The following is a 53,096-nucleotide window of genomic DNA, read 5'->3' as shown; positions in this document are numbered from 1 at the left end:
TCCCTAGCAGTTGGGAAGGAAACCCTTCAAGATATCATTAAGGGCATTGAAACGCCTGGCCGTGATCTGCGAGATGAGATGCCGGCGCCGTTACTTCGAAAAGATGTTTTAACAATGGCAGATCTTAAGTCTGGTATGAAATTACAGGGAACCGTCCGCAATGTGGTTGACTTTGGGGTATTTGTTGACATTGGGGTCAAACAGGATGGACTTGTCCATATTTCTAAAATGAGTGAACACTTTGTCAAGGATCCGAGTAAAGTTGCTTCAGTTGGAGATATTGTGACTGTTTGGATTGATTCAGTTGATGCTGACCGTCACCGAATCCAATTGACGATGGTGGATCCTACAGGAGATAAGAAGTAAGCTTATGACGAACACTGAATTACAACGATTGGTTGAACAAATTTCGATTAAGTTTTTTGCAAAATCGTTCAACCACCATGCCTACTTTAATTCCCGTTTGCGGACAACTGGCGGCCGTTATCATTTAGACAGCCATGATATTGACATCAACCCAAAGATGGATAATGATCCGACTCATCAGGTGCTCATTGGGATTGTTAAGCACGAGTTGTGTCATTACCATCTGCATATGGCTGGATTTAGTGCCAAACATAATACCCCAGAATTTAAGCGGCTCCTACTAGCAGTCGGGGGCTCCAGGTATGCACCACGGTTAGGTAATCGAGTAACTTCTCGTTTTAGTTATCTTTACCGGTGCGATCAATGCGGCTTGGAGTATCATAGGAAACGAAAGATTAACGTTTCTAAATATGTTTGTGGTCGCTGTCATGGCAAGTTACGGTTGATTAATTATCAATTAGAAAAAGTGTCGAAAGGAGTTTGACAATGGCAAAAATAATTATTAGGGTTCCGGCAACCTCTGCTAACGTCGGTTCGGGATTGGACTCTGTTGGAATTGCATTGCACTTGTACTACACAGTTATTGTGGAAGAAAAGACTGACAAGTGGAAGGTTAATCATGCTTTGGGTGCTGACATCCCCACTGATGAGCGAAACTTAATTGTCCAAACGATTCTGAAGGTTAATCCAGATATCCATCCTAGGCAACTTACCGTAATTTCGGATGTACCAATTGCTCATGGGTTAGGCTCTAGCACGACGGCTGTGGTCGCAGGCATTAAGATTGCCAATGTGTTAGGGGAGTTAAATCTGTCACTAACTGATCAAATCAACCTGGGGTCTCAGTTTGAAGGCCATTCCGAAAACGTGGCGTCAGCCTTGCTTGGCGAAATGACGGTATCAACCTTTGATGGCAAGCAGGCGATTGCGACAAAAATTGCGTTGCCTGATATTTCAGCACTGATGTATATTCGTCCAGATGGAATAAGTGAAGCGCAAAGTCGCAAGAAGTTACCAGAAACAATTAATTTTGATGATGCCATTTATGCTAGCAGTAAAGAAAATGTGTTTGTTGCCCTTGCTTGCCAAGGAAAATGGGACGAAGCCGTTAAATTAATTGAGGGTGATCGAATTCACGAACCCGCCAGAAAAGATTTAGTACCAGAAATGGACACAATCTTGGAAACAGCCCACAAACTTAATATTTATGGGACCTATTTAAGTGGGCCAGGGCCGACTGTGGGCACCTTAGGGGATGAGGCATCCTTAACACAGCTGCGGATCGAATTACAACAAAAAAATATGAATGGTAGTTTACGCTTGTTACGAATTGATCAGGATGGTGCCACTGTTCGCGGTGAATAAGAAAATGGTTGTCATCGCTTCTGATTTCTGCTATAATTTTATCTGTTGATGCGGCCATGGCGGAATTGGCAGACGCGCAAGATTAAGGATCTTGTCGGGAATTATCCCGGTGGAAGTTCGAATCTTCTTGGCCGCATTGTTAAAGCTCGAATTACTATCATTTCGGTAGTGATTCGGGCTTTTTTAGTAAAATAACAAATCACAAAACTAATCAATAATTGGAGTTGACTGTATGAAGAATTTAATATTTGACGTTGATGGCACCTTAATTGATACTGAAAAAATGTATTTGTTACCACTTTACAAAACACTTAACGAGAATGGTTATGATATCAGTTATGAAAAGGTCAAAACGGTTTTTGGCATTACCGCTACTGACGCCCTAAAAATTTTAGGGGTTAAAAATGTTGATGAAATTCTTGATAAATGGTTTGGTCAGATTAAGGATTACAAACAGTATGCCCACGTTTATCCCGGCATCATTGAGACATTAAGTAAGCTTCATGCAGATCAAAATAACCGCTTAGCAATTGCCACGTCTAAGCTAGAAGCTGAATTCCACCGTGATGTTACCCGGTTTGGACTGGATAAGTATTTTGATGCCTTTGTATTTTCAGATCAAATTAAACGTGGGAAGCCAGCTCCTGATATGGTGCTTAAAGGCATTGAGAAATTGAATGCCAACCCGGAGGACACCATCTATATTGGGGATACGATTTATGACCTTCAAGCTGCGCACGCCGCTTCCGTCAAGTTTGCGTTGGCTGGTTGGCGAACGAAAAAGACTGCTGCCTTTGACACGACTGAATTTTACCTCGAAACCCCGGCCGATCTACTGAAATTATCATAATCAGTTATATGGAACCGCTCTTTTTGTGATATATTAGTGTTAACTCATTTGGCATTTAAGTTTGGTTATGAAAAAAATGAAAAGGTGATTTAATGATTTCGATTCTAGTGGCAAGTCATGGTAAATTATCAGAAGCGCTATTAAATACCGCGGAAATGATCGCTGGAAAACAGCAACAAGTTAGCTCACTAGCGCTCAATCCTAAGGACAGTGTTTCGTCGCTTAAAGACAAATATAATAAGGCCCTTAGTGTTTTTACGGCCCATCATGATGTGCTTATCTTTACTGATATGTGGGGCGGGTCGCCATTTGAGGCCGCCTGCAAGATTGTTGCCGATAATCCTAAACACATTGCCTTAATTTCGGGCGTTAATTTACCAATTTTATTGGAGGCATTTGTTTCACGAAATAACTCACTGGATGGGTTGGTTAAGCATCTATTGACGGTTTCTAAGAGTGCGGTTCAACAATATCACTTACCAGCGGCGAATTAATTGAAACCATTTTTTAAGAGTGTTTGTAATGGGCTAACTAGGAGGCTATTTAGATTAAGTTGGGTTTAAATAGCCAGGATGGGTTGAGAGAGGATTTGAGGTCAATGAACAATTTATTCGATGTATTAAAGATGGTTAGTTTTAATCACATGCTATTTGATCCATCACAGGTCGTGATTACTGATCTTGAAGGGAAACCCAATGGGATCTTGACGGACTTGTATCGCGACGTTGTTAACAAGATTAATTTGTTTATTGATTTAAGGTCTGCTAGAGATGCCGGTGATGTTTTGACGCTGTTACGAGCTCATACGCCACTTCCAGATGATGTTTTGGAAGAGTATGGCAAAATTTTAGAGGAACCGTTGATTCGGATAAACTTTGCCCCGCAAAAGGGTCAAATGGAATTACAGGTGCGCGGGTAGAAGTAAGTGAGTGACACAGGTAATTAGAAACTGGATTAGATCTACTTTATAATAAAAAATGTCAACTTTAAACAATTGAAGCGCATCCACCAAGTCCTGCGTCAAGGACTTGGTGGATGCGCTTCAATGTATACATTATTCTGACTTATTATCAAATAAAGATGACGATAGGGTAACTGGCCAATTCTTTTTCAATTAAAAAGACTGTATTCATTCTAAAATCAAGAACGAAGACAGTCTTTTATTTAATCCCAAAATACAATGATTGAAGTTAGCCTAATAGCCGTTGTAGGTTGAGGCTTGTTGATCTCCAGTGTCTCCGGTTGAATTATCGGTTTGGGTTTGGGCATTTTGTAACTTAGTTGATTTACTCAGTCCAAGGGTTGATCGGATATCATTTGAAACCCGCAATAGTTCTGTTTGAGGAACTACCTGGTAAGAAAGACCGTCGATCATTGCATTTTCGCCTTGTAGCGTTTGTGATTTAATATGGTGAGTTGCATCACCGTATTTAGCTCTGACTGCAATCATATCATCGAAAGTCATGTCAGTCTTCATGTTGCCAGTTAACGAAGAAAGAATTGATTTATACCTTGGTAATGACGTGACGTTTAATCCCTTCATAACAAGCTTTTTAATAATTTGGCGTTGCCTTGCTTGACGACCATAATCCCCACGAGGATCATCGTCACGCATTCGAGCGTAATCAAGTGCTTGTTTACCATTCAAGTGGGTCTTCTTTCCCTTAACGACATTTGCGTGGCCGTATTGGAAGGTTAATGGCGGAACAACATCGACGCCGCCGACGGCATTAACCATTGTCTCTAGGCCACCCATGTTGATGATTGCGTAGAAATCAATCGGAATGTCCAACAAGTTCTGGACGGTCTTGACGGCTGTCCCAGCGCCGCCAATCGTATAGGCTGCGTTGATCTTTTCATATGGCATTGTATCGCCTGGAACGGTGACCTTTGTATCTCGGGCAATACTAGTCAAATGAATTGTTTTCTTCTTAGCATTAACGGTGGCAACGATCATTGTATCCGTTCGGCCAGTATCATGTCGGCCAAGGGCGCCAGTATCCGTTCCTAATAGGAGAATTGATAACGGCTTGCCCTTTCGAATAACCGAGGAAACGTTTCGAGCTTTTTGAATATTAGTTGCGTCATACGTTTCCTTGAAGGTTTTTTGGGCACTTTTATAGGCACCGTACCCCCAAATTAAGCCGCCAGCAACAATAAGTAGGAAGGCGAGAAAAACGGACCAACCGATAATCCTGCGTTTCCGCTTGTTGCCTTTCTTATAATGGGGCTTCTTATCAGCTCTTCTTGAATATACAGGTTCAAAATCATTTTTATTGTCTGATGGCATAGTGACTCCTCGTTTAAAAAATTCTTACAAAAGTATATTGCAGTTTAGAGTTGAGATGCAGAAATCTTTCGTTATTTAAACATAATTTAATAATTCTGGTCAATTGATACCCAAACCTATCTAATAGATTATAGCAAAATGTGGATTCTAATTGTGCTATAATATAGCATTGTTATTCATTTTTTTAGAATTGGGGAATGCATATGGCGGTTTTTGGTTCAGCAGTATCTGGGGTTTTGATTATCTTAATTATGATCGCCCTGGGGTTTATATTGGCCAGGAATGACTGGTTTGATAATAAAATGACAAGTATGTTTGCAAGGTTGGTTACCCAAATTGCCTTACCAGCGTATATGATTTCAACCATTATGAGAAAATTTACGGCGAAAATGTTACTGAAAACACTTCCGGATTTATTTTTCCCGATTGTGTCAATGTTTTTACTCTATATTATCTCGATCTTTGTCGTAAAATTTGCTCGAATTCCTAAGATGCATTCAGGATTATTTAGGTCCATGTTTTCAAACTCTAACACGGTTTTTGTCGGGTTACCAGTTAATATGGCGTTGTTTGGCAGAAGTAGTTTACCCTTTGTGTTGGTTTACTATATGGCCAATACGACGTTTTTCTGGACACTGGGTGTTTATTTAATCCAAAAAGACGGTAAGGGTGAAGGATCGTTTAACTGGAAAACGACCGTTAAAAAGGTTTTCTCACCGCCACTGCTTGGCTTTATGGTTGGCGTGGTGTTGGTGTTACTTCATGTTTCATTGCCAGATTTCATCATGCAGGATTTTGACTATATTGGTAATTTAACCATTCCGCTTTCAATGATTTTTATTGGGATTTCAATTAATAATGTTGACTTGACCGATGTTCGCTTTGATCGTAGCAATTTTTTGATTTTATTCGGTCGCTTTTTACTGGCACCAGTTTTGATGTCGCTATTAGTGATTCCAACGCCAATGCCATTATTAATGAAACAGGTTTTCATCATGCAGGCAGCAATGCCAATTATGACAAATGCGCCAGTTGTTTCCAGACTGTACCACGCTGATTCAGAATACGCGTCGGTGATGGTTGCCGAAACAACGTTGTTGAGCCTAATTGTGATTCCAATCCTAATGGTGCTGGTCCAGCAGCTTCATTAACAGCATAATGGGACATCTTTGATTGTAACTGGAATTATTGGTACCATGATTAGTAGAAATTCAGTCATTTCAATTTTTAAACGAAGAGGATGAAGTTGTGCCAATACTAGTCATAATGCGCCATGGCGAAAGTCAGGCAAATCGAGATAATATCTTTACTGGCTGGAGTGACGTTGCCTTAACGCAAAAGGGGGTCGCTCAGGCTCATTCAGCAGGCAAGGTGATTGCAGCCACGGGAATCCAGTTTACAGATGTTCATACATCATTTTTAAAACGGGCAATTATTACCACAAATATTGTTCTTGATGAAATTGGTCAGAATTACATAGCTGAGCATAAGTCTTGGCGGTTGAATGAACGTCATTATGGCGGTCTACGCGGTAAGAATAAATTAGCGGTTAAAGACCAGGTCGGGGCCAAACAGTTAAAAATCTGGCGGCGTAGCTTTACGGTAGTCCCGCCACGACTAACTAAGCGGGATGAAGATCCTCGGTACGATCGGTACGGGGTGAAAATTCCACTGGCTGAAAGTTTAGAGATGACGATGGACCGCCTTATTCCATACTGGGTAGATCAAATTGCCCCGCAGCTGTTAGGTGGCAAAAATCAGTTGATTGTTGCCCACGGTAGTACGCTGAGAGCGTTAATTAAATTTTTGGAGAACGTTTCGGACGATGAAATTCCAAATATTGAAGTTCCGAATGGGAAGCCAATTAAGTATGAATTTGATGACCGGTTGAATATTATCCGAAAAGAATTTATGACGAAATAAAAAGTAACCAAAATGGTTAGAAGGCAGAGGTTATTTAACGAAGGTAAAAGTAAGTTGCTACTTGACACGATATGTTTTAATCAGCAACGGTAATCCAAGTTACTGCAGCAAACAAAGGATCGACTAAGAAATCCGTCACTAGCCTTCAAAAAAAATCGTGTTGCCATTCCAAAATTAGAGTGGCGACACGATTTTTTGCGGTTTCAGTTTCGTACGATGAGTTAAAACAAGTTGATTGGGTAAGTAATTAGGCTAATGCGCCCATCGGATCCCATGGTTTCAAAACAATTGGGTCTTGTTTTTGCGCTTTTTGTTGATCTTCAGTAAGGTATTTTTTGTTAATAACGAATTGATAAACAAATTCGTCCATCCAGTCGTCGCTCATGACAAAGTAACCCTTAGTGCCAACTTTTTCGCCCCAACTATTTTCGACTTTCCATTTAGTTGGTTTGCCGTCAACCAAATCAACCCCGGTAATGACCATTGCATGGGTCATTAGGCTTTCACTGTAATCTAACCGTTCAGCTTTGGAGAGTGAGAGGTCTGTATTGAATAGTTCATCTGGTGCGTAAAGGTGGGTATCCATGATTCCCTTCTTGCTATTTGAACTTTGGCCGACATCACTACCAAACCAAACAGACTCACCATTTTGAAGTTGTTTGATCGCAAGCTTTTTGAGTTCAGACATTTCTAAGTTTAAATGTTTGACTTGACGGCCGTTAACAACGTTACCTAACATTTCAATCGTATAAGTTTGATTAAAGGGTTTGTCGTCGGTTGGTGAATTAATGAGCGATACGTAATCTTCCAGGTTAACGCCAACGTATTTCTTGAAAAAGTCCTGTGGCGTGATATTTTGATCAATGTGATAGTTGTTGTCTTTATCACGGTATTCAAAGTCAAATTTCTTTGTGGGTTCACCCAAGGTGTAGCTCAACATCCGATAAATTTCGGTTAACATCTTTTCCTTGGTTTTGGCAATTTTGTTATCAGAAGCTTTGTCTGCAACAAGTTCACGAAGGATGGTTGCATCATGACGTAACTTAAGGTTAAGATACTTATTTAATTGGGCTGATTTTTCACTGCTGAAAGTTTCTGGCATGGCATATTTTGGCACGATGCCATACTTTTCAATTAGGGCACAAAGCATATCCCATTGACCGCCATCCTGTTGAGGTGTTTGCATTAGCCAGGAAACTTTTCTTGAATCGAGTGACTTATCTGCAGTTTTCAGAACATTTTCCAAAAAATAGTTTGACTTTTCAAACTTGTCCCAAAAATTTGTATAATTTTGAGATAATTCAAAATCATCAGCAACTTTCAACTCATTCATCAATCGAATTCTCATGGTGTTCAAAGCAGCAAACATCCAGCAGCGACCACTTTGCTTTTGGTCGGCAACTTTACCAGTTGAAAGGTCAATTGAAAAGACAGGGTCCATCTTGGATTCAGCGTCAAAGTCTTCGCTTGAAGCCAGAATACCCTGATGGGATACCGCCCGCTCAATTACCTTACTATCTTTTTTGTCGTTGAGATCCTCTTGAAATTGATTGATCTCATCTAATTTGATTTCTGATGTCAACAATAATCACTCTCCTTAATAACATGTTATTTTACGCTCATTATCCTAAAATCACCAGAGATTACACGGTTTTGAAAATAACAAAAGGGCGGTCAGAAACAAATTTTTGTTCCAACCGTCCTTGTTGATTTCGGGATAAATGAGAGAGGCTCAGTCGCAATCGGAGCCTAAGTGTCTCTCAGAAGAATTCTATCTTAATTTTGTTTACGAGCGTTTTGATCTTATAGACTAGAGCCGGGCCATTTTCTAACGACTTTTATTCGGCTTACTTTGTCAGAACCTCTGGGCCATCTTCTCGGCCCACAATCACTGTATCAACGATATTTAGGAAGAGGCCATGCTCAACAATTCCTGTCATTTGGTCTAAATCAAACGCTAAGCTTCTTGGATTTTCAATCCGTTGTAAATGTAAATCGATGATATCATTATTTGAATCAGTTTTAACTTTTTTACCATCTCTAATTCTGAACTGAGGGTGATAACCCTTTTCTTCAAGTCGTTTAAGGAGTTGTGTGCTGCCATAGGGGATTACCTCTAATGGCAAGGGGAATGAACCCAATTCATCTGCCATTTTGCTTTCGTCGACAATCCACATATTTTTATCCGAATTAATGGCAACAATTTTTTCCCAGAGATGAGCGCCGCCACCACCTTTAATTCCTTGAAAATGCTTATCAATTTGATCTGCACCATCAATGGTTAAATCGATATGGTCTACTTCATCGACCCCTTTGGTTTTGATACCAAGGCTATTTGCCTGTTTGCGGGTTCGTTCTGATGTTGGGACGCCGACAATTGATAAGCCTTCATTTTTAACTCGATCACCGAGAGCATCTACCATAAATTTAACGGTAGATCCGGTCCCTAACCCAACAACCGTATTGTTTTTAATATACTTAACGGCAGTTTTTCCAACTAATTGTTTAAGTTCATCTTGATGTGTCATTATATATAATTCCTTTCATTAATAAAAACTGTTTAAAGGTTTTACTAACCCACATTTTGCGTTTTTTTGCCTCTTTTGTCAATGTATCAAATCAGTAGAACATACGCTATACTTAACAAGATAAAATACTTTTAGAGGAGTTGCATTAAAATGAATCGTGGTTTTGAAATTGTTTCAAAATATGCTGACGCTAATTTAGCCTTGCCATATCGCACGACTAAGAACGCTGCCGGGTATGACTTTGAAAGTGCTGAAGATGTCATAATTCCATCTATTTGGAAATTAAATTTTTTAAAGATTCTATGGGCCATTCGTCACCAAAAGAATTTTGGCGAATCCGATTTGGAAAAAGCTAGGAAAGTTTTAAAACCATTTTTGATTCCTACCGGGATTAAGGCGTATATGAATTCAGATGAAGTGTTAATTATTGCGAACCGTTCCAGTAACCCATTAAAGCGGGGACTGGTAATCCCAAATGGTATTGGCGTTATTGATGCTGATTATTATAACAATAGCGGAAACGAAGGCGAAATCTTTGTCCAAATCCTAAATTTTGGCCTTTCAGACGTCAAGATTGGTAAGGGCGATAGAATTGCCCAGGGAATTTTTATGCCATATCTATTAACTGATCAAGATCGTTCGCAGCAGAAGCAAACGCGAAATGGTGGGTTTGGGTCGTCTGGCCGCTAGTTTTTAAGAGTGACTAAAGGATGGCCTGAACCAATTATCTTTTTTCGTAAAAGTGCTAAAATTAGAATTGTGTCACGTGGAAGTAGAGGAGAATTTAGTTGGCAAAAGTTAAAACCCAATATGTCTGTCAGAATTGTGGCTATATTTCCCCGCGATATTTGGGGAGATGCCCAAATTGTAATGAGTGGAATACGTTAGTTGAAGAAACGGTTGCCCCTAAAGCGGCTTCTTTAAGTGCGCCTAGTTTACGGCGAAATGGCATTCACGATAATAAACCTGAACCAATTGATAAGGTTGCGTTCCACCGCGAGAACCGGTTCAAAACCTCTATGGAAGAGCTTAATCGGGTTCTTGGTGGTGGTGTGGTACCTGGGTCCTTGATTTTAATTGGTGGGGATCCTGGTATCGGTAAATCGACGTTAATGCTGCAGGTGTCAGGACAGCTCAGTAAAGCTGGCAAAATTTTATACGTTTCTGGTGAAGAAAGTGCCAGCCAAATCAAGATGCGGGCAACTCGCCTGGGTGTCAACGGAGATCAATTGTACGTTTATCCCGAAACGGACATGGACGTTATTAAAAGTACGATTAGTGAATTAAAGCCTGATGCGGTTGTTATTGATTCAGTTCAGACGATGCAAATTCCTGAACTTCAATCGGCTACCGGTTCTGTCGCTCAAATTCGAGAAGTAACGGCTGATCTGATGAATATTGCCAAGGGGCAGGGGATTACGGTCTTCGTGGTTGGCCATGTTACCAAGGGTGGCGCAATTGCTGGGCCTAAGATCTTGGAACATATGGTGGATACCGTTTTGTACTTTGAAGGGGATCTTCACCATTCATACCGGATTTTACGGACGGTAAAAAATCGTTTTGGGTCGACTAATGAACTGGGCGTGTTTGAAATGCGGATGGATGGGCTCCATGAGGTTACTAACCCGTCCGAGATTTTCTTGGAAGAACGGCTTAAGGATGCAACTGGCTCAGCCATTGTCGTTTCCATGGAAGGTACCCGGCCAATCTTAGTTGAGATTCAGGCCCTAGTTACAGCATCGGTATTTGGAAATGCCCAACGAACTGCAACTGGATTAGATCGTAATCGGGTTTCGTTGATTATGGCCGTTCTTGAGAAGCGGGCCGGATTGATGTTGCAAAACCAAGATGCCTACTTGAAAGCTGCTGGTGGCGTTAAGCTCGATGAACCGGCCATTGATCTCGCAATTGCAGTTAGCATTGCGTCATCCTACAAGAATCGGGGAACCAGCCCAACGGAGTGTTATGTCGGTGAGCTTGGGTTAACCGGTGAAGTGAGGCGTGTTACCAGAATTGAGCAACGGGTTTCTGAGGCTCATAAGTTAGGTTTCAAGCGCGTATTGGTACCAAATAACAATTTACAGGGATGGACACCACCTAAGGGCATTGAGGTCGTGGGTGTGTCCACCTTATCACAAGCATTAAAGTTAGCTTTAGGCTAATGATTATTTTTGAGAGAAGGCGATATTAGTGAGAAGAAAAAGAATTGTTCAGATTGGTTTCACACTTGCTGGGGCTGCAATTGGTGCCAGTTATTTCCCATTACTTTGGTTAATTTTACAGATTAGATATGGGACAATTTTCAACAACACGATTACAAATGCAGTGGTTGGTGCAATTATTTTCTATATTATTTCGTTGCTGACTGGAAATTATGTCCTAAAACTCATTGATAAGGTCGAGGCGCGACTAACCAAACAGAGCCCACTATCATTAATCTTTGGTACATTAGGTTTAATTGTCGGATTGGTTGTTGCTATTTTGATTTCCATTGTGTTCTTTAGAACTCACACGTTCTTCTTAAATACAATGATTCCGATTATTTTGATGTTGGTATTAGGCTACTTTGGTTTTCGGCTTGGAACAACTCAAAACGACCGTTGGCGACGAGTATTTCAATCCCGGCGTAAATCCGAGCCGGCCAGGTCTTCTGGGGAAAAGATCATTGATAAACCGGTCGATAAAAATTATCATCATTATAAAATCTTGGATACCAACATTCTGATTGATGGCCGAATTTATGATGTTGTTAAAACGGGTTTTATTGAGGGGACGTTGCTAGTTCCGAAGTTTGTCCTTTATGAATTGCAATATATTGCTGATTCAAGCGATAGTGTTAAGCGGGTTCGCGGCCGGCGGGGCCTAGATATTCTCAATAAACTTCAAAAAGAGGATCTAATCCCGATTGAAATTTACGAAAAGGACTACGACGACATTGATGAAGTTGATACTAAATTAATTCAACTGGCAAAGGACATTGATGGCGTTATCATTACCAATGACTATAATTTAAATAAGGTTATCCAATTTCAACACGTTCAGGTATTTAACATTAATGCACTTGCAAATTCGTTACGGCAAAAGATTTTACCGGGTCAAAACCTTAACGTCATGGTTGTCAAAAACGGAACAGAGAGACAACAAGGGGTCGCGTATCTTGACGACGGCACGATGGTCGTGGTTGAGGATGGCCGCTACTTCTTGAATGACCACATTGATGTTGTGGTTACGAGTGCCATTCAAACAGATGCCGGCAAGATGATTTTTGCCCGGCCTGAGCATTCGACAAAGAACATTTCGGAAAATAATGAAGAAGATAATAGGAAAGCTAATGGTGACAAAAAGAACGGCAAAAAATAGTTACTTTTTGATTAGAAGCTGTTAGTGAGTTGAATAGCGTGATCATTCTAGAGATAGGATGGTTGCGCTTTTTTGAGTCTATCAGTCATGAATTGTTTAACAGCGTTAGATAGGTCCGCTAACGTTCTAGAAATCGCTTCATTGCAATGCGACCCTTTATTTTTCCCGCCGTTCATTGTAAACTTTAAATACTGACAAAAATGTCGATTAATTTTAAGAAAGAGGCGTTATACATTGGCAAACAATGCAATTCGAGTTCGTTATGCTCCAAGTCCAACCGGCCACTTGCATATCGGAAATGCACGTACAGCCATTTTTAATTATTTATTCGCGCGGCACAATAAGGGAAAGTTCATTATCCGAATTGAGGATACTGATACCAAACGAAACGTTGCTGACGGTGAAAAAAGCCAGTTAGATAATTTAAAGTGGCTTGGTTTGGATTGGGACGAAGGTCCTGACGTTGGTGGCGATTTTGGCCCGTACCGACAATCTGAACGCAAAGATATTTACGTACCGTTAATTCAGCAATTAGTAGCTGAAGGTAAAGCTTACGAATCATATCGAACCGAAGAGCAGCTGCAGGCCGATCGGGAAGCCCAAAAGGCACGTGGTGAAATGCCCCATTATGAATATGAATATAAGGGCATGTCTGAGGACGAGAAGAAGCAAGCAATTGCTGATGCAAAGGCCAAGGGGTTGAAGCCAGTTATTCGTTTCCGAGTTCCTGAAAATAAGAACTATGCGTGGGATGATATCGTTAAAGGCAAGGTTTCATTTAAGTCTGACACAATTGGTGGCGACTTTGTGATTGCGAAGCGTGATGGCATGCCAACTTATAACTTTGCGGTTGTTGTCGATGACCATTTGATGAAAATCAGTCACGTTTTCCGTGGGGACGATCATGTTGCTAATACGCCTAAACAACTGATGATTTATGAGGCATTTGGCTGGAATCCGCCTAAGTTTGGGCATATGAGCTTGATCATCAGTGCGGATACCGGTAAGAAGTTGAGTAAGCGTGATGAATCAGTTCTACAATTTATCGAACAGTATCGTAAGCTGGGTTACTTACCAGATGCCATGTTTAACTTTATCTTACTGTTAGGTTGGTCACCAGTTGGGGAAGATGAAATCTTTACGAAGAAGGACTTCATCAAGATGTACGATGAAACCCGACTAAGTAAATCACCTGCCAAGTTTGATTCGAAAAAGCTTGAATGGATCAACAATCAGTATGTCAAAGCAGCTGATGATAGTACCGTGATGGATTTGGCCCTGCGACAGTTGATTGCGGGAGGCAACATTGCTGAAAACCCTGATTCAAAAACGATTGAATGGGCGCGGCAATTGATTAATCTTTATAAGCGTGAGATGAGTTATATGGCTCAAATCAACGATATGGCATCCGTTTTCTTCCAGGAGCCAGAAGAGATCAGTGGTGAAGCACTGGCCGAGATTTCTAATGATACGGCCCCAATTGTTTTGAAGGAATTTCAAAAGCGAATTCAAGAGTTGCCTATTTTTGACTCGGTTGAAGTTTTCAAAACAATTAAAGCTATTCAAAAGGATACCGGAATTAAAGGTCGCAAGTTGTGGATGCCGATTAGAATTGCGGTGACTCATGAGATGCATGGCCCAGAACTTCCTGAGTCGGTTGAATTGGTTGGTCGCCAAAAGGCTGTTGAGCATATCGATCAAACCTTAAAGCAACTTAATAAAGCGTAAATTATTAATTTTATTGTTAAATTAATTGGTCTCGTTGAAAATTCAGCGAGACCTTTTATTATAGGTGATAGTTAGTTTAATAAACTTGGTGAAATTTATGCTATGATTTTAATATAAACTAGTTAAAGAGAGGAATTCGAAATGCTGCAGATATTTAATACGCTTACCCGCAAAAAAGAAAAATTTGAACCGGTCACTCCCGGAATTGTTAATATGTACGTTTGTGGGCCCACCGTTTACAACTACATTCACATTGGAAACGCGAGGAGTGCAATTGCGTTTGATACCGTTCGCAGATATTTGGCGTACCGGGGTTACAAGGTCAATTACGTTTCGAATTTTACCGACGTTGATGATAAAATGATTAATGCTGCCCGTGAAAATCACACGACCGTTGGGGCAATTGCTGATAAGTACATCGCCGCTTTTATGCAAGATACGGCTGCTCTAAATATTTCATCAGACGTGATTCATCCCCGGGCAACTCAGAACATTCCTGAAATTATCGACTTTGTGAAGACCCTTGTGAATAATGGTTATGCCTACGATGTTGACGGTGATGTTTATTTTCGGGCCCGAAAGTTTCCATCGTATGGCGCGTTGCCACATATTGACGTTGACCAATTAGAAATTGGTGCGAGTCAGCACGTTAGCAAAGAAGAGATGGCTAAAAAGGAAGATCCTATTGATTTTGCCCTCTGGAAAAAGTCAAAGGGTGATGAAATTTCATGGGATTCCCCATGGGGTAAGGGACGGCCTGGTTGGCACATTGAATGCTCAGTAATGGCTACCAAGTATCTTGGAAAAACAATTGATATTCACGGTGGCGGTGAGGACCTTATTTTTCCGCATCATGAAAACGAGCGTGCCCAAAGTGAAGCTAATACGCATCAAACGTTTGTTAAATACTGGATGCACAATGGCTTCGTTACAATTGGTGATGACAACGAAAAGATGAGCAAGTCACTAGGAAACTTTATCACGGTTCATGATTTATTGAAGCACCTGGATGGCCAAGTAATCCGGTTATTAATGGCAACCACTCACTATCGGCGGCCAATTCAGTATAGCGATTCGAGTGTTCAAGAAGCAGAGAGTAACCTAAAAAAATTACAAACCGCTTTTAATAATTTGACTTATCGCTTGCATAACGCTGAGGACGGCGACGATCCTAAGACCGATCAGGAAGTTCGCCAGATTATTGCTGACTTTACGGATGCAATGGATGATGACTTTAATGTTCAAAATGGGATTGCCGCTGTTTATGAACTCGCTAAGTTTGCGAATACTTACAGTGAACACCAAGTTGTTTTCACTGGCAGCATTCAGTTTATTATCAATACGTTGAAACAGCTTGCGGGCATTTTTGGAATCAAGTTAGAACAGAGTGAGTTAAAAGACGACGAGATTTGGAAGCTCATTCACGAACGCGAAAATGCCCGCCACAATAAGGACTTTATCCGTAGTGATGAGATCCGTGAAGAATTAAAGGCCCGAGGCATCGTTTTGGAGGACACGCCTCAGGGAACTCGATTTAGAAAGGAACAACAATAAATATGGCCGACAACTTTTCTCAGCTTAATGGCATTGCGCTGGCTTATATGGGTGATGCCGCCTATGAAGTTTTCATCCGGCGTCATTTAATTGAACAAGGTCTGACACGACCAACCAGGCTACAGCACGTAGCTACTAAGTATGTTTCTGCCAAGGCGCAGGCAGCGTTAATTGAGTTGATGCAAACTGATGAGTTATTAAATGATGACGAATGGGGATATTTTAAACGGGGTAGGAATGCCAAGAGCCACACCCACGCTAAGAATACCGATGTCATTACTTATCGGATTTCAACCGGGTTTGAGGCCGTTTTTGGCTATCTATCCCTTAGTGATCAAACTAAACGAATGAAACAAATTGCCGACTGGTGCATTGACCAGGTTGAAAGTGGGAGATTAAAGCATGAAAAATGATCAAGAAGATCAGCAAAAAGAAGAGTTTATTATCGGCCGTCACCCTGTTGTAGCAGCACTTAAGAGCGATAATCCAATTAACAAATTGTTCATTCAAACCGGTGCCAAAGATGATGACAATATTGTGGCAGAAATTATGAAATTGGCACATAAGAAACGCTTAGTAATTTCTAAGGTTCCTAAACAAAAATTGGATAAATTGGCTAATAATCAGAATCACCAAGGCGTTGTGTTGTCTGTGGCGGCTTTCAAGTACGCCACAATCGATGAATTATTTGCTAATGCCGAAAAGGTTGGTGTCGCGCCGTTCTTTGTCATTTTGGATAACATAGAGGACCCGCATAATCTCGGATCGATTATTCGAACCGCTGATGCTGCTGGCGTTACCGGGGTGATTATTCCAAAGCACCGTGCAGTTGGTCTAACCGCTACGGTTTCTAAGACGTCTGCTGGGGCAATTGAGCGGGTTCCGGTTGCTCGGGTTACCAACTTATCAACAACGGTGAAGGAATTGAAGCAGCGTGGCCTGTGGGTGTTTGGAACAGATATTGCTGGTACCGACTATCGCCGTTGGGATGCGAAGGGCGCGGTTGCCGTTATTATTGGTAATGAAGGTAAGGGAATTTCGCCGTTGCTTAAAAAGCAGGTTGATGAAATGTTAACAATCCCAATGGTTGGTGATATTCAAAGCTTAAATGCAAGTGTTGCCGCTAGTGTTTTGATTTATCAAGGGTACAATTCGCGGCACCCACTGGGAAAATAAAATAGAATTGGTGAATAATAATGAAAGATGATCTGTTAATAGTTGATGCTTACAACATGATCGGCAATTGGCCACATTTGAATAAATTAAAACAATTAGATCGGCTTGCAGATGCACGGGACCAGTTGTTAGCAGAATTATCTGAGTATAAAAAGTATCGTGACGTCGACATGATCGTTGTGTTTGATGCAATGTACGTTCCGGGCAATTCGAAGAGTTTTCGTCAATTTGATATGGAAATTGTTTGGACAAGTAAGGATCAAACGGCGGATAGTTACATTGAGGCATTGACAAGACGCAAACAAAGTCGATTTACTCAAGTAATTGTTGCGACCAGTGACCAAGCTGAACAATGGACGGTTTTTGCTGGTGGCGCCCTTCGAATCCCGGCCAGAGAGTTATTGGCCGATGTGAAGCGGGCCAAAAAAGAGGTTGATGTAGAGGCCAAACAGTTAACTGATAAATTACAGGTTAGCCGTCATTCACCATGGGACGCCAAGCAGTTGCTTGAATTAGAAAAACTGCGTGATCATTTAACTGATGATAAATGAAAATATTGATTATCTAATATTTTAAAATTGGTATAGGTGCTAATCCTTTTAGATGAACCCCGGTTCGCTTGTCAGTGACTTTTTCCTTTTGTAATGTAAGTTTTATGAATAATAGCAACTTACAAATACGAGGGGGATACGATCATGATCACTGATGAAGAGATGAAAATTATTGAACTAGCTGGTAAAGGGGATGGGGATGCTCTTGAGAAGCTATTTAAACTTTATCATCCGGTTCTTAGGAAAATTAGACGGAATTATTTTGTCGGGGGAATGGAAAACGACGATCTTGACCAAGAAGCAATCCTTGTTTTATACCGTTCCGCTCAGAAGTTTGAATCCGGTAGAAACGTTTCGTTTGGCAGCTATTACAGTCACAATTTAAGAAATCGGATTTTCGATTTGATTCGTTCTAATAACGCCCAAAAGCGGTTGCCAGCTGACGCAATCAAATCAATTGAAGCCGATCAGAGTTTTTATGCGACTACCGTGGCCGACATTACGGCTTGGAATCCTGAACACTCAGCGATTATTGATGAAGAACTTCATCGTTTATATAAAAGCTGCTCGGAACTTGAAAGAAGGGCACTATCACTAGTGTTTCCAAACAGTCCTAATCCAACGTTTAAGATGGCCGCCCATCGTTCCATCTTAAATGCCTTTGAACGGTGTCGGCAGAAATATGAGCAGGATAAATTGACGTTACTGGAATTGAATGCTAGAATTACTATGCTTGTTAGGAGGTGCCAAGATGGCACAGAGAAAAGTTGCTTTAGCTTGTTCAGTTTGTGGATCAAGGAATTATACGATCCCCGCTAATCCTAATCGAACTAAGCGGCTGGAGCTTAATAAGTTTTGTAAGTATTGTGGCAAATATACTTTGCACAAAGAAACGCGATAGTTTAGTTTATACAAAGTTAGGGGTTAACAAGTTGAAATTTGCAAGATTTTTAAAAAGTGTTGTTGCAGAAATGAAGGTTGTTACCTGGCCAACTGCTAAGGAGAACCGGCGTGATACCAGTACTGTACTAGGTACTTCAATTATTATGGCTATCTTTTTAGGGGCCGTTGACTGGATTGTTCAGTGGGCTCTTACATTTCTGGCATAGCCAATTCGAAGAAAATTTGATATAGTTATGTTGTTAAAACCTGCAAACAGTGTCAGGTTTTTTTATTTGACGTGATTTTTAAGGAGATTATTAAATATGGTTGAGTCAGCAGAGAAACAATGGTATGTCTTACATACTTATTCCGGATATGAAAATAAAGTTAAGTTAAACCTTGACAGCCGGAAGGAATCTATGGGAATGCAAGACTACATTTTTAGGGTCGTCGTGCCGGAACAAGAGGAGCACGAAGTTAAAAATGGTAAAGATGAAGAAAAAATGGAAAAGACGTTCCCTGGCTATGTGTTGGTTGAAATGATTATGACCGACCAAGCTTGGTATATTGTTCGAAACACCCCGGGCGTAACTGGATTCGTTGGTTCTCATGGGCAGGGAAGTAAACCAACTCCGCTATTACCTGACGAAGTTGAACTGGTGTTGAAGCGGATTGGCATGAGTTCTCGTCATGAGCAACTTGACGTTAGCGTTGGCGATACGGTTAAGATTGTTGACGGTGCGTTCACTGGTCTCGACGGTAAAGTGACCGAGATCGATAATGAAAAAATGCGTTTGAAGGTCAATATTGAAATGTTTGGCCGGGAGACAAGTACTGAACTTGAATTTGATCAGGTTGACCCAATCGTTTAACAACAAGTAGGTGGTTAATGTGTTCGGAATTGTCATATTAACTTTAATGGGAATCATACTGGTGGTTGGCTCCGTTCTTTTGGCTAAGACCTTTATTTTAATAGGGAGGCCGATTAATAGCCATGTTGATCAGCAGGCGATCAATCAGATTGATGCTGTTCCAACGCTGTTTTTACCCGGTTACTTTGGCAATCGGTTTTCATTCGGATTTCTATTGCGACGGCTCGTAAAAAAGTATGGTGCTAATAAGTCGCTGGTGATTATTGTTGATCGCCACGGTAAGCTGCGGCTCATTGGTGATTTTGTTGATTATCGGTGCCTGATTCAGGTGATTTTCCAAGATAAACGATCACGCCCTAAACAGCAGGCAGAATGGTTAATGCGAATTTGTGATTTATTAGCTAATCGGGGTGTTTCAACGATTAATTTTGTTGGTCACTCGATGGGATGTATTACGATTTTTTGGTTTCTAACCCATCATCAACATGACATTCCGGTTAAAGTTAATCGAGTAATAACAATTGCCGGGCCATTTAATGATTCCGAGATTGCGAAAAATACGCGGGATGTTGAAGACTATCCCATTGATAGTACCGGCCCCCAACAGAAGACAGCAGTTTACCGGGCTCTGGCGAAGAAAGTAACGGCAATGCCAAGGGGAATTAAGTTTCTAAATATTGCTGGAACAATCAGCTCAAGTCAGCAAAATGATGGCCAGGTATCGCTGACGAGCGCTTTTTCGTTGAGGTATCTTTTGCGGGATCCGATTATTTACTACCGTGAATTAGTAATTCGTGGCAGCCGAGCGACTCATAGACTATTGCATGAAAATCGGGTCGTTGATGCTCATATTGCGAAATTTATTTGGAATGTCTAATTTGTCTTGTTCAATAGTAATGTTTATGGTATATTTAACTGGTATGTTTATGCATACTTACGTGGGAGGAGAAATTTTGATCTCCAATTACCACACACGGACTTAAGGAGGTATGTCTCGTGGCTAAAAAAGTAGCTAATATTGTTAAGTTGCAGATTCCAGCGGGCAAAGCAACACCTGCCCCTCCAGTTGGTCCTGCTTTAGGTCAAGCAGGTATCAACATTATGGGATTCACGAAGGAATTCAATGCACGTACTGCTGATCAAGCAGGAATGATCATTCCTGTCGTTATTACTGTGTATGAAGATCGATCATTTGACTTCATCACAAAGACTCCACCTGCTGCTGTGTTACTCAAGAAAGCTGCTGGTGTTCAAAAGGGTTCCGGTGAACCAAATACTAACAAGGTTGCTGAAGTTACTAAGGACCAAGTTAAAGAAATTGCCGAAACTAAAATGAAAGACCTAAACGCAGCTGATGTTGAAGCAGCAATGCGCATGGTTGAAGGTACTGCACGTAGCATGGGCTTTACTGTTAAGGATTAATTTAACACCCCAGCTATCAGCAGACTTTTAACGATGACACACTGTTTCACGTCGCGTGGGAGGTTTATCCGTTATAACCACAAAGCAAGGAGGAAAACACACATGGCTCGTAAAAGAGGTAAAAATTATAAAGCAGCACTTGAACAGGTAGATCAAGAAAAAGCATATCCTGTAAGTGATGCGGTTGATTTAGTTAAAAAAATTGATTTTGCAAAATTCGATGCAACCGTTGAAATTGTCTTTAAATTAAACGTTGATACTAAGCAGGCCGACCAGCAATTACGTGGTGCCGTTGTTTTACCTAATGGAACTGGTAAAGAACAAACCGTTATTGTATTTGCTAAGGGTGACAATGCTAAGGCAGCTAAGGATGCTGGTGCAGACTTTGTTGGTGATGCAGACTTAGTTCAAAAGATTCAAGATGGTTGGCTTGACTTCGATGTTGCCATTGCAACACCTGATATGATGGCTCAAGTTGGTCGTTTAGGTCGAGTTCTTGGACCAAAGGGCTTGATGCCAAACCCTAAGACCGGAACGGTTACGATGGATGTTACCAAAGCCGTTAAGGAATCTAAAGCTGGTAAGGTTACTTATCGGACTGATCGTGATGGTAATGTTGCTGTTCCCGTTGGCAAGGTTTCGTTTGGTGCTGACCAATTAGTCGGTAACTTGAAGACCATTGCTGATGTTATCGTAAAAGCGCGTCCAGCTTCTGTTCGAGGCGTTTACGTTAACAACGTTTCGATTTCATCAACATTTGGTCCAGGTGTTAAAGTGGATCTTGATTCATTTGATACTGCCAAAGCTTAATTAGTTTTTGAGTTTTAATAAAAATCCCTAATTGACGGCGAACCGGTGTCTATGGTAAGCTGTTAGTTGCTGATAAATACGCCTAAGACTCAGGTGGCTTTTGCCTTAATATCCTGCCGAGGAATTTACTTTCTCTATGTCTTGGTTGGCATGGGGATTTTTTATTAAATCCCAACCGAAAATTTTGGGAGGTGAAATTTTGAGTAAAGAAACTGTTGCAATTAAATCAAAGAAGGTTGACGAGGTTACTGACTTACTGAAAGCTGCCTCATCAATCGTTGTTGTTGACTACCGTGGTTTAACCGTTGCTGAAGTGACTGATTTGCGAAAGCAATTACGTGATGAAGGCGTTAAGATGGAAGTTATCAAGAACAAGATCTTGGATCGGGCATCCGTTAAGGCTGGATTTGAAGGATTGAAAGACACTTTCAACGGCCCTACTGCTGTTGCATTCTCTTCAGAGGATCCAATTGCCGGCCCTAAGATTATTCACAACTTTGCGAAGACTAACGATGCGCTTCAAATGAAGGGTGGCGTTATTGACGGTGAAGTTGCCAGTCTTGATGAAATCACTGCTTACGCTGCATTGCCTAGCCGTGAAGAATTGTTATCAACTCTTGCTAACATTCTTCAAGCACCTGTACGTAACTTTGCATATGGTGTTAAGGCAATTGCCGACAAAAAACAATCTGACGATGGCGATGCTGCCTAGTTAGTACTAAATAATTCCAATTATAATGGAGGAAAATATAATGGCTTTTGATAAAGATAATATTATTGACCAATTAAAAGATGCTTCAATTACCGACCTTAACGACTTAGTTAAGTCAATTGAAGACGAATTTGGTGTTTCAGCTGCTGCTCCAGTTGCTGCTGCAGGTGCTGCTGGTGGCGATGCTGCTGCTAAAGACTCATATGACGTTGAATTAACTGAATCTGGTGACCAAAAGGTTAAAGCTATTAAGGCTATCCGTGACATCACTGGTCTTGGTTTGAAGGACGCTAAGGGTCTTGTTGACAAGGTACCTTCAATTGTTAAGGAAGGCGCTACTGAAGACGAAGCTAACGAAATCAAGGAAAAGCTTGAAGCAGTTGGTGGTACGGTTACTCTGAAGTAATAGGGTTATAATTAGATAAAATTAAATCGCTTCATATCGACATTAACTGTTGATATGAAGCGATTTTTTTGTGTCTTCAATTGGATATGTGAGGAAGCGGAGTGATAATTATGTGGCAGTTTCTGTGGCATTTACAAAAGGTGCCACAGCTTTCTGCCACACTTCCGAAATTACTTGCCATTATTAGGTTTAAAAAGAGTGCCATTCATTTCGTTAATCAATTTTAAAGCTCCCTGCTTCGTTGGCCGTGTATATGAGTCTGTCATTGTTAAAGATGAGTGGCCGAGCCAATGCATAATATCAGTGGGTGAAAAGTTATTAGATCTAGCCATTGTGGCAAAATAATGACGTAGAAGATGGGGGTAAACGTGGACACCACAGGCACGTTCTACCTTTTTAAAAATTTTGTTTGGGTATTCTGGATGTATAGGTTCACCATAATCTTCCATTACGAATAGAAATGAGTCGTTGTTGTATTGTCTGCCACATTGAGTACATATGTTTTTTGAGTATTGAAGCGAAAATTTTAACAGCTCAACAAGTTCTCCCGTAACATAATTTTTGCGATAGCTGGCGTGATTCTTTAATTTTCCACCACCTTCCTCGTAACGAGTGCGTGCCATATCGTACGTGATCTCACAGGCTTCCTGGCCACCTTGCTTAAAAAACTTAAGGGACTTATACCGCAACCCAGAAATTTCCTCACGACGCGCTCCCAGCGCTAATAAGCAGATGAGGGTATACCAATATTTGCTCAAATATTCCCTTGCTGTCTTCATGAATAATTGATAATCTTGTGGTTCCAGCTTGGCTGGCTTAGGCTCCTTAGCACCTTCAATTGAGATGTCTTTTAATTTGTTTTTAGAAATCACATCATTACGTTCAGCAGCATTCATAATGATTTGCATAACAGAATTTATTGTACTGATGGTCGTCTTAGCGTAGCCATCTTTAACTTTGCTATCAATAAAATGCTGATACTGTTGCCGACTAATATCGGTTAACGCCATATTTCCAAATACAGGTTTGAGATGCTTTGCGAAATACATATCTTTTTGCGCAATTGTTGCCGGACGCCACTTACCGATATCAACTGATCGTTTACGAATTACTTCATAGTACGCTTCGACTGTTGTTCGCCGGTTATTCAAAGCGTTAATGAATCCATTATCAATATCGTTTTGAAATTTGTGTAAAGCAACTTCGGCTTCTTGCCAATCACGAAAGCCACTTTTTTTGTATTCTCGGCGCTTATGTTCAGCATCGTAGTAGGTGAAGCGAATTCCGTATTTCTTACCATTTTTAACTGGGTATTCGTAGATATTGGGATGGCGCTTCATTGGTTTCCATTTTGCCATGTCATCATTTCCTTTCAATGTGTATTTTTAATTGATTTGTTTACAAAATAGGGCACGTATGTTCTCTAAACGTTCTAAATAAAAAGCCCTCTGTGGGCTTCTTATTATTTAGTGCGCTTACCAGTAAAATATGGTGTTAAATAATTTAATGGAGCTGATTTCGCTTTAAGTGTTTTGAAGTGACTAGTCATTTTAGGCATCTTTTGCGCGTCTGGTTTCAAACATGTATATCGAACACCATTTTTATCTTCAATAATAAAAATACGATTGAAATCATCTTTTGTGTTAATAACTCTAGCATTTTCATGCTTAATATTAAAAATATCTATATAATTCAAAAATTACTTCTTTCATTTTTAAATCCATGTGGAAAAGTTAAAAACAAGTGCAAGGTTGACGTGATTGAATTTATTCAAGAAAGCCTATTTTTGGGAATTATTCTTTTTCAAAATATCAGCAATTTCTTGCAGGTATTGAGCTTCCATTGAGATTGGGGCAGTGGGAGCTTCTTTTTTAGGCATAATTTTATTGATACCTTTTACTAACAGAAATACAACAAAAGCAATAATTAGAAAATTGATAATGGAATTAATAAAGGCACCATACTTGAATGTTGCACTACCAACTTTAAAGGCAAGATCAGAAAAATCAATTTGTCCCAAGAAGAAACCAATTAATGGATTAATTAAGTTATCAACTAATGATTTAACGATAGAGGTAAAGGCAGCTCCAATAATGACACCAACTGCTAAGTCCATTACATTACCACGTGAAATAAACTCTTTAAATTCTTTTAACATACAAGTTTCTCCCTCAAATAATTCAGCTTTTAAAGTCATCAGTATTTGGACTAGTTATTTAGTGGACCCCAAATCTAAACCAGTCGTGACTGTGTCTGTTTGAAACATACATATAGTGTGCGTTTGATTTAAATTTTCCGGAATCAAAGAACCAGTGATAGTTCGTAGGCGAAGCATAAATCTTGTAATGGTATCCTCTTGGTACAACATAGCTCGCAACTTGGTAACTCTTATATTCTGGCTCCATATACTTAATTTTATGAACTACGATCCGCTTCGTCGTAGTTATCCAGTGCGAGTGCAGCCAAAATGGATTATCAGGATTATAAATACTCATTGCTTGGCTTGTAGTGGGCTGACTGATTATGCCGACAGTACCAAGTGATAACGCAATAATTCCCAGTAATAACGATTTCTTTAATTTCATGTTTATTCCTCCTCAATATTTGAGCTTATAGTATAAAATCAGAATTTAGAACCATTTGAAGGTTTAATCATAACTTGAAAATTGTTTTAATAAGTAAAATAACGAATGGGACAATGATTCCTGCACTTATGATGGTCATTATCCACCAAGATATTTTTGATAAATTATGAATGTTTACCGACAATGCATCTATCTTCCCAGACAATTCAGTTATTTGATTCGACGTCTCATCTTGGGATAATTTGATATCTTTTTGCACAGATTCTACGGCTTTATCAAGCTCTCGATGTGTTACATAATCATCCATATTTCCACCTCCATCTTCATTATACTCATCTTCTGAATCTTTAAGTAAAGAAGAGCGGGTTGGCCTACTGCTTTGATATTCGAAGTGGCCATTAATGACTTTTTTATTGTTCATGATTTTTGGCCCTCCCCAAAAAGCGACAATACGTGTGTGAAAAATCAAGGATCGTTTCTTTACTAGTTAGTTCATCTTTTTCAAACAGAGTTATTTTGGCTGAAATATCTCCAGCAGTTTTAAATAAAGCAGAATTTAAAGTGAAGTGCATTTCAGTTATGTGTTGTAATTTTCTTTTTAGATCATCTAATTTGGCTTCAGATGAATATGCCTTATCGGGAGTTCTAATTCTGATTTTTATAAAGATATTTTTTTCTTCTGTCAAATTGTAAAAACTAATAAAAAAGTTTAATTTTCCTGTAACCGGAATTTTTTTAGCATCCATTTGTTGAACCGGAGTTTTAGACTTACTATCAGCGGTTATAAAAAAAGCACTTATTTTATTTTTTATTATATTCAAGAATACCTCCACAAAGTTAAACGATTTATAGGATCTACGTTTCACCATCATTCGTATCAGGACTATCTCAATGATTCTTCTAATTGGTGCAGCTAACGATGACTTATTGCAACCCGATCCTAATCATCTTCAACGTGCTTATCGAAGTGACTATCTGCAACTTTACTTAAATCAGAACTGTCCATGTTGTTAGGATCTATCGACTCAAGGGTACTTCGGCTAAATGAATATCCTAAAACTGGGATATTTTTTAAAGTTTTGCCATTGGCATTGGATACATTTTGAGTAAAAGATATTTTAATATTTGAAAAATCTTTGTAGTCGGCTTTTTTTACACCCTCAAGTATAGAGACAGCACCATCTTTCATTGTTGCTTTGCTTTCATTGTTTGCTTTAAATTCGATGTTAGCTACGTAAGGTTTGGTATCGTCGTACCCCAATACTTTAACTGGATGATAAAAGGCAACCGAATTATCTTTCTTTAGATATTTATCGGCTTGATATTTTAATCCGGACAGGCCATGCGTGTGAGAATTTTCATTAACTGATTTTTGAGACGATGAAGCTACTTCACTAGACGCTGGGGCAGCTTCTTTCTTTCTATCTTCTTTTGAGGATTCAGCAGCTTCTTTAACGCTTGCTTTGGCTGCTGCTTTCTTTTTGGCTTTTAAACCATTGAGATATTCTGTAGAGTGATTATTAAGTTCAATAAAATCATAATTAGTCTTAAAACCCTTATGAATAGCTGACACTTGAAAAGAATCCCACTTTTTATGAGTAGGCAGTGATAGCCTTAACTTAAACGTTTTTCCTTTGGCGATTGTAGACTGTCCTTGATCTGTTTCAATTTTTGAGCCCGGTGTTGTTTCACCTTTTAAAACAAAATAGCCTTTTCGGTTTGTTGAAGCTTCTTTATTTTTTAAATTGCTGAATTCAAGGGTAGTTTTTTTACCATTTGATTTACCATAACTTTGCCCACACCCTGTTAGCAGTAAGATGGCTAAAGTGAGTGCAACAATAACTTTTACTTCCATTCTTAAATCCCCCTCAATAATTTTTAATCTAATTCATTATATGGTGACCCATAGCTATGAACTAAGTCATAATAGCTTTCGGGTCCATATCCATTTTCCTCAACATATAATAGTCCCATCAACGCAGTTGCGAACTGATTGGCTTCGTATTCGCAGGTTCCATGGCTTAATCGCCCAGTCTGATACCCAGTTATTCCTGGTTGGCAAATAATATGACCCAATTCGTGACCACAGGTAAAATTGCGTTGTACGGAATCACGAATGCTTTCATTTAACAAGATAATTGGGCATTTATCAAAATAAGCAGTTTGGCCGAGTGGGTGGGGACCAAATGCTTCCCAACGAATCTCAATATCCAATTTCTCTGTTATAAGAAAAGGATCAGCCGTTCCATTATTGAATACAATACTTTTGACCATTTCTCTGACAAAATTATTTGCGACTATCTTTTTGTTTCTGTTTGTCCCAAAAAAGTCCTTCCAAAACTCTTCTAACTTGCTTCTGTTCTTCATCAGTTAATCCCTCACCCCCATAAGTCATGCCATTGGCATTTTCCTCAAGAAATCTCTTGAGGTCTTTTTTATCATCATTGGTTGCCCAAGATGGAGTATGACCATTTCGATCAGTAGTGTTTCCTAATAAATAATCAGTAGAAACTTCAAAAATTTCTGATATTCTTTTTAATTCGTCTGTGGAGACCTTTCTTGATCCACTTTCAATCTTACTCATCGAAGACTTATCTAGGCCAAGGCGACGTGCGAGTTCAGATTGAGTAATATTTCCTTCTTCTCTTAGATTAACTATTTTATTGGCTAAAGATTTATCTGCCATGCTATCCCTCATTTCTAAATTCACAACTATATAATATCAAAGTTTCTAAAAAAGATACGAAAAGTTGAAAAAATCGCAACTAATAGGTTGACGTTTCTAAAATCTCAACGTATACTATAAATTGTAAGTTGAGATAATCGAAACGGAGGTGATTTAATGAAATATGAAATCAATCTTGACTTGATTAAGAAAAAGCGAAAATATGAAGGCTTTACAATGCAACAAATGGCTGATTTTATTGGATTGCATGACAAATCTAGCTATTATAAGCGTGAAAATGGAGATTTGAATTTTCAAGTTGGTGAGATTCCAATAATAGAAAAAGTATTAAAAATCCCTAGTAAAAAAATTTTTGTTGAATCGTTGACGAAATCTCAACATTCCGCGCAGAAGGTAGGCACGTAATTCATGGAAGGAGGTGAAAGAATGGATAAAGAGAATAGTGAATGCGTCGTATTTTATTGGAAAGGCAATGAACGAATTCCACTCTGTATGACCGATATTGAACTTATATTTAACCCACATAAATACGAAACTGTTGGTGATCCATTTAAAGGATATGAAAAAGAAAGGCTTTATGCCCTCTACCAAGGAAAAGCCTTTCTCATCCACGAACCAGATTAACTATCGGTTTTCAAGTTCGTATTCTCCGTCTGGAGTTAAATAATGTTCTGCTCCACTAGGAATTCCAGTTAATAGATTTCCCATTGCATCTTGTCTGAACTGGATGTTAATCAAGCCTTCGTTTTCAATATCCATTGAGATCAAAATATTATTAACCCAGTTCTTTTCTGAATATTTGTTATACAGAGAATTCAGTAAATCGCTAAGCACTTTTTGATCTTTATTGGTTTTGCCACTAAGGCTCTTAAGAACAGTTAATCGAACTTCATCTTGAGGCTTCATACTTTATCACCACCTTTAATGGAATAAACCAATTATCCCACCAAATGAATGATGTTGATGAGAATCCTGCAAGGTGAGCACGTAAGGAGGTGAATACATGGATAAGTTAAATATGAATCTAAGCGTCCATTCGTTGAACGAATTAAAAGAGTTGCTACCGCAAATAGCAACTCTTGCTAAGAACTATGAGATTAATTTGAACGTTAATCTTATGCCATCTGACGATCAAATGGCAATTCTAAAGGCTATCAAACGTAACACTGAACCATCTACTTCAGAGGACTCAACAGAGATCAATGATGACTTTTAATGAGGAGGTGAGCGAATGAGTGAAAAAGAAGAAGTACCAGTAGTAATTGTTCATCCAGCTAATGATCCTGATTTTGGCGGTTCAATGCTGAACAGTAAGTTTTGGGACCGAATCGTGGTCACTACGACAGAAGGTAAAAAAGTAGCAGAGATTAACACTGACGATGCAACCCCTGCTACTGGATATTTGATTAAAGCGTATCCAAATAAGGACTAACCCTCAGGAGGATGTGGATCATGACCATGACTATCTTTGCGAGAGATTTTTCCGTCACGATTATGAACTACTAATTCGGAATGCTGATTGTCAGCAATTTTACGAGCCACTTTCTCAGCTTCTTTTTTGTTATCAAAGTTAGCAGTTGCTCGTGAATTACCAGCGCCCTTTACATTCCAACCGCCTTTACCATCAGGAACGACATGTTGATCAGCCATTTATGTCACCACCTTTAATGGGATGACTCAATTATCCCACTAAAGGAGCGAAAGGAGGTGAGCGAATGAGAGTAATTCAAGAAGATGTTTGTGGAAGCCTGATTCACCGAACCATTATTGAAACAAGCCCAGAAGAAACAAAGATGAATATCAAAAATCAGGAAGCTGAACTAGATCCCAAGAAGTTGGCTGATGAAATCAATAAACGAATGAAGCAGGATGTCAGTCAACTGTTTGATACATTTAGAACTCAAAAAGGAGATTAAGTAATGGAACTAGATCACACAAAGCAAGATGAATTTTCGAATCTTGCCAATACGTTTATTACCGAATTGGTAAAAGCCGATTATAGTCTGAGCGATACCGAATTTCTATTTGATTATATCAAATCTCAAATGGCAGGTATGGCATTAAAACCGAAGCCCCACAAAGAAGTGGAAGACCATAACGAACGCTACAGAAAGATTGTTGTCAAGGAGCCACATGGACACGCGATGACGTTAATTTTTGGCGACCCTCATATGATACACACAATTATAGATACTGATGATAACTACTTTGTGGTCGAAATCGAAGACTCTTATGGATTCTATACAACAGAAAATGGAAAGGGATTCTCAAAAAAGAATCCCTCATCTAAATATTAACGAATATTTTCCTTCCAATACCTGTAGCCACTAACAGTTAGTGGTTCGTGATGATCACGTAAAGTAACCCGTGCATGTTCAGGACCAGGCGTATTTGACCAATCAATCTCATAGTTGGTAAATCCGATATCATATAAGTCTTTTAATGCGCGAATCACATTTTCGTCTGTATACCCCTTTGCCTCACTAGCATCTGTAACGTTGCTTAATATGGCTTTCATATTTTCACTGTTTTTAGATGCTTTGACAAATTCAGCCAAGAGAAAATTTTCTATCTCATCATGATCTTGCAATTTTTATCACCTCCCTCCTATTTTTCTACCTCATTATGGGGTGGGAGGTCGAGGGAATTTAGAAATTCGGTCAAAAAACCTATTTGTTGCTTAGATAACTTAGAAATTACGTCCAATAGCTTTCTCTTATCTGGCGATAGTTCATTGCTGAAAAAGCTGGGTAGATCGCTTCCTAACATTTGGAGCATATCTCCTAGTGCATTTATATCTGGAGTTGCTCTATCAGTCTCAAAACGGCTGATATAAGACTGTGAGTATCCCATTTTAGCAGCGAGATCAGAAGCGGTAATGCCTTGAGACTTTCTTAGTTCTTTTAACTTTTTACCTCTAAAATGTATTGTCATTAATAAGCACCTCTTATGCAGTATTGTACTAAAAAAATAGCTATAATAAGCGTTTTAGAACAAATAGTTATTTTTTTATTGACAAAAAGAACAAATAGTCATATTATCATAGTCAAGGAGGCGGTTTTATGATTGGTAGTCATATTCAGAAGTATCGACTAGAGAAAAAGATGTCACAAGCTGATTTAGGAAAAATGGTTAATATCGATCAAACGTTAATCAGTCGTATCGAGAGAAATAAGCGAAAGGTATTTGCGGATGAACTTCCTAAGTTTGCTGAAGCATTGGGAGTTTCACCAGATGACCTTTTGAAGAAAAAGGAGGTAACTAGGTAATGCAAGTAACAGAAGAACAACTCAAGGTATTCCCAGAAGAAGAGCGTCCGGTTGTCCGTCGATTATTAACTAAGCAAAGCAATCCGAAGGCTATGGTACTGAAACAAGAGGTTCATGACTGGGCGTGTGCTAGAGCTTATACCGATGATGGACACCAGCTGTTTCCCTGGAGTCAGTTAGTTTCTTCAGTAAATATGGCGATTAAATTAAAACTTAGCTTGAAGGACATTCGTAAGTTGACTGATGAACAGGTTCCAGAAGCTCGAAAGTTATTTGAGAAGTTTAAAGCAGACTTCGATATTTAGTTTTCAAAGAACGAAAGGATGATACAAATGAATGAACTAATTAAAACTTTCAAACAAAAAGATGGTTCTGTTGCTGTCGACGGTCGGGACTTGCATGACTTCCTCGAAGTTGAAACACCATATCGAATTTGGATTCAACGAATGATCGAATATGGATTTACTGAAAATGTTGATTTTGCAGGTTTTGAACAAAAAAGTACGAAACCTCAAGGCGGTCGCCCACAGGTAAATCATGCTTTAACTTTGGACATGGCAAAGGAATTATCCATGATTCAAAGAACGGACAGAGGCAAGCAAGCTCGACAATATTTTATCGCAATGGAGAAGCAAGCTAAGGCCCAGCCACAATTGCCGTTACCGAAAGATTACCCAAGTGCATTACGAGCCTTGGCTGATTCGATGGAAGAGAATCAGAAGCTTAAGCCGGCTGCGGATTACACTCAAAAGATGCTTGCTAATCCAGGGTTAGAAACCACGTCAATGATTGCCAAGAATTACGGGATGTCGACCGCCAAGTTCAATCAGTTGATGCACAAAATGGGGATTCAGTACCGGCAGGGGAAAACGTGGTTGCTATACGCCAAGTATCAAGGATTTGGGTATACGCACATTGAACCATTTTCCTACTTTGATCAGAAAACGGGAACTAAGAAAGTCGCCAACACGATGAAGTGGACACAGCGAGGGCAGAAATTCATATATGATTTTCTGGCTTCCAAAGATGTTTATCCGCAAGTGGAACGGCTAACGCTATTGAGCTAATGGCTAGTGTTATTAATCCTCTGCTACTTTTAATGTACCTTTTTAGGGGATGAACGGCATTACTGAAATTACACAAATTTAAGGGGGCGATATTTATGAGCATTGATATAAGGAAGGACCTGAGAGATGTCATCACGAGGTCAGGGTATTCACAGAGCCAGGTTGCCGCCGAGATGCATTTATCAAAATCAAACATTACAAACTGGTTGACTGGTGATCGTGATATTCCGCTGAATCGGTTGTTAGGCGTGATGAATTATCTGGATGATGATTTATTCAGATATCAAGTAGCTGAATATCTTTGTGGGCTAAGGCTTTTATCGCCAGAAGAAGTCAGCATCGATATTCCGCAAACCCGATATATCGAAACAAGTAAGGAAGAAGCCGAACGTAAGGCACTGGATACCAAGGTGATGTGGATTTTTAATAAAAAGGCTTCGGAAGTTACGAAGCAGGACATTCAAGATGTTGAGTATTACTTGCAACAGCTCAGTGAAGAAACGGACAGTCAAACCAGCATGCAAGTTTCGATTCACAATCTGATTCGACAATGGATCATCAATCGGCCACAAGGAGGTGTCGCCTATGAAAGTTACGGTCAATCTTGACAGTCTGGATTCGAAAAATGTTGTTGAAGCGGTAATCAAACAATTAGTTCCAGTTATTACCGATCAAGTTAGCAAACAAATTGATCAAAAGTATCGCGAAGCAACGTTAACTGAAGCTCAGGCAGCCTTAGAAGTATTCGCATGTAAAGACACTAAGACTTTCGAGAAGTACTATCCAGACTGTCCACACGTTGTTCAGGGGCATCAGAAAAAGTACAACCGCGAAGAATGCATCAAGTATTTTAAGCGGCATCAGATATTTGCAGGGGAGATGTAGAAATTGATTCTTACAATTCCGGTTTGGATCCAAATTTTGTTGGCAGGCGCTTTGGGGTTCTGGCTAAAAGGTCAGTACGATCAGTGGCATAAAGATCCAAAGGCTTTCTGGAAAGAATGGTTCGATTAAAGGAGATAAGCATTATGGAAAAGACGATGGCACCAATATCAGAACGAATTAATGTTCAGCGAGATTTCATTAACCATGTGGCCGGAACCTTGATGGCTAAAGAGGTTGGCCGCATTGATAATCGTAAGTTTGCTAAGGCCAGTCACTATGACTATCTCGTGCATGCGTTCGAAATTTTTGATAAAGCCAAAGCTCAACTTTTAAAGATTGGAGCTGAGACTGATGAAAAATGACAAAACAAAAAGCGCTCAGCAAGTCGGATTGCTAAGCACTTCAAAGTTTGGCACATATCAAATTAATTTACAAATCTATTCTAGCCCGAAACACGGCTGGTTGCAACGTCTTATCGGAAGGGGTCACAAATGATGAAACAAATCAAATTGATTAAAATATCATATCACAACTTCAAGGGGATTCATGATTTCAGTATCGAACCAGACGGCCAAAACATCAACATTTCCGGCAAGAATGCCGTTGGTAAAACATCACTTTTTGATGGTTTTCTCTGGTTACTGTTTGGTAAAAACAGCTCTGAATTATCCAAGTTTAATCCTAAGCCCCTCGATGAATCAGGGAACGAAGTTCTGGGTCTCGAGCCGGAAGTCGAAGCAACGCTTGAGATTGACGGTAAAGATACAACACTCCGCCGTAAGCTCGCCGAAGTCTGGGCGAAGCCACGGGGCCAAGCTGAGAAGGTCCGCAAGTCCGACCGGACAGAGCTCTACATCGATGAGGTGCCTAACAAGCTTAAGGACTACACGGCTTTTGTGGACTCCTTGATTGATGAGAATACTTTTAAGCTCCTAACTAACCCGACTGCTTTTAATAATCTTAAGTGGCAGGATCGTCGGCAAATCCTGATGTCTTTGATTGACGATGTTAATGACGATTCCGTGATTAGTGAGACGTCGCATCCTGATGAACTAAAGAAGATGCTTGGCGATCATAGTGTGGCTGACCAACGTAAGATCATTGCCGCCCAACGCCGGCAGCTTAAGATCGAAATTGATGGTGTGCCGTCGCGGATCGATGAAGCCACCCGTGCGATTCCCGAAACCTCCAGTACCTCCAAAGAAGTTTTGGAGGAGATGCTCAAGACCTATCACGAACAGCTCAACGAGGAACAAGCTAACTTGCAAGCCGTCAGTGGTTCTAATTCTTCGCTAGACGCTCGCAATAAGAAAATGGAGCTAGAGTCCGAATTGAATTCTAAACAGGCTTCTCATCAAGCTGGTAGCCAAATTGCGACCTCTAACCTTGCTAACGATCTCAATAACATTAAGTTGAAGCATAATAACGCTGTTTCCGAACTGCGACTGGATCAGCAGGTGATTGATCAGTTGACCCACACGATTGAAGTTGACGAAGATACTCGGTCTAAACTGCTTACCCAATATCACGAACTTAAAGACCAACAGTTTGATGAAAGTTCACTGACTTGCCCGACTTGTGGTCGTGAATATCCAGAAGAGCAGCAAGCAAAGCTCAAAGCGACTTTCAATATCAACCGCTCAAAACAAATGGAAGAAATCGTTGCGAACGGTAAATCGGTGAAAGATCGAATCGAGGATACTCAAGCTAAGCTGGCTACTAAAAAAGAGCAACTCGAACGGCGACAAGCCCAAGTTGATAAGTATGCTGAACAGCAAGCCAAATTGCAACAGGAATACAATACGCAAGCGGCTTCAATTACACCGTTTGAAGAAACCACTACCTACAGAGACCTAACTAAACAAATTGCAGAGTGCGATCAACAAATCCAAAACGGTACTGGGGATAACAATGCTGCCAAACAATCCGTTCAGGACAAGGTCGATAAGATCAACCAAGGGATCACCGAAGTTAACAATGAGATTGCCAAGTATGACACCGCCGAGAAACAGCAAGCCCGAATCACTGAATTGAAAGCCGAGGAAAAGAAACTCAAACAGACATACGCACAACTTGATAAGCAGTCCTTCATGTTAGACGAATACGTTCGAACCAAAGTTAAAGTGCTTGAAAAACGAATCAATACACTGTTTGGGATCGTCAACTTCAAACTGTTTGAAACGCAAAAGAATGGCGAGATTAATGATATCTGCGAAGCGATGGTGGACGGTGTGCCTTACAGTACCGACTTAAACAATGCGGCCCGTATCAACGCCGGTTTGGATATCATCAATACACTTTCCAAACACTACCAAGTAACAGCGCCAATCTTCATTGATAATGCCGAATCCATTAACCAAATCATTGATACACAGGCCCAACAGATCAAACTGATTGTCTCTAAAGATGAAAAATTAACAGCTAAAGTGGGGGAATAACATTATGAGTAATGAAGTTAGTTTAACTAAAGTCAGCAATTATTTTGTACCGCAAATTGAGAAACAGCTTCGTAAGAGTGCACTCGACATGACTCCATACCAAAAGATGTGTGTCACGGGTGCTATGCAGCAGATGTATCAAGTGATGATTGATAACGACATGGATCCGAATGAAGTCCGTAACAACATTTCTGACATTCTTCTAACAGTTGCCGCTTTGCAACTCAATGCGAACGCTGAGCCACGCGAAATTTACTTCCAAACTCGCAATTCGAAAGACCGTCAAGGCAAGTGGCACAAGCAGATTGAGATGGGGATTGAGGGCGACGGCAATGATGCTTTGCTGAGTCGTTTCGGCCGTAATGTGGCTTATGTTCACCCATTCTGGCTAGTCCGTGAGGGTGACAAGTTTGAATTCCCGAAGCATATGGGCATTGAACTCACACCGCCCATCTGGGAGCCAACTGGCGACACTGATAAAAAGGTCATCCGGGTGGTTTACCCAATCGATATGTATGTAGGCCCTGATCGTGGTGATGGGGATCGGCCCACAACAACCGAGTACTTTATCACCGAACGCCAGCAAGTTAAGAACAATCTTCTAGCGCACATGTCAAATAACGTTATGCGTGAGAAAGATAAGTTCGACCGCCTAAAGAAGATCAAGGAGTTTGCAAAGGATCACACCCTTGATGAGATTCTAGATAGTTCTGAAATGATTCATCTCGGTAAAATTTCGCCAGCTTGGCGCGAACCTCAATCCCGAGAAACGATGATTATCCGTAAGATGCGAAACAATGTTGTGAAGAAAATTCCCAAGGACTTCAACAATGGTCTAGTTCAGTTGAAGTATGAGGAAGCTACTAACGATTCTTTGAAGCAGATGCGTAAGGACGTCACTGAAGAAGCTAATAGTGAGGATTTTGACAAGGCTGTTGAAAATAACGCTTCTGAAAAACCAGCTCCCAAAGAACAACCTAAATCAGGTGAACCAGAAATCATCGACAAAAAACAAGAATCAGATTCGAACGAATCCTGTGAGTCCGAGCCATCTCAACCAGCACCAACGACAGAAGGTGAGCCATTTTGATTAAAGTCAAAGTATTCGGATCCGGCAGTAGCGGCAACTGCTACTTGCTCGATGATGGCACATCACAACTATTGATTGAAGCCGGGATTGCTTACAAGCATGTCGAGCAAGAAATGGACTTCGATCTATCCAGAGTTCAGGGAATGCTCATATCTCATGAGCACACTGATCACTCAAAGTACATCAAACAATTCGTACAAAGAACTGCGTTTTCAATTTATGCTACCCAAGGAACTTTAAATGCTTTAAACCTCTCAGGTATCCGTTATGAGCCACTGACAGAGCTTGGAGCAACCAAGATCGGTGATTGGATAGTTACGGCATTCCCAGTTAAGCATGACGCCGCTGAACCGGCTGGCTTTCTAATTATTGATAGCATGGGTGAACGGCTGCTGTACGTTACCGATACCTATTTTGTTAAGTACCGATTCAACGATATCAATTACATGCTGGTCGAGATGAATTACAACCAGCAGATCGCCCAGAAAAATGTCGACAAAGGTATCTTGAATTACTCATTGCGCAATCGAATCTTGACTAGCCATTTTGAAATGAAAAACAGTTTAGATTTTATTAAAAGCAACTTATCACCATCACTGAAGTGGGTTGAATTAATCCATCTCAGTGATAACAACAGCAACGAGGAGCTATTTAAAGAAAAGACGCAAGTATTAACGGGAGTTCCTGTGCTCGTTGCCCCTAAACGATCTTGGTAAGGGGGTGATGGTATGGCACGACCGAATAAAGACGGATTAGATTACTTTCCCTTGGATATTGATTTTTCGACGAACGCCAAAACGGAAGCCATTATGGGTGAGTTTGGAGCAAAAGGTGTTCTGTTTATGATTTACCTGCTGTCTGCGGTTTACCGAAAAGGTTACTACTTACAATGGGATAAATTACAACAGATGCAGTTAGTTAACCGGGTGAATGGACTTTCACCTGAAATGACTGATCAAATTGTTGCCCGCTTAGTTGCTTATGGAACCTTTGACAAGGAACTGTTCAGCTCGGTTAGGGTCTTAACAAGCCAGCGAATCCAAGATACCTATTTAGATGCTACCAAAAGGCGAAAGCAACCGAAACCAACGTTGTACTGGATTAATGTTAACAATAACTCTAGTTCAGAGGGAGTTAATGTTGACATTAATCCACAAAGTAAAGGAAAGAAAAGTAAAGTAAATAAAAGTAATAAGAATCCTTCGCGTCCAAAACGGGATAAACCCGTTTATGACGAAAACTCTGATTATCTTAAATTGGCTGAATTTCTGTTTGAAAAGATTCAAGACAATGACCCGCAGGCCAAAAAACCGAATTTACAGCACTGGGCAGATGACATGCGCAAATTAGTTGAACTCGACAAACGAGACAAACATGAAGTTTCAGTGATCATCAAGTGGTGTCAACAAGATCCATTCTGGTCAACTAATATTCTATCGGCTGCCAAGCTTCGCAAGCAATTTACCATGCTGGCTTTGCAAAAGAAGAATGAAGGCAAGACTCGACAGTCCAAAGTTACCCGCAAGGAAACGCTGCCTGACTGGGCAGACCATAATCAACAATGCTCTAACGACAAACAGAAGGATCTAACGGACGATCAAAAAGCCAAGTTAGCAGAGCAACTGGCAGAATTAAACAAAACAGAAGTTAAAGGGGATGCCTAACATGGATCAACTAATCAAGATTTTAAAGCACGATGACGAAATGGTGGTCAGCGGCCGTGATCTACATGACTTTCTGGAAGTTGATACGCCGTATCGAATCTGGATTCAACGGATGATTGAGTACGGATTCCACGAAAACGCTGATTATATCAGTTTCGAACAAAAAAGTACGAAACCTCAAGGTGGCCGTCCACAGGTTGGCCACGCCTTAAAGTTAGATATGGCAAAAGAGATTGCCATGATTCAGCGAACTGATAAGGGCAAAGGAGAATACAGCTACATCAGCACCCGCGTCAAACACGCGGTCAACGGATACATCGACATTCACCACCTTGTTCTAAATCGCAAGCAACGTGGGATGCTCTATAAAGACATCAGTCGTGGCCTTAACGAAGTCACTGGCGTCAAGACACGGACACAACTGCGCAAGAAAGACTTTGACACGGCCGACGAATTTGTCACTAACTGGGTGCCATCAACAGCCACTCTGCAGATTATCAAACAGCTTAGCGACGTTCCAGAAGGCCAGACTGAACTGATTAGAAGGTGATCTGATGAGACGTAGTGAACGTAGTCAAATCATTCAAACGTTTCGACAATGGCAGTTAGGCTATCCAGTTCATATCCGTAAGATCGAAAAAGGGCAGTATGCCGTACAGACTGACTGTAATCCGCAAACGATATTCTTATACGACGTTAAAGGCGGAGCTATAAAAGTGTCAAGCAGGATGTAGTTCAGCTTGGCAAGTCAAAAGCTATCAAGATGCAGAAATTGAGGTTATTCGATTAGTCTTTACAGCAAATGCTTTATTAGAGCTGATAGTACTGGTTTGTAGATGGCCATTAATGCAATGATAATCCACCAGATTGCATTGAGAACGTGAGATAGAATCGATTCCTCTTTTAGCCCAATATATTTTATAAAATATTGTGGCAAAAATATTAATGTTGTTAGCCAATAGGAAATCCGGAAGTTTTCATTATATCTTTCTTGAAAATAATCTTGCATGTTATCGAGTAGTCCCACTTCTTGTTCAACAACGGATTGATGAGTAGTTGGGAAACTTTGGACAACATCAGCTTTATTGATAAAGGTGGCGGTATGTCCCATATATTTACCCTTATCAATTGTGTTTACAACAGCTTGGTTATCCTTATATACGATGTGGTATAGCCTAGAGAACGCTTCGTTATTTGGCCGTACTATTTTTACATCATTAGTTCCAGGCTTAACTTTTTCTGTATACCACAATTGAAACTGGACATTCAGATCTTTTATAGTTTTGAGGTTTGAACGAGTAATCAAAAAACGACAAACAAACGTTAAGAGCAACATGACTAACACTGTTAAAAATATTTTCATAGGTAATTCTCCTTTACCGTTAATTATAACAATATTTACAGCATGTTATGAGAGGTGATGAAATGTTATTTGGCAAGTTAACAGCAATTAGAGGCAATCAGGTAGTCGTTAAGCTCGATGATGAATTGAACCAGTACAAGCTTGCCAAATGGGCAAACGGAAAGCAGCCAACAGTGCAGTTGTTGATGGATGACGGCCGTACGATCAGCCCTGATCAACGCAAGAAGGTCTTTGCGATGCTCAATGACATGGCACTCTACACAGGTTACACGCCCACTGAGATGGAAGATGAAATGAAGTTCTTGTACTACAGTCACACTGGTGCGGAGAAATTCTCAATGGCTGACTGTAGCGTGAATCAAGCAAATAAGTTTTTGACATTCTTATTAGATTTCTGCTTCAAGCTTGGCGTGCCCTTCAAGACACGAACTTGGGACATGATACCTGACAGCTATCCGAAAGCGATGCAGTGTCTACGTCATCGGCAGTGTGTGATTTGCGGCAAGCTTCATAGTGATATCGATCACTTTACGCCGGTTGGCCGTGGCAGTCGGAAACTGGTGGATCACCGCAAGCTTTACTTTGAATGTCTCTGCCGTGCACACCATCAAGAGCGGCATCAACTCGGAGCCAAAAGCTTCATTGAGAAGTACCATATACGACCAATTAAGTTGTCAGAAGATGACCTGATTGCGCTGCATATCATGACACGGAAACGGATGGACGAAATTGATGAAGGGATGATCTAAATGACAAACTATCCCACAGGTGTCCAAGAGCCACCTAAGTCGGCAATTAAATTGCCAAGAAAGGGCAATAAGTTCAACGCCCACAAAATGAGTATTGATGGTCACCAATTTGATAGCAAGGCCGAGGGTGCGTACTACCTGCACTTGAAGAACTTGAAATTGGATTTTAAAATCCATGAGAAGTTTGAGACATTACCAAGTTTCGATCTACAAAATCATATGGAGGAAGACAAATGACCCAGAAGTTATACTCAGAACGCGAACAATTAATCAGTGACCAGGCGCGTGAAATTGAACGGTATCGGCGAATAGCTGAGGAACGCCAGCGAACTATTGAAATGCTTACAGAGTCCAAAAAACAAAGCAACTGTAGCTTTTGTAGAAGAAACACTTCAATAATGTCAAGTGAGCATGACGAGCTATGGTACCTAGACCCAACAGATGCGTATGGTAAAAGTATGCAGCAACAAAACCATGAAAATGTTCAAGTAGACATCAATGATTCGAAATATCCTGACGCAAGGCCGGGTGACAGTACCAATGCTGGCTTTTGGTTTAATTATTGCCCGATGTGTGGACGGAAATTAGCGGAGGCAGACAATGACACACGAACAGATTGAGTGTCGCAATTATAGGTTTCCTGAGCGATTATGAACAGGGCTAGAGAGGTTGAACTTATGAGTAAATTAATTGAACTAAAAATTCGTAACTATGAAAAAATCATTCACGATCATAAGCGGGCCAATAAGCACTTCGATAATGAATTATTGATCCTGATCCAACAATGTGAAGTACGTTATAAATCAGTCACTAAAGCTCCCGATGATTCACCTGAATGGCGAGCAATCGTTCTTAAGCGGACTGAACAGCCAGTTTTAAGTTTCCGATCCCGCAAAATGGGGGATATGTCAGCACATGAAGCTGCCGAGATTCGTCAGGAAGTCGTCGAGCTCTATAATCGCGGCTATCCCACAGCAACCATTGCTCATATTTTGGGAATTAGAGCATCTACGGCAGGTAGCACAATTGCCAATTATCAACATCAAGTCAACTCCCAAAATGCTAGGAAGGTGAAATCATGATTCTGGCAATTAAAGATGGTCAATTTCATAAGATTAACAGTCCGGTGAAAGTTGTGGAAATTATTCGAAATGACAATCACCCATTAGTTAGAACTTGGATGGTTAAAGACGCTATCGCTAAACATCGTAAGTTGTTTGGTTGGAAATTAATTGAGCAGAAAAAATAAGAAATCGTGAAAAGCAATTCACGTATAAGTCAAAAAAACAGCTGTTTTGTAACAAAGGGGAAATAAAAATGAGCAGAGAAATCAAATTTCGTGGATATGTCGAAAAGATTGACGATATTGGAATTGACGTGCCTCATGAAGGCCACTTCGTGTATGGCGACTTGGTGCATGGCAACAACTTTGACTACATTGTTGGCGGATTGATTGAGGCAACTGAGGAGTATGCAGCTCTTGAATGGTGGCAGACCATTCAGCAGGGAGCCGCTGAGCAATTTACTGGTTTAAAAGATAAGAATGGTAAACCGATTTATGAAGGAGATATCATTAAATATTTTGGGGCTAACAAGCGTATAAAAATAAAAACAACTTATGGCCGTGTATTTTATGATTCCAAACATGGGTGCTTTAATTCTCGCATTCAAAATGAAGAACATGGAAATGGCGGTGTTACCCCGTTAAATGACTTAGTTGTTGGGAATATACATGAAAGCCGGGAACTATTGGAGGCAGAAAAATGAAGAACTTTAAAGGTTCAGATTTAGAAATGGTGTTGACTGCGTGGGCGATCATTTTGCCGATTGGACTTTGGTTTGTAATAGCGCTTTTGGGGGTGGCAAACAAATGAGCAATGACATGAAATTGCTCATTTGTTTACTTGATGCTTTTTAAAAAGAGAGATAGCTAAATGACGTTTCAGAATTTGGAGGAAAAATAAAAAAGCTCCCGTCTCCGGCAGCTTAAATAATGTTAGTTAATGACAGATTAATTATAACATCAGATGAGGCTAAAACAAAGGAGTTGCGTTATGGGTAAGACTGACATGATTGAATTATTTCCAGAAGTAAATAAAAAAGAAACGGTTGACCGGGTTAAGCATTTTTTTAATCACACAATTCCTAAAATGGAGCGGTATGCGCATCAAAGCATTACGGACATTAAATCACCGACAATTTCTGACATGCCCAAAGCGAACCATGTAGGGAATAGCGCTGAAGAGACTATTTATAAGCATCTATACGCTCAAGAGGTTTTAAAGCGGACTATTGAGGCCATAGAGAATTGTTCTAATATTTCTAAAATGATTATTAGCAAATTGTATTTTACACGTGAGAAGCCACTTGATTGGCAAATAATGAAACAGCTACATTATCACGAGAACAGATATTATTTTTACAAAAATCGTGCCTTCTTGGAATTTGCAGATGCTTATTTGCTCGAAGACCTTCACGTTTTTATTAATTCGAAATAAAAATCGCAGTTTTACCGCAGTTTTACCGCAGAAACACCGCAGGATTAATGCAATTTCAGGGGTTATATTGGTATTGTGGAATTTATAAGAAAGTTCCATTCCCTCAATATAAAATGTGTGGCTGAATACGTAAATATGCGGAAAGGAACGGTATGAAACAGCCGTTGCAGGGTTCGATTCCCTACCAGTCACGTTGCTTATGATAAATAAAATTTAAATCCGTGTTTGTGTCTTTGTGAGCCTGATCAACACGTCATAAGCGAACGGTCCATGTGTGGAAAGCATGGACTTTTATTTTGCAATAAAATAGCTGGTAAAGTTAGCTAGGCGATGTAACTTCGGGATAAGTCGTTTCTGCCTCATAAGCAGTGAAAAAAGTGGCCACGAATGGGACTGGCACCGGCCTCGCCCATTTAGATACATAGGGGTGACATTATGAAATTAAAGTTGACAGATATATTGGTGGGCAGCATGTTGCTACTCGCTTTGATAATTCTGTATTTCCTGCAGAGGTGATTATATGAATGATCGTAAGCATCCATATACGCCCATGAAGCAAACCAGCTATGGCTATACTTCCAAGGAAGAAATAAAGATAGACAAGCAACTGGACAAAGAATTAAAGAAGCGTCTTCGCAAAGAGGGCGCTTTTAATTTGCACAAAAAAACAGCCAAGCCTGATTAGACGACCTGCTTAAAAGTGATGAATTGCTTATCTGATTTTGACTTTAAATCATTAATATCATTTTAGAAAGTTATTTCACCCTATTGGCTTAATTCCTACTTAGAAGCATTTAACGCTTTGATAATCTTCTCGTTTTGTGCAATTATTAGCCAATTTTGTTCAACCAATGCTCTTAGAAAAGATGTGGTTTCAAGGGTGGAACGATCAATAAAATAATTCTTACTATTATTTGTCCTTAAAACATTTTTTCGATCTAGTTCTCCTAAAATCGATTCAACTGCTTCAGCTGTTTCTGGACTAACGTTTCCTAATCCACTTTCATTAAGCAAACGATGAATTTTATCATTATTTAATATTGTCATTGCAGATACCTCCTTAAAAAATGGCATACAAACAAACCACAACATTTGCTTTATTATCTCACAGCAAAGTATTTTTTGGAAATATAGCAGTTTAAAAATAGAAATTATTGAGGTGATTCATTTATGAGCAAGCACAATAAACATACGAAAAGTCATAAGAAGTCCAAAATTAAGAATCGCAAACGAAAAGCTTTGCAGGCTCGGCGCTTGAACGAACTTAAAATCAAAAATAAAGTTAACAACATCCAATGAGAATAGGAGATCAATATGCTTAATAAAAATAATGCTGAATATCAAAAGATTGTCGATGAGTTGGCTAAACTAAAACCGGAGGCATCAAAAATGATCATGAGTGATAAGGTAAACAATTCTGCGGTCTCACAAGAGCTTAAAGATGGTGATATTGAAAAGGCTATCCACAATCATGCTGAAATCATGACCAAAGCTTATGACGAATTTGCTAACGTACCACTGATTGGCAGTAACTATGATTTTATGCTTTACGTGATGCTCAGAGAAGCCTGGAGTGATATTCCAGCGCCTTATGGATCAGATAACTTTGTAAAATAGCTGTCCGACAATTATAGAGGTGAAGTCAAAATGAGATATGACGAGCTAAGGGATTATTTTAAGCAAGAGTCTCCCAGCAATGACATTAAGATGAAATATATTTATGCACAAGGAAAACTCATTAATGGAGTTGCCAGATATTATATTGATGGAATTGAGTTTCTAATGATATTTAGTTCTGGGGCTCATTTTGTCAGTGACGTTATGTATAGTTCAGAAGATATCAATCATATCAGTTCATTATTGCAGACACCATTTAGCGAACGGTTAACAGAGGATATGAGACATAAGCAGGAAAGGATGAGGGAACGTGCCTAGGGTATTTCTTAAATATAAAAGAATGACTTCATCTGCCATGGCACCACATCAGGCACATCCAGATGATACCGGCTTTGATTTATATGCTGATCAAACTGTTTATTTTGCACCATTCGAAACGAAAAGAATTTCTTTGGGGATTTCAATTCAGTTAACCAAAGGGTATTCAGCTGAAGTTAGACCAAGGTCAGGGATGAGTCTTAGGACACCATTAAAGTGCATTCTCGGAACGGTTGACCCTGGCTATCGTGGTGAAATCATGGCGACTTTCGTTAACTTATCTAATCGGCCTAACCAAATTAACAAGGGCGATAAGGTTTGCCAGTTGGTTATTCGGCGTGATGTCTCAGTACAATCTATTGAATGCGACAAACTAAATGACAGTGACCGTGGTAGTGACGGTTTCGGTTCAACTGGGAGGAATTAAAATGACAAAAATGTTCAATTCAGGTGATCAAAGGTTTAATAAATCGGCAATCGTCAGCATGATTCAAGACGAATTTAGTACGGAGATAAATAAATCATTGAGAGATGCCGTACTGGACACAAGTGCTGTTCAAAAGAAGCTAGATAACGGCACGATTGACAAAGGAATTCAGCAGGCTGCTGAGATTATGGCCAAGTCACTAGATACAATTAGTCAATATGACAATGTCAATGAAGGTTATCGATACTTCTTCGCGCTAACAGAGACATTTGGTAGCAATATCACACCGCCATACCGTGGTGAATAATTGTGTTGACTTTTAATACATAGAATGTAGGAGGTGCGGTGATATGTAATGAATAACCAGAAACAAGCTGAGAAGGATTATCTATCAGGAATGAAGTATAAGGACATCGCTGAAAAGTACCAAGTATCGATAAACACGGTTAAATCGTGGAAAAAACGGTATGGTTGGCAACGCACCCCAAATAAAAAGGGTGCACACAAAGCGGCAAAAAGGGTGCACACAAAGCCTCAAAAGGGTGCACACAAAATAGTTGATCAATTGAAAAACAATGGTCAATTAAACGAAAAGCAAAAGTTGTTTTGCCTCTACTATTTGCAACGATTCAATGCCACTTGGGCTTATCAGAAGGCATATGGGGCGTCTTGGAACACTGCCAATGTAAATGGTCCAAGGCTACTCGTTAATGCTAGTGTGCGGGCAGAATTAGATAATCTTCGCATGATACGCGAACAGGCAGAGGCCATTAAGGCGGATGATATTGTTCGAGAGCTTCAGCGCCAAGCGTTTGCTAACATCGGTGATTATGTGGAGGCCAAACGAGTCAAACATTTACGGTGGATGAAACATTACGTTAAGCAGGGGCCATATATTAATAGTTCCGGAAAGCACTACGAATTACTACCATACATTGATCCGGAAACTGGAAAGCAGGCATTCTACTACGAGAATGAAGTCAATTTTACTAATAAAGGCGATACATCTTTACTGAAGACCTTGCGATTAGACAAAGGTGAAGCTCTCGTTGAAACTAACGATAAGGTGAAAGCACTCGCTGAGTTGCTAAAGCGATATCCAGTTCCAACAGTTATGCAATCAGCCCAAATTCGTAAGGCAAAAGCCGAGGCTGAAATTGCTGAAGCAAAGGCTAAAGAAATTCAAAAAGTTAACCAACATGATGATAGTACGATAGTGATCGACGATTTAGGGGGTGCTGATAATGACGGTGAAAACCAAACGAGTGATTAAAATATCACAGCTGGTCAATCCACACTTCAGTAAAATGTGGACGACTAAATGTTCATACATCATTGCTAAAGGCGGCCGTGGCTCTTTTAAATCATCGACTATTAGTTTAAAGCTGTTGACTATGCTAAAGAAGCAGGCTCAGCTAGGCCATAAAGTGAATGTTGTCTGTATTCGGGAAAACACGGTTAACTTGCGTGACTCTGTATATGGTCAGATTTGCTGGGCGATTGACATGTTAAACATGACAGATGAATTTAAATATTCGGTTTCACCAATGCGCATCACCCATGTTTCATCGGGTAGTGCGTTCTATTTTTACGGCGGTGACAAGCCTGAGAAACTGAAATCAAACACGATCCAAAATGTTATTGCTCTGTGGTACGAAGAAGCAGCCAACTTTAAGAGTGCAGAAGTGTTTGACCAGACCAATCCAACGTTTATTCGGCAAAAATCTCCCTGGGTTAATCAGGTGAAGGTGTTTTACAGTTACAATCCGCCACGTAATCCCTATGACTGGATTAATGAATGGATTGCTATCCAGGAACAGAACCCACAATGCTATGTGGACACTTCAACGTATCTAGATGATCAGCTCGGGATCACCCAGGAACAGCAACTGGCCTTGATTGAAACGTATAAAAAGAATGACCCCGAGTATTACAAGTGGCTATATCTTGGGAAGATAATTGGCCTGGGAACCAATGTTTACAATATGAACTTGTTCCATCCCCTAACTAAATTGTTTGATGACGACCCAATAGTTAATCTTTACTTCTCAATCGATGCTGGTCACATTAACTCAGCAACTACTTGTTTAGCAATTGGTGTGACTGCTGAAGGCAAAGTTATTTTGCTGCACACATACTATTACAGTCCGGAACACCAATCTCGAAAAAAGGCACCAAGTGACCTGGTGCCTGAAATTAAGTCCTTCGAAGACTCAATGCATTATCATCAGCCGATTGGCAAACGAACAATTGACTCTGCTGAAGGTGCATTACGAAACGAATTTGTTAAAGAATATAACGAAGTTTGGCATGGGGTAGCTAAGAGCGACGAAGCCACGATGATTGATTATGTATCATCATTGTTGGCACAAGGGCGTGTGTACTATCTTGATACACCTGAGAATCAGATATTTGTTAAGCAACATGAACAATATCAGTGGGACGAAAAGACCGTTCACAGTGATGATCCGAAAGTAGTTAAGGAAAACGATCATACTTGTGATGCGTTTAAGTATTTTGCGATTGATAATGCTCGCAAGTTGGGATTGAAGATTGATCCGCATATCAATGCCAAAGTTAAATTGTTTAAGCGAGGTATTTAATGAATGAAAATTAGTGAAATTTTACAAAAAGAATATCCTAATATTCAAGATACGTTTATTTCCGGGCGGGATGCCTCGAAAATGGGATGGACAAATGATAACACCGTTAATTTGTCTGGTAGTGCTTATCTAGACGATAACGATGTTTTTCATTATTCCACTAGTCAAAATATCAAGGACAATCCCATCGATTTGTTTAACATGATTAATCTGCATCGAACAAAGCTGATGCCAACCTACGTTATGAAGCGCCAATATTACAAAGGCCGACATATCAACATTCTTAATCGCAAACCAACGCCACATGGTGATCCAGACAACCGTCGAATTGTTAACATGCCTAAGAAGCTTGTTGACTCATTCAACGGTTATTTTATTGGGACGCCAATTGACATTGCTTATCAGGATCCATCAGAAGAAGAAGCGACAGAAGGCAACAGAGTCAACAATCTTATTCAAGCGATGACCAAGCATCAGGTTCTGGACGATGTGTTTACAGAAGCGTCCAAATGGTCAAGCGTTTATGGACGCGCTTATTTGTATCTCTATACTGATGAGAAAGCCTATCCCCATATCACTTTTCTAGATCCCTTAAATACGTTTATTGTCTATGACAATACGATTCAAAATAAACCCTTATTTGGGGTAACCTACAGTTACTATCCGGATAGCAAGGGCAACGAATCGTTACATGGACAGCTAATTGAAATTGATGATACGGTGCCGTTTAGTAACTCTGCTACCAGCGATGCCTCTTTAGTATTTGATGAAAATCCCGATCCAGACACTGGGGTAGACGATAATTTGGGACATCCCTTCAGTCAACTGCCCATTGCCGAAATCATGGACAACGAGGAACGGATCGGCGTGTTTGATGATCTGATTAGCCTGGTCGATGATTTAGATAGCGCCATGAGTGCCAAAGCAAATGATTCTGACTCATTTGCGGCTAGTATCTTGAAAGTTATTAATTCTGAACTTTCTGATGAGCAACTTAAAGAAATTTATCAGACAAGAGTCTTTAACCTATATTTGGATAAAGCTTGGGCTGAATCTGATGAGTCCAAAGCTTTACCAATGCCGGATGCGGAATTTATGGAAAAACCGACTGGGGATCAATTACAAGAGAACCAGATTCAGCATGATACTGACTTTATTTATCAGGTCGCACAGATTCCGAATTTAGACAATATCGATTTTAGTACATCGGCTGCACAAGCACTTGATTTTAAAATTCACTCCATGAAAATCAAAGCGCTGAACAAAGAAACCAAGATGAAAAAGGCACTGACTCAAATATGGGCGTGCGCTTTACAGGCACAGGGGATTAATGTTGATGACGTTGATAACTTAGAGTACACCTTTAACTTTACAATCCCGCACAACTTGTTAGCTGAAGCACAGACAGCAAATGAGTTACAATCAACCACTTCTCAAGAAACAGCGATTGCTTCTCTTTCAAATGTTCCCGATGCTAAAAAAGAAATGCAGAAAATTGCCGCTGAACAAGATAAACTGGCACAAGAAGCGAAGGCACGCACGCCTGACCCATATGCTGATAGTAATAACAGCCAGAATGATACTTCACAGACTAAAGGTGATGATTAATGAAGCCGATTAGTGAAGCTCAAGAGAAGAAGTATATTGCCAAGTTACTTAAGAGTGATGAAGAATTATATGGTCGAGTTCATGATGCCTATCAAGTGGCATTACAAGAAATTGAGGATCATCTTAATTTCTTCATTGCTGAATACGGAGTAGCAGGTCTATTAAAATACGTTGAGCTGTTAAAACGGGATTCCGATGCTGATAGACGTCGTTTGCTTCATTTTCAAAGGGCGACGCTTAAGGATGCTGATTCTCAATCTCAAAACCGATTTAAAGAATATAGCAGGAATGCACCAATTGATCGGTATCATACTTTGAATTCTTTAATTGGGTTCAGCATTGCCGGTGCTACCATCGCTACGATTAAATTACTTGGTCGAACGTTAAACAGTGATTTTAAACGGGACGTTAGTCGTCAATTCAATAACGATCGTTTAGCTAAAAAGGCTGGGGCGGATGTCGTGAAAGAAGCCAACATTACTAAGCGAGAAATCTTACGCAATTCCGAAAAGATCATCAGTACAACAATTAATGGCAATCAATGGAGCGACAATATCTGGCTCTACAACGATAACCTCGTTAACAACGTTCAATCATTAGTGGCTAAATCATTGCGAGCTGGATTAAAACAAGCAGATGTCAACCAGTTATTTCCGAGTATTCGTACGGCTAAACCACAGACGATAACTGGCTTATTTGAAACTAATGATGCTTATATCAGACGCATGATTGTTACCGAACGAGCGCGCGTTTTAGACAGAGCGACAACGCAGGTATTTAGGTCGCAAGGAATTGCTTACTTCGATTGGGTAACTCAACCAGGAGCGTGTGATAAATGTGAAGCAATTGCTGAAGATGGGCCCTATGCCGTTAATGATGCAAACTCTCCAAGCATCCCTGATGACTCCCACCCTAACTGTCGTTGCACCAAAATAGCACACGTTTCGTTAGTTCCATTATTAGGCGTTGCTGGCGCCATAGCAGCAGCTGACCATTCAAATAAAAATCAAACAAGTAATGATGAGCAATGAGTAAAAACTTCATTGCTTTTTATTTTGTCCCAAACATGCTTAAGACATTAAACTGCGCAAGGAATTAACAGCCGACAGGCTATAAACGGAGGCAACACATGGAATCAGATAAATTAAACATGAATTTGCAGTATTTTGCTGACGCCGGCCAAGAAGGTAGCCAATCCCAACCTGGTGCACAAGGTGGAGAAAGTGGCGAAGGTGGCCAAAATGCCAACAACAATACCGCAACAAACTCTGGTAATCAAAACGGCCAACCATCTCAAGACTTTATTAAGAATCTTGTCGACACTTTCACCAATAATGCCAATCAGAATCAAAACAATCAAAATACTAATGGTAATAGTGATCAAGCTGATAATGATGACACATCGTCAAAAGACAATACTGATGATAATAATGGCGATAACAGTAGCAATGACAAGACGTTTACGCAAACCGAAGTTGATAAATTGCTCAAAGATCGTGAATTCCGAGCTCGCAAAAAGGGCATTGAGGAAGGTAAAAAAGCTGGGAAAAGTAGTGCCGAACAATATGCACAAATGACCGACGAAGAAAAGCAGCAGGCACAAATCAAGGAAATCCTTGAAGAAAACAAGCAGCTTAAAGCTGAAAAGAATCGATCAGATATGCGCAGTGAAGTGCTTAACCAGCTTAAAGATACTGGATATCAATTTACCAACGAGGATGTTGACACACTGGTTAGTGACGATCCTGACACAACTAAGCACAATGTTGACAACTTCAAGTCAATGCTTGATCGAGTAGTTAAGATTACCAAGAAAAACATGTTTAAAAATAATCAAATTCCAAATAGTAATACACAGCAAAATAATGCTGCTCCTAGTTTTGGCGAATTAGTTGCTAAAAAAACGCTGGGAGATCCAGATAGATTTAAAGGAAAATTCTTTGATAAATAGAAAAATAGGAGATGTAACCTATGGCTGATACACAATACTTTGCCAACTCTGATCCAAGAGTTCGGCAAGATTTAACTGTTGGCTTACCAGGAACAATTGACAGTTCAACTGTTACTGCTGGTTCCAATGGTAAGAAAGTTATTTTACAAGGTACTCCAGTTGGTGCGGCAGTTGACTGGCTAAGTGCCGATCAATCCGCAGGCGTTACCAAATTATCAGAATTTACGGGTGCGGAAGGACAAGTGTTTGCGGGCGTTGTTGCTGCAGACACAGATGTTACTGCAGGAGACGCAGACGTAACAATTTGGTTTGAAAATGTTTATTTGCGCCAGAAATTACTTGATAGCACTGTTGTAGCCGCATTAAAGGCGGTCGCTGGTAAGACATCCGGCGTTAAATTAATTAATCGATAAGGAGATGTTATATCGTGGCAACTGCATTTGATTTACTAACTTCCAATTACCTGCAGGGCTATTGGAACACTAATCCGCAATACACAGCTCCCTATTTGATGGAAGCTTTATTTACCCCCACTAAACAGCAGGCCGATAATGTTAAATTAATCAACGGCCAAGATCTATATCCGGCACCACTTGATTTAACCAAAGAAGATTCAGCAGCATTGCCTGTTGAACGTGGCTCACTTCAAACTGGCACATTGCCAACTTACAAATTTAAAAACAAGTTGAACCTTAATGAGTACGATTTTAAAGATTTGAATAATGCCATTGCATCTAATGACGAAAATTTGGTTTTGACCATCACTAAGAAACTGTATGATGATCAAGCAAATTTACTTTTACGTGCTCGGTTTACTCGCGAGTATTACGCTGTCCAAGCACTTTTGAACGGCAAGCTACTTCTGGGTAATCAGTTGGCAGACTTTGGCTATGAGTCATTCCAGAATATGAAAGTTGCTAAAGCATGGACTGATGATTCCTCTAATCCATATGATGACATCAGTAGTGTTAAGGATACTGCCTCGCAAAAAGTTGGTACGGCTTTAACTCGAGCCTTAATGAATTCAAAGACTATGTATATTTTGATGCACAATGCCGCACTAAAAAACACCATTTTTTCTGGGACGGTATCACCACAGGGAAGCATTCTTACTCAGCCTGTTGTTGAGCAATGGTTCTCAGCGTTCCTAGGATTACAGGTAGTTGTTTATGATAAAGGATGGAATAACAACGGTACGTTTGAAAAGTTCATTCCAGATGGCAAGATTATTTTCTTACCAGGGACTGCCAATGATCCGGTTGGTCAAATGAATTTTGTTGAAACACCGGAAGAAAGTGTTCCAGTTTCAGGGACGACTGTATCTGTTTTTGATACTGGTGTTTCGCTATCAACGAGCGCTTCCTCTGATCCAGTGACGGTTAAGACAATTGTTGATGAGAAGTTCGTACCGACGATTACCGTTGCTAAGCAAGTGTTTATTCTTGATGTTTTAGCGAGTAAATGATTCGCCGCAGGCAAAAGG

80 protein-coding genes, 1 tRNA gene and 1 other annotated feature (1 of these 82 running past the window's edge) are annotated in these 53,096 nt (G+C 40.1%); of the genes, 63 read left to right on the top strand and 18 right to left on the bottom strand.

Translation table 11 applies throughout. From position 1 onward, the window contains the following. From FC98_RS07260 to FC98_RS07230, 7 genes are all read left to right on the top strand, one after another. Positions 1–366, top strand: partial view of a Tex family protein gene (locus tag FC98_RS07260; RefSeq protein WP_008858057.1) — the 3' portion only. 1,812 nt of this gene lie to the left of the window's left edge; only the last 366 of its 2,178 coding nucleotides appear in the window; its start codon lies beyond the left edge, outside the window; its stop codon occupies positions 364–366. A 4-nt stretch (positions 367–370) separates the two neighbouring features. Next, a complete protein-coding gene (locus FC98_RS07255) occupies positions 371–850 on the top strand; it encodes a SprT family protein (protein WP_008858056.1) in 480 nt (159 codons plus the stop codon). 2 nt (positions 851–852) lie between these two features. Continuing rightward, the gene (gene thrB, locus FC98_RS07250; RefSeq protein ID WP_008858055.1) at positions 853–1,731 is read left to right on the top strand and encodes a homoserine kinase; all 879 of its coding nucleotides are present in this window, start codon (positions 853–855) and stop codon (positions 1,729–1,731) included. Between the two features lie 50 nt (positions 1,732–1,781). Next, positions 1,782–1,867, top strand: a tRNA-Leu gene (locus FC98_RS07245). Between the two features lie 96 nt (positions 1,868–1,963). Continuing rightward, positions 1,964–2,581, top strand: a complete 618-nt coding sequence (locus FC98_RS07240) for an HAD family hydrolase (RefSeq protein ID WP_054655418.1) — start codon at positions 1,964–1,966, stop codon at positions 2,579–2,581. A gap of 92 nt (positions 2,582–2,673) precedes the next feature. Continuing rightward, positions 2,674–3,075, top strand: coding sequence for a PTS sugar transporter subunit IIA (locus FC98_RS07235; RefSeq protein ID WP_054655416.1), 402 nt, complete (start codon positions 2,674–2,676; stop codon positions 3,073–3,075). Between the two features lie 104 nt (positions 3,076–3,179). After that, positions 3,180–3,500, top strand: coding sequence for a hypothetical protein (locus FC98_RS07230; RefSeq protein ID WP_008858051.1), 321 nt, complete (start codon positions 3,180–3,182; stop codon positions 3,498–3,500). A 276-nt stretch (positions 3,501–3,776) separates the two neighbouring features. Here the strand turns inward: FC98_RS07230 and FC98_RS07225 are convergent, their stop codons facing one another. Continuing rightward, entirely contained in the window at positions 3,777–4,871 is a 1,095-nt protein-coding gene (locus tag FC98_RS07225; RefSeq protein WP_056949379.1) for an LCP family protein, read from the bottom strand. A gap of 203 nt (positions 4,872–5,074) precedes the next feature. Between FC98_RS07225 and FC98_RS07220 the strand changes: the two genes are divergently transcribed. Together FC98_RS07220 and FC98_RS07215 are read left to right on the top strand one after the other, a co-directional pair. After that, positions 5,075–6,022 carry an AEC family transporter gene (locus FC98_RS07220; RefSeq protein ID WP_056949378.1) on the top strand — a complete coding sequence of 316 codons (948 nt, stop codon included), beginning with the start codon at positions 5,075–5,077 and terminating at the stop codon, positions 6,020–6,022. Positions 6,023–6,119: 97 nt separating this feature from the next. Then, on the top strand, positions 6,120–6,794 hold the full coding sequence (locus tag FC98_RS07215) for a 2,3-bisphosphoglycerate-dependent phosphoglycerate mutase (protein ID WP_040471990.1): 675 nt from the start codon (positions 6,120–6,122) through the stop codon (positions 6,792–6,794). 247 nt (positions 6,795–7,041) lie between these two features. On the opposite strand, the gene FC98_RS07210 is transcribed toward FC98_RS07215, so the two are convergent. After that, positions 7,042–8,376 (bottom strand): C1 family peptidase, encoded by a 1,335-nt coding sequence (locus FC98_RS07210; protein ID WP_056949391.1) that lies wholly within the window; start codon positions 8,374–8,376, stop codon positions 7,042–7,044. A gap of 265 nt (positions 8,377–8,641) precedes the next feature. Then, complete coding sequence (rpiA, locus tag FC98_RS07205) at positions 8,642–9,322, bottom strand: ribose-5-phosphate isomerase RpiA (protein WP_008858269.1); 681 nt, start codon at positions 9,320–9,322, stop codon at positions 8,642–8,644. A 150-nt stretch (positions 9,323–9,472) separates the two neighbouring features. On the opposite strand from rpiA, the gene FC98_RS07200 reads away from it, so the two are divergent. The 17 genes from FC98_RS07200 (at position 9,473) to rplL (ending at position 22,795) form a co-directional block, all read left to right on the top strand. Beyond that, positions 9,473–10,012 (top strand): dCTP deaminase/dUTPase family protein, encoded by a 540-nt coding sequence (locus tag FC98_RS07200; protein WP_008858268.1) that lies wholly within the window; start codon positions 9,473–9,475, stop codon positions 10,010–10,012. Positions 10,013–10,110: 98 nt separating this feature from the next. Beyond that, entirely contained in the window at positions 10,111–11,484 is a 1,374-nt protein-coding gene (gene radA / locus FC98_RS07195; RefSeq protein ID WP_040471989.1) for a DNA repair protein RadA, read from the top strand. A 28-nt stretch (positions 11,485–11,512) separates the two neighbouring features. After that, positions 11,513–12,682, top strand: a complete 1,170-nt coding sequence (locus tag FC98_RS07190) for a PIN/TRAM domain-containing protein (RefSeq protein WP_191982000.1) — start codon at positions 11,513–11,515, stop codon at positions 12,680–12,682. 234 nt (positions 12,683–12,916) lie between these two features. Then, positions 12,917–14,410 carry a glutamate--tRNA ligase gene (gene gltX / locus FC98_RS07185; RefSeq protein WP_040471987.1) on the top strand — a complete coding sequence of 498 codons (1,494 nt, stop codon included), beginning with the start codon at positions 12,917–12,919 and terminating at the stop codon, positions 14,408–14,410. 141 nt (positions 14,411–14,551) lie between these two features. Continuing rightward, a complete protein-coding gene (cysS, locus tag FC98_RS07180; protein WP_056949376.1) occupies positions 14,552–15,964 on the top strand; it encodes a cysteine--tRNA ligase in 1,413 nt (470 codons plus the stop codon). A 2-nt stretch (positions 15,965–15,966) separates the two neighbouring features. Next, entirely contained in the window at positions 15,967–16,377 is a 411-nt protein-coding gene (locus FC98_RS07175) for a Mini-ribonuclease 3 (RefSeq protein ID WP_008858262.1), read from the top strand. Next, positions 16,367–17,140, top strand: a complete 774-nt coding sequence (rlmB, locus tag FC98_RS07170; RefSeq protein ID WP_054655414.1) for a 23S rRNA (guanosine(2251)-2'-O)-methyltransferase RlmB — start codon at positions 16,367–16,369, stop codon at positions 17,138–17,140. The genes FC98_RS07175 and rlmB overlap by 11 nt, the downstream gene beginning before the upstream one ends. A 20-nt stretch (positions 17,141–17,160) precedes the next feature. Continuing rightward, the gene (locus FC98_RS07165; protein WP_008858260.1) at positions 17,161–17,691 is read left to right on the top strand and encodes an NYN domain-containing protein; all 531 of its coding nucleotides are present in this window, start codon (positions 17,161–17,163) and stop codon (positions 17,689–17,691) included. Between the two features lie 144 nt (positions 17,692–17,835). Beyond that, positions 17,836–18,510, top strand: coding sequence for a sigma-70 family RNA polymerase sigma factor (locus tag FC98_RS07160; protein WP_054655412.1), 675 nt, complete (start codon positions 17,836–17,838; stop codon positions 18,508–18,510). Continuing rightward, positions 18,443–18,592, top strand: a complete 150-nt coding sequence (gene rpmG, locus FC98_RS14250) for a 50S ribosomal protein L33 (RefSeq protein ID WP_008858258.1) — start codon at positions 18,443–18,445, stop codon at positions 18,590–18,592. The genes FC98_RS07160 and rpmG overlap by 68 nt, the downstream gene beginning before the upstream one ends. A 31-nt stretch (positions 18,593–18,623) precedes the next feature. Then, entirely contained in the window at positions 18,624–18,800 is a 177-nt protein-coding gene (gene secE, locus FC98_RS07155; protein ID WP_040471986.1) for a preprotein translocase subunit SecE, read from the top strand. 96 nt (positions 18,801–18,896) lie between these two features. Further along, positions 18,897–19,445 (top strand): transcription termination/antitermination protein NusG, encoded by a 549-nt coding sequence (gene nusG, locus FC98_RS07150; RefSeq protein WP_008858256.1) that lies wholly within the window; start codon positions 18,897–18,899, stop codon positions 19,443–19,445. Positions 19,446–19,464: 19 nt separating this feature from the next. Further along, positions 19,465–20,322 carry an alpha/beta hydrolase gene (locus FC98_RS07145; RefSeq protein ID WP_235803604.1) on the top strand — a complete coding sequence of 286 codons (858 nt, stop codon included), beginning with the start codon at positions 19,465–19,467 and terminating at the stop codon, positions 20,320–20,322. 119 nt (positions 20,323–20,441) lie between these two features. Then, positions 20,442–20,867 (top strand): 50S ribosomal protein L11, encoded by a 426-nt coding sequence (gene rplK, locus FC98_RS07140; protein WP_008858254.1) that lies wholly within the window; start codon positions 20,442–20,444, stop codon positions 20,865–20,867. Between the two features lie 102 nt (positions 20,868–20,969). Continuing rightward, positions 20,970–21,677: a 50S ribosomal protein L1 gene (rplA, locus tag FC98_RS07135; protein ID WP_056949375.1), complete on the top strand. Its 708-nt coding sequence runs from the start codon at positions 20,970–20,972 to the stop codon at positions 21,675–21,677. A 63-nt stretch (positions 21,678–21,740) separates the two neighbouring features. Further along, positions 21,741–21,849, top strand: a sequence feature (ribosomal protein L10 leader region). Between the two features lie 27 nt (positions 21,850–21,876). Next, on the top strand, positions 21,877–22,389 hold the full coding sequence (gene rplJ, locus FC98_RS07130) for a 50S ribosomal protein L10 (protein WP_040471994.1): 513 nt from the start codon (positions 21,877–21,879) through the stop codon (positions 22,387–22,389). 40 nt (positions 22,390–22,429) lie between these two features. Further along, positions 22,430–22,795: a 50S ribosomal protein L7/L12 gene (rplL, locus tag FC98_RS07125; RefSeq protein ID WP_040471984.1), complete on the top strand. Its 366-nt coding sequence runs from the start codon at positions 22,430–22,432 to the stop codon at positions 22,793–22,795. 170 nt (positions 22,796–22,965) lie between these two features. Here rplL and FC98_RS14245 read toward each other — a convergent pair whose 3' ends face one another. The 9 genes from FC98_RS14245 to FC98_RS07080 all read right to left on the bottom strand — a co-directional run bounded on the left by FC98_RS14245 (position 22,966) and on the right by FC98_RS07080 (position 28,066). After that, entirely contained in the window at positions 22,966–24,153 is a 1,188-nt protein-coding gene (locus FC98_RS14245; RefSeq protein WP_082602814.1) for a tyrosine-type recombinase/integrase, read from the bottom strand. Between the two features lie 104 nt (positions 24,154–24,257). Next, positions 24,258–24,491, bottom strand: a complete 234-nt coding sequence (locus FC98_RS07115) for a hypothetical protein (protein ID WP_054655251.1) — start codon at positions 24,489–24,491, stop codon at positions 24,258–24,260. An 84-nt stretch (positions 24,492–24,575) separates the two neighbouring features. Then, positions 24,576–24,953: a large-conductance mechanosensitive channel protein MscL gene (gene mscL / locus FC98_RS07110; RefSeq protein ID WP_056949374.1), complete on the bottom strand. Its 378-nt coding sequence runs from the start codon at positions 24,951–24,953 to the stop codon at positions 24,576–24,578. A 58-nt stretch (positions 24,954–25,011) separates the two neighbouring features. After that, positions 25,012–25,380 carry a hypothetical protein gene (locus FC98_RS07105; RefSeq protein WP_054655253.1) on the bottom strand — a complete coding sequence of 123 codons (369 nt, stop codon included), beginning with the start codon at positions 25,378–25,380 and terminating at the stop codon, positions 25,012–25,014. A 67-nt stretch (positions 25,381–25,447) separates the two neighbouring features. Further along, a complete protein-coding gene (locus tag FC98_RS07100) occupies positions 25,448–25,801 on the bottom strand; it encodes a hypothetical protein (RefSeq protein ID WP_056949373.1) in 354 nt (117 codons plus the stop codon). Then, positions 25,791–26,201, bottom strand: a complete 411-nt coding sequence (locus tag FC98_RS07095; RefSeq protein ID WP_056949372.1) for a hypothetical protein — start codon at positions 26,199–26,201, stop codon at positions 25,791–25,793. The genes FC98_RS07100 and FC98_RS07095 overlap by 11 nt, the downstream gene beginning before the upstream one ends. 119 nt (positions 26,202–26,320) lie before the next feature. After that, positions 26,321–27,235 carry a hypothetical protein gene (locus FC98_RS07090; protein WP_003560138.1) on the bottom strand — a complete coding sequence of 305 codons (915 nt, stop codon included), beginning with the start codon at positions 27,233–27,235 and terminating at the stop codon, positions 26,321–26,323. A gap of 23 nt (positions 27,236–27,258) precedes the next feature. Next, on the bottom strand, positions 27,259–27,594 hold the full coding sequence (locus FC98_RS07085) for an ImmA/IrrE family metallo-endopeptidase (protein WP_235803603.1): 336 nt from the start codon (positions 27,592–27,594) through the stop codon (positions 27,259–27,261). A gap of 73 nt (positions 27,595–27,667) precedes the next feature. Continuing rightward, complete coding sequence (locus FC98_RS07080; RefSeq protein WP_065101495.1) at positions 27,668–28,066, bottom strand: helix-turn-helix domain-containing protein; 399 nt, start codon at positions 28,064–28,066, stop codon at positions 27,668–27,670. Positions 28,067–28,222: 156 nt separating this feature from the next. Here FC98_RS07080 and FC98_RS07075 point away from each other — a divergent pair, with 156 nt between their 5' ends. After that, the gene (locus FC98_RS07075; protein WP_056949369.1) at positions 28,223–28,471 is read left to right on the top strand and encodes a helix-turn-helix domain-containing protein; all 249 of its coding nucleotides are present in this window, start codon (positions 28,223–28,225) and stop codon (positions 28,469–28,471) included. Between the two features lie 21 nt (positions 28,472–28,492). Next, positions 28,493–28,690: a hypothetical protein gene (locus FC98_RS07070; RefSeq protein WP_054655263.1), complete on the top strand. Its 198-nt coding sequence runs from the start codon at positions 28,493–28,495 to the stop codon at positions 28,688–28,690. Here the strand turns inward: FC98_RS07070 and FC98_RS07065 are convergent, their stop codons facing one another. After that, entirely contained in the window at positions 28,691–28,972 is a 282-nt protein-coding gene (locus tag FC98_RS07065; protein WP_054655265.1) for a hypothetical protein, read from the bottom strand. Between the two features lie 97 nt (positions 28,973–29,069). Here FC98_RS07065 and FC98_RS07060 point away from each other — a divergent pair, with 97 nt between their 5' ends. Both FC98_RS07060 and FC98_RS07055 read left to right on the top strand, forming a co-directional pair. After that, a complete protein-coding gene (locus tag FC98_RS07060) occupies positions 29,070–29,282 on the top strand; it encodes a hypothetical protein (protein ID WP_054655266.1) in 213 nt (70 codons plus the stop codon). A gap of 15 nt (positions 29,283–29,297) precedes the next feature. Next, a complete protein-coding gene (locus FC98_RS07055; protein ID WP_056949368.1) occupies positions 29,298–29,498 on the top strand; it encodes a hypothetical protein in 201 nt (66 codons plus the stop codon). Here the strand turns inward: FC98_RS07055 and FC98_RS07050 are convergent. Continuing rightward, a complete protein-coding gene (locus tag FC98_RS07050; RefSeq protein WP_054655268.1) occupies positions 29,495–29,716 on the bottom strand; it encodes a DUF2188 domain-containing protein in 222 nt (73 codons plus the stop codon). The two genes, FC98_RS07055 and FC98_RS07050, sit on opposite strands and share 4 nt — an antisense overlap. A gap of 65 nt (positions 29,717–29,781) precedes the next feature. Between FC98_RS07050 and FC98_RS07045 the strand changes: the two genes are divergently transcribed. Both FC98_RS07045 and FC98_RS07040 read left to right on the top strand, forming a co-directional pair. Next, complete coding sequence (locus FC98_RS07045; RefSeq protein WP_054655270.1) at positions 29,782–29,982, top strand: hypothetical protein; 201 nt, start codon at positions 29,782–29,784, stop codon at positions 29,980–29,982. A 3-nt stretch (positions 29,983–29,985) separates the two neighbouring features. After that, positions 29,986–30,363: a hypothetical protein gene (locus FC98_RS07040; protein WP_056949367.1), complete on the top strand. Its 378-nt coding sequence runs from the start codon at positions 29,986–29,988 to the stop codon at positions 30,361–30,363. On the opposite strand, the gene FC98_RS07035 is transcribed toward FC98_RS07040, so the two are convergent. After that, complete coding sequence (locus FC98_RS07035) at positions 30,360–30,656, bottom strand: hypothetical protein (RefSeq protein WP_054655274.1); 297 nt, start codon at positions 30,654–30,656, stop codon at positions 30,360–30,362. The genes FC98_RS07040 and FC98_RS07035 overlap by 4 nt on opposite strands. 17 nt (positions 30,657–30,673) lie before the next feature. After that, positions 30,674–31,000, bottom strand: a complete 327-nt coding sequence (locus FC98_RS07030; RefSeq protein WP_054655276.1) for a helix-turn-helix domain-containing protein — start codon at positions 30,998–31,000, stop codon at positions 30,674–30,676. A gap of 128 nt (positions 31,001–31,128) precedes the next feature. Between FC98_RS07030 and FC98_RS07025 the strand changes: the two genes are divergently transcribed. The 12 genes from FC98_RS07025 to FC98_RS06975 all read left to right on the top strand — a co-directional run bounded on the left by FC98_RS07025 (position 31,129) and on the right by FC98_RS06975 (position 39,029). Further along, entirely contained in the window at positions 31,129–31,335 is a 207-nt protein-coding gene (locus FC98_RS07025; RefSeq protein WP_054655278.1) for a helix-turn-helix domain-containing protein, read from the top strand. After that, on the top strand, positions 31,335–31,640 hold the full coding sequence (locus FC98_RS07020; protein ID WP_054655280.1) for a hypothetical protein: 306 nt from the start codon (positions 31,335–31,337) through the stop codon (positions 31,638–31,640). Before FC98_RS07025 ends, FC98_RS07020 begins: the two co-directional genes overlap by 1 nt. A gap of 27 nt (positions 31,641–31,667) precedes the next feature. Beyond that, positions 31,668–32,402: an antA/AntB antirepressor family protein gene (locus FC98_RS14240; RefSeq protein WP_082602810.1), complete on the top strand. Its 735-nt coding sequence runs from the start codon at positions 31,668–31,670 to the stop codon at positions 32,400–32,402. 95 nt (positions 32,403–32,497) lie between these two features. After that, positions 32,498–33,010 carry a helix-turn-helix domain-containing protein gene (locus FC98_RS07010; RefSeq protein ID WP_054655284.1) on the top strand — a complete coding sequence of 171 codons (513 nt, stop codon included), beginning with the start codon at positions 32,498–32,500 and terminating at the stop codon, positions 33,008–33,010. Then, positions 32,988–33,287, top strand: coding sequence for a hypothetical protein (locus tag FC98_RS07005; protein WP_054655286.1), 300 nt, complete (start codon positions 32,988–32,990; stop codon positions 33,285–33,287). The genes FC98_RS07010 and FC98_RS07005 overlap by 23 nt, the downstream gene beginning before the upstream one ends. A gap of 3 nt (positions 33,288–33,290) precedes the next feature. Continuing rightward, a complete protein-coding gene (locus FC98_RS15335) occupies positions 33,291–33,416 on the top strand; it encodes a hypothetical protein (RefSeq protein ID WP_258434650.1) in 126 nt (41 codons plus the stop codon). A 14-nt stretch (positions 33,417–33,430) separates the two neighbouring features. Beyond that, positions 33,431–33,649 carry a hypothetical protein gene (locus tag FC98_RS07000; RefSeq protein ID WP_054655288.1) on the top strand — a complete coding sequence of 73 codons (219 nt, stop codon included), beginning with the start codon at positions 33,431–33,433 and terminating at the stop codon, positions 33,647–33,649. A gap of 129 nt (positions 33,650–33,778) precedes the next feature. After that, the gene (locus tag FC98_RS06995; RefSeq protein WP_162254958.1) at positions 33,779–35,725 is read left to right on the top strand and encodes an AAA family ATPase; all 1,947 of its coding nucleotides are present in this window, start codon (positions 33,779–33,781) and stop codon (positions 35,723–35,725) included. A 4-nt stretch (positions 35,726–35,729) separates the two neighbouring features. Next, positions 35,730–36,815, top strand: a complete 1,086-nt coding sequence (locus tag FC98_RS06990) for a hypothetical protein (RefSeq protein ID WP_054655292.1) — start codon at positions 35,730–35,732, stop codon at positions 36,813–36,815. Then, positions 36,812–37,531 (top strand): MBL fold metallo-hydrolase, encoded by a 720-nt coding sequence (locus FC98_RS06985; RefSeq protein ID WP_054655293.1) that lies wholly within the window; start codon positions 36,812–36,814, stop codon positions 37,529–37,531. Before FC98_RS06990 ends, FC98_RS06985 begins: the two co-directional genes overlap by 4 nt. Before the next feature lie 12 nt (positions 37,532–37,543). Beyond that, complete coding sequence (locus FC98_RS06980) at positions 37,544–38,479, top strand: DUF4373 domain-containing protein (RefSeq protein ID WP_056949366.1); 936 nt, start codon at positions 37,544–37,546, stop codon at positions 38,477–38,479. 1 nt (position 38,480) lies between these two features. Next, complete coding sequence (locus FC98_RS06975; protein WP_082602808.1) at positions 38,481–39,029, top strand: antA/AntB antirepressor family protein; 549 nt, start codon at positions 38,481–38,483, stop codon at positions 39,027–39,029. Positions 39,030–39,272: 243 nt separating this feature from the next. Here FC98_RS06975 and FC98_RS06965 read toward each other — a convergent pair whose 3' ends face one another. Next, a complete protein-coding gene (locus FC98_RS06965) occupies positions 39,273–39,842 on the bottom strand; it encodes a hypothetical protein (RefSeq protein ID WP_056949364.1) in 570 nt (189 codons plus the stop codon). A gap of 47 nt (positions 39,843–39,889) precedes the next feature. Between FC98_RS06965 and FC98_RS06960 the strand changes: the two genes are divergently transcribed. The 8 genes from FC98_RS06960 to FC98_RS14985 all read left to right on the top strand — a co-directional run bounded on the left by FC98_RS06960 (position 39,890) and on the right by FC98_RS14985 (position 43,774). Continuing rightward, a complete protein-coding gene (locus FC98_RS06960; RefSeq protein WP_235803602.1) occupies positions 39,890–40,591 on the top strand; it encodes a putative HNHc nuclease in 702 nt (233 codons plus the stop codon). Beyond that, the gene (locus tag FC98_RS06955; protein WP_235803601.1) at positions 40,592–40,828 is read left to right on the top strand and encodes a DUF1064 domain-containing protein; all 237 of its coding nucleotides are present in this window, start codon (positions 40,592–40,594) and stop codon (positions 40,826–40,828) included. Further along, a complete protein-coding gene (locus FC98_RS06950) occupies positions 40,825–41,211 on the top strand; it encodes a hypothetical protein (RefSeq protein WP_056949362.1) in 387 nt (128 codons plus the stop codon). Before FC98_RS06955 ends, FC98_RS06950 begins: the two co-directional genes overlap by 4 nt. Positions 41,212–41,268: 57 nt before the next feature. Continuing rightward, positions 41,269–41,673, top strand: a complete 405-nt coding sequence (locus tag FC98_RS06945) for a hypothetical protein (RefSeq protein ID WP_235803600.1) — start codon at positions 41,269–41,271, stop codon at positions 41,671–41,673. Further along, complete coding sequence (locus FC98_RS14670) at positions 41,670–41,840, top strand: hypothetical protein (RefSeq protein ID WP_156637247.1); 171 nt, start codon at positions 41,670–41,672, stop codon at positions 41,838–41,840. Before FC98_RS06945 ends, FC98_RS14670 begins: the two co-directional genes overlap by 4 nt. 68 nt (positions 41,841–41,908) lie before the next feature. After that, complete coding sequence (locus tag FC98_RS06940; protein ID WP_008856347.1) at positions 41,909–42,358, top strand: YopX family protein; 450 nt, start codon at positions 41,909–41,911, stop codon at positions 42,356–42,358. Between the two features lie 287 nt (positions 42,359–42,645). Continuing rightward, positions 42,646–43,089, top strand: a complete 444-nt coding sequence (locus FC98_RS06935) for an ArpU family phage packaging/lysis transcriptional regulator (protein WP_056949361.1) — start codon at positions 42,646–42,648, stop codon at positions 43,087–43,089. 520 nt (positions 43,090–43,609) lie between these two features. Then, a complete protein-coding gene (locus tag FC98_RS14985) occupies positions 43,610–43,774 on the top strand; it encodes a hypothetical protein (protein WP_169788688.1) in 165 nt (54 codons plus the stop codon). Positions 43,775–43,869: 95 nt separating this feature from the next. Here the strand turns inward: FC98_RS14985 and FC98_RS06930 are convergent, their stop codons facing one another. Further along, positions 43,870–44,136: a hypothetical protein gene (locus tag FC98_RS06930; protein WP_235803599.1), complete on the bottom strand. Its 267-nt coding sequence runs from the start codon at positions 44,134–44,136 to the stop codon at positions 43,870–43,872. Positions 44,137–44,403: 267 nt separating this feature from the next. Here FC98_RS06930 and FC98_RS06925 point away from each other — a divergent pair, with 267 nt between their 5' ends. The 11 genes from FC98_RS06925 (at position 44,404) to FC98_RS06875 (ending at position 53,078) form a co-directional block, all read left to right on the top strand. Beyond that, complete coding sequence (locus FC98_RS06925) at positions 44,404–44,706, top strand: hypothetical protein (protein ID WP_008211511.1); 303 nt, start codon at positions 44,404–44,406, stop codon at positions 44,704–44,706. 30 nt (positions 44,707–44,736) lie between these two features. After that, the gene (locus FC98_RS06920) at positions 44,737–45,024 is read left to right on the top strand and encodes an NYN domain-containing protein (protein WP_054655309.1); all 288 of its coding nucleotides are present in this window, start codon (positions 44,737–44,739) and stop codon (positions 45,022–45,024) included. Beyond that, complete coding sequence (dut, locus tag FC98_RS06915; RefSeq protein WP_054655311.1) at positions 45,017–45,451, top strand: dUTP diphosphatase; 435 nt, start codon at positions 45,017–45,019, stop codon at positions 45,449–45,451. The genes FC98_RS06920 and dut overlap by 8 nt, the downstream gene beginning before the upstream one ends. Before the next feature lies 1 nt (position 45,452). Continuing rightward, complete coding sequence (locus tag FC98_RS06910; RefSeq protein WP_054655313.1) at positions 45,453–45,758, top strand: hypothetical protein; 306 nt, start codon at positions 45,453–45,455, stop codon at positions 45,756–45,758. Between the two features lie 48 nt (positions 45,759–45,806). Continuing rightward, on the top strand, positions 45,807–46,724 hold the full coding sequence (locus FC98_RS06905) for a terminase small subunit (RefSeq protein WP_056949359.1): 918 nt from the start codon (positions 45,807–45,809) through the stop codon (positions 46,722–46,724). Continuing rightward, positions 46,696–48,054 carry a PBSX family phage terminase large subunit gene (locus FC98_RS06900; protein WP_040471247.1) on the top strand — a complete coding sequence of 453 codons (1,359 nt, stop codon included), beginning with the start codon at positions 46,696–46,698 and terminating at the stop codon, positions 48,052–48,054. The genes FC98_RS06905 and FC98_RS06900 overlap by 29 nt, the downstream gene beginning before the upstream one ends. Before the next feature lie 3 nt (positions 48,055–48,057). Next, entirely contained in the window at positions 48,058–49,662 is a 1,605-nt protein-coding gene (locus tag FC98_RS06895) for a phage portal protein (RefSeq protein WP_056949358.1), read from the top strand. After that, positions 49,662–50,693 (top strand): hypothetical protein, encoded by a 1,032-nt coding sequence (locus FC98_RS06890; protein WP_054655315.1) that lies wholly within the window; start codon positions 49,662–49,664, stop codon positions 50,691–50,693. Before FC98_RS06895 ends, FC98_RS06890 begins: the two co-directional genes overlap by 1 nt. A 98-nt stretch (positions 50,694–50,791) precedes the next feature. Then, entirely contained in the window at positions 50,792–51,613 is an 822-nt protein-coding gene (locus FC98_RS06885; RefSeq protein ID WP_056949357.1) for a DUF4355 domain-containing protein, read from the top strand. Positions 51,614–51,633: 20 nt separating this feature from the next. After that, the gene (locus FC98_RS06880) at positions 51,634–52,026 is read left to right on the top strand and encodes a hypothetical protein (protein ID WP_054655317.1); all 393 of its coding nucleotides are present in this window, start codon (positions 51,634–51,636) and stop codon (positions 52,024–52,026) included. A 14-nt stretch (positions 52,027–52,040) separates the two neighbouring features. Further along, a complete protein-coding gene (locus FC98_RS06875; RefSeq protein ID WP_081467797.1) occupies positions 52,041–53,078 on the top strand; it encodes a major capsid protein in 1,038 nt (345 codons plus the stop codon). The last annotated feature ends 18 nt before the right edge of the window (positions 53,079–53,096 follow it).

Origin of the sequence: Lentilactobacillus kisonensis DSM 19906 = JCM 15041 (genome assembly GCF_001434135.1) — a bacterium.
Lineage (GTDB): Bacteria > Bacillota > Bacilli > Lactobacillales > Lactobacillaceae > Lentilactobacillus > Lentilactobacillus kisonensis.
This window is presented reverse-complemented; position numbering and strand designations above follow the sequence as displayed.

What these genes read in the sequence shown, in the direction of transcription:
- FC98_RS07100 (WP_056949373.1), bottom strand. Translation starts at nt 25,801, where the DNA reads ATGAACAATAAAAAAGTCATTAATGGCCACTTCGAATATCAAAGCAGT.
- FC98_RS07020 (WP_054655280.1), top strand. Translation starts at nt 31,335, where the DNA reads ATGCAAGTAACAGAAGAACAACTCAAGGTATTCCCAGAAGAAGAGCGT.
- FC98_RS07175 (WP_008858262.1), top strand. Translation starts at nt 15,967, where the DNA reads ATGGCCGACAACTTTTCTCAGCTTAATGGCATTGCGCTGGCTTATATG.
- FC98_RS14985 (WP_169788688.1), top strand. Translation starts at nt 43,610, where the DNA reads ATGAATGATCGTAAGCATCCATATACGCCCATGAAGCAAACCAGCTAT.
- FC98_RS06880 (WP_054655317.1), top strand. Translation starts at nt 51,634, where the DNA reads ATGGCTGATACACAATACTTTGCCAACTCTGATCCAAGAGTTCGGCAA.
- FC98_RS07235 (WP_054655416.1), top strand. Translation starts at nt 2,674, where the DNA reads ATGATTTCGATTCTAGTGGCAAGTCATGGTAAATTATCAGAAGCGCTA.
- FC98_RS07160 (WP_054655412.1), top strand. Translation starts at nt 17,836, where the DNA reads ATGATCACTGATGAAGAGATGAAAATTATTGAACTAGCTGGTAAAGGG.
- FC98_RS06890 (WP_054655315.1), top strand. Translation starts at nt 49,662, where the DNA reads ATGAAGCCGATTAGTGAAGCTCAAGAGAAGAAGTATATTGCCAAGTTA.
- rlmB (WP_054655414.1), top strand. Translation starts at nt 16,367, where the DNA reads ATGAAAAATGATCAAGAAGATCAGCAAAAAGAAGAGTTTATTATCGGC.
- FC98_RS07220 (WP_056949378.1), top strand. Translation starts at nt 5,075, where the DNA reads ATGGCGGTTTTTGGTTCAGCAGTATCTGGGGTTTTGATTATCTTAATT.
- FC98_RS06950 (WP_056949362.1), top strand. Translation starts at nt 40,825, where the DNA reads ATGACCCAGAAGTTATACTCAGAACGCGAACAATTAATCAGTGACCAG.
- cysS (WP_056949376.1), top strand. Translation starts at nt 14,552, where the DNA reads ATGCTGCAGATATTTAATACGCTTACCCGCAAAAAAGAAAAATTTGAA.
- FC98_RS06910 (WP_054655313.1), top strand. Translation starts at nt 45,453, where the DNA reads ATGACAAAAATGTTCAATTCAGGTGATCAAAGGTTTAATAAATCGGCA.
- mscL (WP_056949374.1), bottom strand. Translation starts at nt 24,953, where the DNA reads ATGTTAAAAGAATTTAAAGAGTTTATTTCACGTGGTAATGTAATGGAC.
- FC98_RS07010 (WP_054655284.1), top strand. Translation starts at nt 32,498, where the DNA reads ATGAGCATTGATATAAGGAAGGACCTGAGAGATGTCATCACGAGGTCA.
- FC98_RS07070 (WP_054655263.1), top strand. Translation starts at nt 28,493, where the DNA reads ATGGATAAAGAGAATAGTGAATGCGTCGTATTTTATTGGAAAGGCAAT.
- rplA (WP_056949375.1), top strand. Translation starts at nt 20,970, where the DNA reads ATGGCTCGTAAAAGAGGTAAAAATTATAAAGCAGCACTTGAACAGGTA.
- FC98_RS06975 (WP_082602808.1), top strand. Translation starts at nt 38,481, where the DNA reads ATGGATCAACTAATCAAGATTTTAAAGCACGATGACGAAATGGTGGTC.
- FC98_RS07055 (WP_056949368.1), top strand. Translation starts at nt 29,298, where the DNA reads ATGAGTGAAAAAGAAGAAGTACCAGTAGTAATTGTTCATCCAGCTAAT.
- FC98_RS06920 (WP_054655309.1), top strand. Translation starts at nt 44,737, where the DNA reads ATGAGATATGACGAGCTAAGGGATTATTTTAAGCAAGAGTCTCCCAGC.
- FC98_RS07105 (WP_054655253.1), bottom strand. Translation starts at nt 25,380, where the DNA reads ATGAAATTAAAGAAATCGTTATTACTGGGAATTATTGCGTTATCACTT.
- FC98_RS06930 (WP_235803599.1), bottom strand. Translation starts at nt 44,136, where the DNA reads ATGACAATATTAAATAATGATAAAATTCATCGTTTGCTTAATGAAAGT.
- FC98_RS07200 (WP_008858268.1), top strand. Translation starts at nt 9,473, where the DNA reads ATGAATCGTGGTTTTGAAATTGTTTCAAAATATGCTGACGCTAATTTA.
- FC98_RS14670 (WP_156637247.1), top strand. Translation starts at nt 41,670, where the DNA reads ATGATTCTGGCAATTAAAGATGGTCAATTTCATAAGATTAACAGTCCG.
- FC98_RS06980 (WP_056949366.1), top strand. Translation starts at nt 37,544, where the DNA reads ATGGCACGACCGAATAAAGACGGATTAGATTACTTTCCCTTGGATATT.
- FC98_RS06905 (WP_056949359.1), top strand. Translation starts at nt 45,807, where the DNA reads ATGAATAACCAGAAACAAGCTGAGAAGGATTATCTATCAGGAATGAAG.
- thrB (WP_008858055.1), top strand. Translation starts at nt 853, where the DNA reads ATGGCAAAAATAATTATTAGGGTTCCGGCAACCTCTGCTAACGTCGGT.
- FC98_RS07080 (WP_065101495.1), bottom strand. Translation starts at nt 28,066, where the DNA reads ATGGCAGATAAATCTTTAGCCAATAAAATAGTTAATCTAAGAGAAGAA.
- FC98_RS06995 (WP_162254958.1), top strand. Translation starts at nt 33,779, where the DNA reads ATGATGAAACAAATCAAATTGATTAAAATATCATATCACAACTTCAAG.
- FC98_RS07230 (WP_008858051.1), top strand. Translation starts at nt 3,180, where the DNA reads ATGAACAATTTATTCGATGTATTAAAGATGGTTAGTTTTAATCACATG.
- FC98_RS07025 (WP_054655278.1), top strand. Translation starts at nt 31,129, where the DNA reads ATGATTGGTAGTCATATTCAGAAGTATCGACTAGAGAAAAAGATGTCA.
- FC98_RS07090 (WP_003560138.1), bottom strand. Translation starts at nt 27,235, where the DNA reads ATGGAAGTAAAAGTTATTGTTGCACTCACTTTAGCCATCTTACTGCTA.
- FC98_RS06960 (WP_235803602.1), top strand. Translation starts at nt 39,890, where the DNA reads ATGAGAGGTGATGAAATGTTATTTGGCAAGTTAACAGCAATTAGAGGC.
- FC98_RS07225 (WP_056949379.1), bottom strand. Translation starts at nt 4,871, where the DNA reads ATGCCATCAGACAATAAAAATGATTTTGAACCTGTATATTCAAGAAGA.
- rpiA (WP_008858269.1), bottom strand. Translation starts at nt 9,322, where the DNA reads ATGACACATCAAGATGAACTTAAACAATTAGTTGGAAAAACTGCCGTT.
- FC98_RS06885 (WP_056949357.1), top strand. Translation starts at nt 50,792, where the DNA reads ATGGAATCAGATAAATTAAACATGAATTTGCAGTATTTTGCTGACGCC.
- FC98_RS07165 (WP_008858260.1), top strand. Translation starts at nt 17,161, where the DNA reads ATGAAAGATGATCTGTTAATAGTTGATGCTTACAACATGATCGGCAAT.
- FC98_RS06990 (WP_054655292.1), top strand. Translation starts at nt 35,730, where the DNA reads ATGAGTAATGAAGTTAGTTTAACTAAAGTCAGCAATTATTTTGTACCG.
- FC98_RS07240 (WP_054655418.1), top strand. Translation starts at nt 1,964, where the DNA reads ATGAAGAATTTAATATTTGACGTTGATGGCACCTTAATTGATACTGAA.
- FC98_RS07060 (WP_054655266.1), top strand. Translation starts at nt 29,070, where the DNA reads ATGGATAAGTTAAATATGAATCTAAGCGTCCATTCGTTGAACGAATTA.
- nusG (WP_008858256.1), top strand. Translation starts at nt 18,897, where the DNA reads ATGGTTGAGTCAGCAGAGAAACAATGGTATGTCTTACATACTTATTCC.
- FC98_RS07075 (WP_056949369.1), top strand. Translation starts at nt 28,223, where the DNA reads ATGAAATATGAAATCAATCTTGACTTGATTAAGAAAAAGCGAAAATAT.
- FC98_RS06945 (WP_235803600.1), top strand. Translation starts at nt 41,269, where the DNA reads ATGAGTAAATTAATTGAACTAAAAATTCGTAACTATGAAAAAATCATT.
- FC98_RS06925 (WP_008211511.1), top strand. Translation starts at nt 44,404, where the DNA reads ATGCTTAATAAAAATAATGCTGAATATCAAAAGATTGTCGATGAGTTG.
- FC98_RS14245 (WP_082602814.1), bottom strand. Translation starts at nt 24,153, where the DNA reads ATGGCAAAATGGAAACCAATGAAGCGCCATCCCAATATCTACGAATAC.
- FC98_RS06965 (WP_056949364.1), bottom strand. Translation starts at nt 39,842, where the DNA reads ATGAAAATATTTTTAACAGTGTTAGTCATGTTGCTCTTAACGTTTGTT.
- FC98_RS07000 (WP_054655288.1), top strand. Translation starts at nt 33,431, where the DNA reads ATGGAAAAGACGATGGCACCAATATCAGAACGAATTAATGTTCAGCGA.
- FC98_RS07065 (WP_054655265.1), bottom strand. Translation starts at nt 28,972, where the DNA reads ATGAAGCCTCAAGATGAAGTTCGATTAACTGTTCTTAAGAGCCTTAGT.
- FC98_RS07030 (WP_054655276.1), bottom strand. Translation starts at nt 31,000, where the DNA reads ATGACAATACATTTTAGAGGTAAAAAGTTAAAAGAACTAAGAAAGTCT.
- FC98_RS07050 (WP_054655268.1), bottom strand. Translation starts at nt 29,716, where the DNA reads ATGGCTGATCAACATGTCGTTCCTGATGGTAAAGGCGGTTGGAATGTA.
- FC98_RS07040 (WP_056949367.1), top strand. Translation starts at nt 29,986, where the DNA reads ATGGAACTAGATCACACAAAGCAAGATGAATTTTCGAATCTTGCCAAT.
- FC98_RS07045 (WP_054655270.1), top strand. Translation starts at nt 29,782, where the DNA reads ATGAGAGTAATTCAAGAAGATGTTTGTGGAAGCCTGATTCACCGAACC.
- FC98_RS06940 (WP_008856347.1), top strand. Translation starts at nt 41,909, where the DNA reads ATGAGCAGAGAAATCAAATTTCGTGGATATGTCGAAAAGATTGACGAT.
- FC98_RS06900 (WP_040471247.1), top strand. Translation starts at nt 46,696, where the DNA reads ATGACGGTGAAAACCAAACGAGTGATTAAAATATCACAGCTGGTCAAT.
- rpmG (WP_008858258.1), top strand. Translation starts at nt 18,443, where the DNA reads ATGGCACAGAGAAAAGTTGCTTTAGCTTGTTCAGTTTGTGGATCAAGG.
- rplL (WP_040471984.1), top strand. Translation starts at nt 22,430, where the DNA reads ATGGCTTTTGATAAAGATAATATTATTGACCAATTAAAAGATGCTTCA.
- FC98_RS14240 (WP_082602810.1), top strand. Translation starts at nt 31,668, where the DNA reads ATGAATGAACTAATTAAAACTTTCAAACAAAAAGATGGTTCTGTTGCT.
- FC98_RS07005 (WP_054655286.1), top strand. Translation starts at nt 32,988, where the DNA reads ATGAAAGTTACGGTCAATCTTGACAGTCTGGATTCGAAAAATGTTGTT.
- FC98_RS06895 (WP_056949358.1), top strand. Translation starts at nt 48,058, where the DNA reads ATGAAAATTAGTGAAATTTTACAAAAAGAATATCCTAATATTCAAGAT.
- FC98_RS06955 (WP_235803601.1), top strand. Translation starts at nt 40,592, where the DNA reads ATGACAAACTATCCCACAGGTGTCCAAGAGCCACCTAAGTCGGCAATT.
- FC98_RS06935 (WP_056949361.1), top strand. Translation starts at nt 42,646, where the DNA reads ATGGGTAAGACTGACATGATTGAATTATTTCCAGAAGTAAATAAAAAA.
- FC98_RS07255 (WP_008858056.1), top strand. Translation starts at nt 371, where the DNA reads ATGACGAACACTGAATTACAACGATTGGTTGAACAAATTTCGATTAAG.